The organism is Azonexus sp. R2A61 (genome assembly GCF_021401135.1).
Classification (GTDB): domain Bacteria; phylum Pseudomonadota; class Gammaproteobacteria; order Burkholderiales; family Rhodocyclaceae; genus Azonexus.
In genome coordinates, this window is record NZ_JACBFO010000003.1 from 667863 (window position 1) to 717484 (window position 49622).

Annotated in this window: 38 protein-coding genes and 1 pseudogene (1 of these 39 only partly in view); 13 read left to right on the forward strand and 26 right to left on the reverse strand. The window is 56.8% G+C overall.

Annotation, left to right across the window (positions count from 1 at the left end; all coding sequences use genetic code 11):
• The 11 genes from L0962_RS13085 to L0962_RS18330 form a co-directional block, all read right to left on the reverse strand.
• Positions 1-1164 carry the beginning of a TonB-dependent receptor gene (locus L0962_RS13085; RefSeq protein WP_234086882.1) on the reverse strand. It extends 1260 nt beyond the left edge of the window, so only the first 1164 of its 2424 coding nucleotides appear in the window; its start codon is at positions 1162-1164; its stop codon lies beyond the left edge, outside the window.
• A 121-nt stretch (positions 1165-1285) separates the two neighbouring features.
• On the reverse strand, positions 1286-2248 hold the full coding sequence (locus L0962_RS13090; protein ID WP_234086883.1) for a FecR domain-containing protein: 963 nt from the start codon (positions 2246-2248) through the stop codon (positions 1286-1288).
• The gene (locus L0962_RS13095; RefSeq protein WP_234086884.1) at positions 2245-2736 is read right to left on the reverse strand and encodes a sigma-70 family RNA polymerase sigma factor; all 492 of its coding nucleotides are present in this window, start codon (positions 2734-2736) and stop codon (positions 2245-2247) included. The genes L0962_RS13090 and L0962_RS13095 overlap by 4 nt, the downstream gene beginning before the upstream one ends.
• A gap of 179 nt (positions 2737-2915) precedes the next feature.
• Positions 2916-5378, reverse strand: a complete 2463-nt coding sequence (locus tag L0962_RS13100) for a TonB-dependent siderophore receptor (protein WP_234086885.1) — start codon at positions 5376-5378, stop codon at positions 2916-2918.
• 90 nt (positions 5379-5468) lie between these two features.
• The gene (locus tag L0962_RS13105; protein ID WP_234086886.1) at positions 5469-6455 is read right to left on the reverse strand and encodes a FecR domain-containing protein; all 987 of its coding nucleotides are present in this window, start codon (positions 6453-6455) and stop codon (positions 5469-5471) included.
• Positions 6442-6939 (reverse strand): sigma-70 family RNA polymerase sigma factor, encoded by a 498-nt coding sequence (locus L0962_RS13110; protein WP_234086887.1) that lies wholly within the window; start codon positions 6937-6939, stop codon positions 6442-6444. Before L0962_RS13110 ends, L0962_RS13105 begins: the two co-directional genes overlap by 14 nt.
• A gap of 462 nt (positions 6940-7401) precedes the next feature.
• Positions 7402-8724 (reverse strand): hypothetical protein, encoded by a 1323-nt coding sequence (locus L0962_RS13115; RefSeq protein ID WP_234086888.1) that lies wholly within the window; start codon positions 8722-8724, stop codon positions 7402-7404.
• Between the two features lie 10 nt (positions 8725-8734).
• Positions 8735-9799 carry an ATP-binding protein gene (locus L0962_RS13120; RefSeq protein ID WP_234086889.1) on the reverse strand — a complete coding sequence of 355 codons (1065 nt, stop codon included), beginning with the start codon at positions 9797-9799 and terminating at the stop codon, positions 8735-8737.
• A 25-nt stretch (positions 9800-9824) separates the two neighbouring features.
• Positions 9825-11876: a hypothetical protein gene (locus L0962_RS13125; protein ID WP_234086890.1), complete on the reverse strand. Its 2052-nt coding sequence runs from the start codon at positions 11874-11876 to the stop codon at positions 9825-9827.
• Positions 11866-12585, reverse strand: coding sequence for a hypothetical protein (locus L0962_RS13130; protein ID WP_234086891.1), 720 nt, complete (start codon positions 12583-12585; stop codon positions 11866-11868). The genes L0962_RS13125 and L0962_RS13130 overlap by 11 nt, the downstream gene beginning before the upstream one ends.
• Before the next feature lie 488 nt (positions 12586-13073).
• The gene (locus tag L0962_RS18330) at positions 13074-13463 is read right to left on the reverse strand and encodes a helix-turn-helix domain-containing protein (protein ID WP_367398029.1); all 390 of its coding nucleotides are present in this window, start codon (positions 13461-13463) and stop codon (positions 13074-13076) included.
• A 334-nt stretch (positions 13464-13797) separates the two neighbouring features.
• On the opposite strand from L0962_RS18330, the gene L0962_RS13135 reads away from it, so the two are divergent.
• Entirely contained in the window at positions 13798-14406 is a 609-nt protein-coding gene (locus tag L0962_RS13135; protein WP_234086892.1) for a hypothetical protein, read from the forward strand.
• A 258-nt stretch (positions 14407-14664) separates the two neighbouring features.
• On the opposite strand, the gene L0962_RS13140 is transcribed toward L0962_RS13135, so the two are convergent.
• Entirely contained in the window at positions 14665-14907 is a 243-nt protein-coding gene (locus L0962_RS13140) for a helix-turn-helix domain-containing protein (protein ID WP_234086893.1), read from the reverse strand.
• Between the two features lie 169 nt (positions 14908-15076).
• Between L0962_RS13140 and L0962_RS13145 the strand changes: the two genes are divergently transcribed.
• Positions 15077-15448 carry a hypothetical protein gene (locus L0962_RS13145; RefSeq protein WP_234086894.1) on the forward strand — a complete coding sequence of 124 codons (372 nt, stop codon included), beginning with the start codon at positions 15077-15079 and terminating at the stop codon, positions 15446-15448.
• Between the two features lie 199 nt (positions 15449-15647).
• On the opposite strand, the gene L0962_RS13150 is transcribed toward L0962_RS13145, so the two are convergent.
• On the reverse strand, positions 15648-16568 hold the full coding sequence (locus tag L0962_RS13150) for a LysR substrate-binding domain-containing protein (protein ID WP_234086895.1): 921 nt from the start codon (positions 16566-16568) through the stop codon (positions 15648-15650).
• A gap of 95 nt (positions 16569-16663) precedes the next feature.
• Between L0962_RS13150 and L0962_RS13155 the strand changes: the two genes are divergently transcribed.
• The 4 genes and pseudogenes from L0962_RS13155 to L0962_RS13170 all read left to right on the forward strand — a co-directional run bounded on the left by L0962_RS13155 (position 16664) and on the right by L0962_RS13170 (position 19306).
• Complete coding sequence (locus L0962_RS13155) at positions 16664-17908, forward strand: MFS transporter (protein ID WP_234086936.1); 1245 nt, start codon at positions 16664-16666, stop codon at positions 17906-17908.
• Complete coding sequence (locus L0962_RS13160; RefSeq protein ID WP_234086896.1) at positions 17905-18336, forward strand: PaaI family thioesterase; 432 nt, start codon at positions 17905-17907, stop codon at positions 18334-18336. Before L0962_RS13155 ends, L0962_RS13160 begins: the two co-directional genes overlap by 4 nt.
• Positions 18337-18351: 15 nt before the next feature.
• On the forward strand, positions 18352-18804 hold the full coding sequence (locus L0962_RS13165; protein WP_234086897.1) for a MaoC family dehydratase: 453 nt from the start codon (positions 18352-18354) through the stop codon (positions 18802-18804).
• A 118-nt stretch (positions 18805-18922) separates the two neighbouring features.
• Positions 18923-19306: pseudogene (locus L0962_RS13170) on the forward strand (tautomerase family protein).
• 61 nt (positions 19307-19367) lie between these two features.
• On the opposite strand, the gene L0962_RS13175 reads toward L0962_RS13170, so the two are convergent.
• From L0962_RS13175 to L0962_RS13205, 7 genes are all read right to left on the reverse strand, one after another.
• On the reverse strand, positions 19368-20219 hold the full coding sequence (locus tag L0962_RS13175) for an SDR family oxidoreductase (protein WP_234086898.1): 852 nt from the start codon (positions 20217-20219) through the stop codon (positions 19368-19370).
• 113 nt (positions 20220-20332) lie between these two features.
• Positions 20333-21316 carry an MDR family oxidoreductase gene (locus L0962_RS13180; RefSeq protein WP_234086899.1) on the reverse strand — a complete coding sequence of 328 codons (984 nt, stop codon included), beginning with the start codon at positions 21314-21316 and terminating at the stop codon, positions 20333-20335.
• A 138-nt stretch (positions 21317-21454) separates the two neighbouring features.
• Positions 21455-22462, reverse strand: coding sequence for an aldo/keto reductase (locus tag L0962_RS13185; RefSeq protein WP_234086900.1), 1008 nt, complete (start codon positions 22460-22462; stop codon positions 21455-21457).
• 99 nt (positions 22463-22561) lie between these two features.
• Complete coding sequence (locus L0962_RS13190) at positions 22562-23629, reverse strand: alkene reductase (protein WP_234086901.1); 1068 nt, start codon at positions 23627-23629, stop codon at positions 22562-22564.
• A gap of 49 nt (positions 23630-23678) precedes the next feature.
• Positions 23679-24467 (reverse strand): SDR family oxidoreductase, encoded by a 789-nt coding sequence (locus tag L0962_RS13195; protein WP_234086902.1) that lies wholly within the window; start codon positions 24465-24467, stop codon positions 23679-23681.
• Positions 24468-24498: 31 nt separating this feature from the next.
• Positions 24499-25533 (reverse strand): NADP-dependent oxidoreductase, encoded by a 1035-nt coding sequence (locus tag L0962_RS13200; protein WP_234086903.1) that lies wholly within the window; start codon positions 25531-25533, stop codon positions 24499-24501.
• A gap of 23 nt (positions 25534-25556) precedes the next feature.
• Positions 25557-26432, reverse strand: coding sequence for an alpha/beta fold hydrolase (locus L0962_RS13205; RefSeq protein WP_234086904.1), 876 nt, complete (start codon positions 26430-26432; stop codon positions 25557-25559).
• Between the two features lie 103 nt (positions 26433-26535).
• Between L0962_RS13205 and L0962_RS13210 the strand changes: the two genes are divergently transcribed.
• The 6 genes from L0962_RS13210 to L0962_RS13235 all read left to right on the forward strand — a co-directional run bounded on the left by L0962_RS13210 (position 26536) and on the right by L0962_RS13235 (position 39869).
• Complete coding sequence (locus tag L0962_RS13210; protein WP_234086905.1) at positions 26536-26979, forward strand: helix-turn-helix domain-containing protein; 444 nt, start codon at positions 26536-26538, stop codon at positions 26977-26979.
• Between the two features lie 478 nt (positions 26980-27457).
• Positions 27458-31579 (forward strand): hypothetical protein, encoded by a 4122-nt coding sequence (locus L0962_RS13215; RefSeq protein WP_234086906.1) that lies wholly within the window; start codon positions 27458-27460, stop codon positions 31577-31579.
• A complete protein-coding gene (locus tag L0962_RS13220; protein WP_234086907.1) occupies positions 31579-33762 on the forward strand; it encodes a hypothetical protein in 2184 nt (727 codons plus the stop codon). The genes L0962_RS13215 and L0962_RS13220 overlap by 1 nt, the downstream gene beginning before the upstream one ends.
• Before the next feature lie 212 nt (positions 33763-33974).
• On the forward strand, positions 33975-36362 hold the full coding sequence (locus L0962_RS13225) for a TerB N-terminal domain-containing protein (protein WP_234086908.1): 2388 nt from the start codon (positions 33975-33977) through the stop codon (positions 36360-36362).
• Positions 36359-37654 carry an ATP-binding protein gene (locus tag L0962_RS13230; protein ID WP_234086909.1) on the forward strand — a complete coding sequence of 432 codons (1296 nt, stop codon included), beginning with the start codon at positions 36359-36361 and terminating at the stop codon, positions 37652-37654. The genes L0962_RS13225 and L0962_RS13230 overlap by 4 nt, the downstream gene beginning before the upstream one ends.
• Positions 37623-39869, forward strand: coding sequence for a DEAD/DEAH box helicase (locus L0962_RS13235; RefSeq protein WP_234086910.1), 2247 nt, complete (start codon positions 37623-37625; stop codon positions 39867-39869). Before L0962_RS13230 ends, L0962_RS13235 begins: the two co-directional genes overlap by 32 nt.
• Positions 39870-39901: 32 nt before the next feature.
• Here the strand turns inward: L0962_RS13235 and L0962_RS13240 are convergent, their stop codons facing one another.
• The 6 genes from L0962_RS13240 to L0962_RS13260 all read right to left on the reverse strand — a co-directional run bounded on the left by L0962_RS13240 (position 39902) and on the right by L0962_RS13260 (position 48138).
• Positions 39902-42526, reverse strand: coding sequence for a hypothetical protein (locus L0962_RS13240; protein WP_234086937.1), 2625 nt, complete (start codon positions 42524-42526; stop codon positions 39902-39904).
• Between the two features lie 2 nt (positions 42527-42528).
• Entirely contained in the window at positions 42529-43380 is an 852-nt protein-coding gene (locus tag L0962_RS13245; RefSeq protein ID WP_234086911.1) for a hypothetical protein, read from the reverse strand.
• A complete protein-coding gene (locus L0962_RS18335; protein WP_367398030.1) occupies positions 43377-44363 on the reverse strand; it encodes a hypothetical protein in 987 nt (328 codons plus the stop codon). The genes L0962_RS13245 and L0962_RS18335 overlap by 4 nt, the downstream gene beginning before the upstream one ends.
• Before the next feature lies 1 nt (position 44364).
• Entirely contained in the window at positions 44365-45387 is a 1023-nt protein-coding gene (locus tag L0962_RS13250) for a GTPase-associated system all-helical protein GASH (RefSeq protein WP_234086912.1), read from the reverse strand.
• 16 nt (positions 45388-45403) lie between these two features.
• On the reverse strand, positions 45404-46690 hold the full coding sequence (locus L0962_RS13255) for a metallophosphoesterase (RefSeq protein ID WP_234086913.1): 1287 nt from the start codon (positions 46688-46690) through the stop codon (positions 45404-45406).
• A gap of 266 nt (positions 46691-46956) precedes the next feature.
• Positions 46957-48138 carry a tyrosine-type recombinase/integrase gene (locus tag L0962_RS13260; RefSeq protein ID WP_234086914.1) on the reverse strand — a complete coding sequence of 394 codons (1182 nt, stop codon included), beginning with the start codon at positions 48136-48138 and terminating at the stop codon, positions 46957-46959.
• A gap of 178 nt (positions 48139-48316) precedes the next feature.
• On the opposite strand from L0962_RS13260, the gene L0962_RS13265 reads away from it, so the two are divergent.
• Positions 48317-49348 carry a DNA-binding protein gene (locus L0962_RS13265; RefSeq protein ID WP_234086915.1) on the forward strand — a complete coding sequence of 344 codons (1032 nt, stop codon included), beginning with the start codon at positions 48317-48319 and terminating at the stop codon, positions 49346-49348.
• Positions 49349-49622 lie beyond the last annotated feature (274 nt).

Sequence of the window (49622 nt, forward strand, 5' to 3'; positions counted from 1 at the left end):
ACCGAAACCGGGATAGGCCAGACTGGCTTCCGGTGCCTTGGGCAGGGCGGTCAGGGTTCCGGCGGCGATGAACTGGCGCACCGCGCCGTCGATGCGCTGGTTCTGGTACAGCAGGTCGAGCGAAGCGCGCAGGCGTTCGCCGCGGTAATCGAGGCCCAGCGAATAGACCTGATCGGTCTGTTCCTGGTTGTCGGTCGTCGTGTCGCCGCTGCGGTAGGCGCCGTTGAAACGCACGCCGAATTCCTTGTTTTCGCCAAAACGCCGGCCGATGTCGGCATGCACGCCGAAGATCGAATCGGACAGGTAACTGGCGCTCAGCCGGGTCAGGGCTTCCTCGCCCGCCCGCTTGGGCACGATGTTGATCGCGCCGCCGACGTTGCCGCTGGGCGGCATGCCGTTGAGCAAGGAGGATGGGCCCTTCAGCACTTCGACGCGCTCGGCCATTTCGACCGGCACGCGGTAGTAGGGCATCAACCCGTACATGCCGTTGAGCGCGACATCGCCACTGGCGACCGTGAAGCCGCGGATCGAGAAATCCTCGTTGATGTTGCTGCGCGCACTGGCCAGCCGTACCGACGGTTCGTTGACCAGCAGGTCGGACAGGCTGCGCGCCTGCTGGTCCTCGATGACCTCGGCGGTGTAGCTGGTCTGGTTGAACGGCGTTTCCATGAAATGGGTATTGCCGAGCAGGCCGAGACGACCACCCTTGGCCACCTGGCCGCCGGCGTAGGCGCGCGGCAGTTCGCTGCCGCTGTCTTCGCGCGCGGTCACGGTGACCGGTGCCAGCGAGCTTTCCCCGGGCAATTGTGCCGGCAGTTTGCGCAGGCTGTAGCGTTTGCCGCCGGTGGGCAGGGCTTCATAGCCGGTACCGGCCAGCAGTCGCGCAAAACCGCCGTCGACCGAATACGGTCCGCGCAAGCCGGCGCTGTGCAGACCGTTCAATTGTCCGCCGTCGAAGGCCAGCGTCACGCCGGCGGCGCCGGCAAAGCGGCTCAAGGTTTCGGCCAGCGGGCCGGCCGGAATGTCGTAACTGCGATTGGCCGCGACGCCGGCTTCCGGCATCGCGTTACCGGCGGCTTGCGCCGGTAGCGCGACGCTCGCGCACAGCAACATGGCCTGCATGGCGGCAACGACGGGGCGAAGAATAAACGGGGAAGGATTCATGGCATCTCGTTCAGTGATGAATGGAAGGGGTATCACTGGGAGGACGGACGAGCCGGGGCAAAAATGCAAACCCGGCCCTGTTTTTTTCGGGCCGGGTGCAACGCCCCTGAAAACGGGGAAGTCAGCTGAGGCGCGGGACGACGCGGGCCCAGTAGCGGGTCCGGTATTCGATCTGAACCGGAAAATTCTCGGCCAGCGCGGTCAGGGCTTCGTCGGTGTTGTCGAGCGGAAAGGCGCCCGAGATGCGCAGGTCGGCAATCTCGCCTGCACAGGCCAGGTGGCCGCTGCGATAACGCGACAATTCGGCGAGCACTTCATCCAATGGCCGGTCGACGACGATCAGGCTGCCGTTTGTCCAGTCGGCGCTTCCCGGCGCGTTGACAAACGGCCGTGCCAGTCGATCGTTCTGGAAGGCCAGGCTTTGTCCGGCTTCGATGCGTTGTCGAATTTCCGACTGCGTAGCCGGCGAGACTTCGACGGCTTTTTCGAGCACGCTCACCGTGGTTTGATCGCGTTCGACGCGGACATTGAAGCGCGTACCCAGCGCAAGAATCCGTCCATGGGCGGTGTCGACCCTGAAAGGGCGGGGCGGGGAAATCGGGTCGGGGTGCGTGGTGACCAGGATTTCCCCGGCGTGCAAGCGGAGCAGTCGCTGGTCGGCATCGAAACGGACGTCGACGGCCGTCCGCGTGTTGAGTTGTAGCAGGGAGCCGTCGGCCAGTTGCAGATCGCGCCGTTCGCCGGTCGCGGTACGCAGATCGCTCGACCATTCGCGCCAGGGCGACTGGCGATAGGCCAGCATGCCGCCGGCCCCCAGAACGGCGAACAGCGCCAGCTTGCGCAAGGCGTTGCGGCGTGCGCCCGAGGCGCCCAGCGTCGGAACGCTCAAGCGCCCCGGTACCCGGTCGAAGCGTCCGCAGACCGTTTCCACCTTGTGCCAGGCTTGGCGGTTGGCATCGCTCGCCTGCAGCCAGGTTTGCCATTCGTGTTCCAGCGATGGCGTTACCGTTGCGCCGCGCAAGCGTGCATACCAGTCGGCGGCTTCGTGGATCGAGCGGGTTTGCGGATCGAGCGGCGAGTTCATGGCAAGGCCAGGCAGCAATGCGCCATCGCCCTGGCCACATGGTTGTTGACCGAGCGGAGCGAGATATTCAGCCGGGCGGCGATTTCGGCATAGCCGAGGTTGTCGCACTGGGCCAGCAGAAAGGCTTGCTTGACCTTGGGACCGAGCCCGTCGAGCAGCCGGTCCAGTTCGAGCAGTGCTGCCTTGAACAGCGCCGATTCCTCGGCCGACGGCCATTCGTTTTCCGGCAACGCGGCCAGCGCCTCGAGATAACTGCGTTCGAGTTGCTGGCGACGGAAAAAATCGACGGTCAAACGGTTGGCGATCGTCGCCAGGTAGGCGCGGGGTTCGCGAATTTGCGCTTCGGCCCGGCCGAGCATGACCTTGATGAACGTGTCCTGCATCAGGTCGGCCGCCTGTTCGGGGCATCCGACCTTGCGGCGCAGCCAGCTTTTCAGCCAGGCGTGGTGGTCGGCATAGAGTTCGGCAACGGGCGGGGCGGCAGACATGGGGGACTCCGGCTACGGCATGGTGCGTTGGCTGGCTACCCGGAGGATGGCTGGCTATCGAGAATGGTTCCTATTTTCTCGGTGCGATGCGTTGGCGTCAATCGTCTTGCGCGTCGGCGCGGAAAATTGCGGTCAACGACCGGTTGACCGCAAAAATGCCGCCGGGCGTCCCTCTGTTGTCAGAAACTGCCGCGCAGGCTGAGCATGAAGTTGCGCGGCGTGCCGTAGTAGGTCCCGTTGCGGGTGCCGCCGATGGCCGAGAAGTAGGTCTTGTCGGTGACGTTGCCGACGTTAAGCGCCAGCGACCAGGTCGGATCGATGCGGTAGGCGGCGCGCAGGTCGAGGATGGCGCGGCCGGGGTTGCTCACGCGGACGCCATCGATGATATAAGCCTCGCTCTGCGCGGCCAGGGCGCCGCCGATCGTCCATCTTTCCCACGTGCCGGGCAGACGATAGCTGGTGGCGGTGCGAAACAGGTTGCGCGGGGTATCGGAACTGATCGAGGCACCGCTTTCATCCTGGGTTTTCAGGTGGGTGTAGCCGGCCGAGACCTGCCAGCCGGTAGCCAGTTGGCCGGCCACTTCGAGATCGACGCCCTTGCTGCGCATCAGGCTGGCGTTGGTGTAGCAGTCGTTGGTCGTGATCCCGGGGCACATGCCGGCATTCGCTGCGTCGTACAGCGCGACGTCGCGTTTCTTGATGCTGAACAGGGCCAGCGCGACGTTGAGCTTGCCGTCGAGCAGTTCGCCTTTCAGACCGGCCTCGTAGTTGGTCCCGACGGCCGGCTTGAGCGGATTGCCGGAAAGCGTCGAGTACTGGCTTTGCGGGACGAAGGTGCTGGCGTAACTGGTGTAGAGCGACCAGCGCCGATCCAGGTCGTAGACCAGGCCGGCGTAGGGCGTGAACTGGGCGTTTTCCTGATAGTCGTTGGTGACCTTGCCGGTGATCCGGTTGTCGGTGTGGAAGTCGTACCAGCTGAAGCGGCCGCCGAGCAGCAGGTGCAGCGGTTCGGCCAGTTGCAGCCGTGCGCTGCCGTAGATGCCGAACTGCCGGTTGCGATCCTTCAGGTCGTTGGCGAAGGCCGGGGTATCGGGTTCGGGGATCAGCCCGTGGTCGAAGTTGAATACGTCGACCGGCGTGTTCAACGCAATCGTCGTCGACCGGAAGGTGGATGTCATCGTCGACCAGCTGGTCCCGAACATCATCTGGTGGTCGCCGCCCCAGGCCTCGAAACGCCCCGTGACGTGGGCATCCAGGGCACTGGCGGTGATGTCGCGGTCGACGAAGTACAAGCTGGCCATCCGGGTGCCGGTCATCGTCGCCGGGTCGATCGCGCCACGGGCCGAGCCCAGTTTCTGGTCGATCGTCGTCCGGCTCTGGTTGAAGGTCAGCTTGGCCTGCCAGTTGTCGTTCAGACGATGTTCGAGTTCGACGAAGGCGTCGTCGATGCGCGCTTCATGGCGGTTCCAGTTCTGCGCCAGCGAGGTCGAACGGGAAAGGGGCAGGGGACGGCCGTCGGTGAAGCGCGGCAGACCGAAGATGGCGTAGCCGTCGATGTTCACTTCCTGATGGCGGAATCCGGCGGTGGCCTTGGTGTCGCTGCCCAGATCGGCGTCGACGACGGCGTAGAGCATCGGTTCCTTGGCGTGCGCCACGTCGTAGAAGAACTTGCGGTCCTGATACACCGCCACCACCCGGCCGCGCAGCGTGCCGGCTTCATTGAGCGGGCCGCCGCCGTCGACTTCGGTGCGGTAGTTTTCCCAGGAACCGATGCTGGCGACCACATCGAGATGCTTTTCCGCACGCGGGCGCTTGCGCACCATGTTGACCACGCCGCTCGGGTCGCCGACGCCGACTGCCAGCGCGCCTGCGCCGCGCAGGACTTCGACGCGATCGAAAACCGCCGTGTCCATCGGCACCCAGCCGGTCGGGTTGTAAACACCGCCGCCGCCGACTCCGTCGATCAGGTAGTTCTGGGTGGGAATCTCGAAGCCGCGCAGGATATAGACGTGGGAGCCGAAGTTGCGCTGGGATTTCGATGTGCCGGTGGTCTGCGCGATGACGTCCTCGACGGTGACCAGATTCTGGTCGTCCATCTGCTGGCGGGTGACGACGGTGACCGATTGCGGCGTCTCGCGGATCGACAGCGGCATCTTGCCGAGGCTCAATACTCGCGTGGTGTAGGACCCCGTACCTTCGGTGGTCGGATTGCGTTCCGTGCTGGCGGTGACCGTCATCGGCGCCAGTTGGGCTTCGCCACCGACCGGCAAAGGAATCCTGCGCAGCAGATAGCCGCTGCCTTGCGGCACGGCCTCCAGGCCGGTCTGCCGCAGCAATTCGCGCAAGGCGACGCCCGGCGTGTAGCTGCCGTTCACGCCCGGGCTGCGCAAGCCGCCGGTCAGTTCGGTGGAAAACGAGATCAGCAGGCCGCTTTCGCTACCGAAGCGTTTCAGCGTATCGGTCAGATTGCCGGCCGGAATGGCGTACTGGCGACTGCTTTCCTGCGCCATGGCCGGGCCGGCCGGTAACGCCGCGGTGATGGCGAGCGAACCCAGCCACAGGCCGCGGATGGCTTGCGCCAACAAACGCTGGCGAGAGAATGCCGCCCGGCGTTGCGGCGTCCGGCAGGTGTTTTTCCCCATGGAGATCCCTTTCGTTGAGTGTCTGGAAAACGAGCTTTCGTTATCCATGCCCCGCGAAAACGGGAAAGGGATCAGGTCCCGGGCAAATAATCAGGCCGGCAGGATTTCGTGACGGGTCCGTCCCCACCAGCGTTGCCGCGTTTCGACGCGAATTGGCAGGGTGCGGACGAGCATGCCGAGAACCGCCGGTGGATCGCCCAGCGGATAGCTTCCGCTGACCTTGAGTGCCGCCAGGGCAGGGGAGCAGTCCAGCGGCTGGCCGCTCAGGCGGGCGAATTCGGTGATGAAGGCGGGCAGGGGCATGTCCTCGACGACGAGCATGCCGTGCATCCAGGCGAGGTCGGTGCCGTGGCTCGCGGATACGGTCGACACCGCGTGCACCGAAAAATCCGCCTGCTGGCCGGTTGCCAGCACGCGTGCATCGTCGTTCGCCGAGCGCGGCCGCAGCGCGACCCGGCCCTGGTAGACGGCGACATGGCTATGTGTGCCATCGGCCAGCGTCCGCACGGTAAACCGGGTGCCCAAGGCTTGCGCGCGGCCTTGGGGGGTATCGACGAAAAACGGCCGGCCGGCCGGGTCGACCGCAGTCGTCACGTGGATTTCGCCACGCCGCAGGATCAACCGGCGTTCGAAGGCATCGAAGTGGATGTCGAGCGCGCTGTCGGCATTGAGATCGACGTAACTGCCATCGTGCAGCGTGAGTTGTCGGCGTTGGCCGGGCGCAGTACGTTCGCTGGCCAGCAAAATCGGCAACTCGCGGTGGTTGACCGCAAGCAGCGTCGCGCCGCCGCCGGCCAGCAGGAGTGCCAGCCGCTTGATCGCCAGGCGGCGCGATTTTCGGGGCGCCAAGGTGGCGTGCGCCAGCGCAGCCGGAACCTGCTTCAACCCGGCACCGAAGGCTTCGAGTTTTGCCCAGGCCGCCCGGTGTTCCGGCGCCGCATCGTGCCAGTGTTGCCAACGCCGGCGCAGATCGGCGTTGGCGCGATCCTCGCTGAGTTCGATCAGCCACAGCGCCGCCTGATGACGCACATCGGCCGGCTCTCGCATCATCAAGGTGGATTTTTCAGTGTTGGACATCGTCGAAACAACAAGCAACCAGTGCTCGGGCAATGTGGCGCTTGACCGTGGGAATCGAGATGCCGAGACGCTGTGCAATGTCGGATTGCGTCAGGCCATCGAGCTGGAACAGCAGGAAGGCCCGGCGAATGACGGGGCCCAGCGCATCCAGCCGGCGGTCGATCTCGATCAGCGTTTCCAGCATCAATGCCCGTTGCTCGGGCGATGGTGCGCTGGCTTCCGGCATTTGCGCCAGCGCTTCCAGCCAGGCCTGTTCGAGTTTCTGCCGACGGAAATGGTTGGCGACCAGGCCTTGTGCCACCGTCGTCAGAAACGCGCGCGGCTCGCGGACGTCGAGCGGCACGTCGCGAGCCAGCAATCTCAGGAAAGTGTCCTGGGCCAGATCGGCGGCCCGGTGAGTGCAACCCAGTTTCTTGCGCAGCCACGCGTGCAGCCAGCCGTGATGGTCTGAGTAAAGTTCGGCAACGGGATGGGTGGCAGCCACGGAATGAAGTCCATTGTTCAGAGATTCGTGGCTGGCTAGGCGACTGGTGTCGATGGCTGGCTATCGAGAATTATAGTCGGGTGACACAAATCTAGGTCTTGGTTTTTTTTGTAACTGACTGATTCTTTGGACTCCGCTTTTTCCTGGGGGGTTAGATCGCGGTCAATCAATTGACTGCAATCTAACCCCCCACGCCATGAAGTGTTGCAATTCTGCCCCTCGTCCGCTGCGCCGACACCACAAAGTAGCCCCTCAGCCCTAACCAGCAAATTTCACCAACCGATGAAGCGTGTCATTTCTGAGGGGGCGAGGGCTTGGTTAGGGGGACTGGGAGGACGACTTTGTGCGGACTGCTAGCTAAATAAGCAATATCAGCACCGAAGGAGCGGTTGGTCAGCACGATGAGGGGATGGCGCAAATTGAGGTGTGCTAGCAGCGCGAACGCTTTTGCTAGACCAGTATTCACGCTACTGCCAAGTAGATCCCTCGTTCCCAACTTGTCGAATGCCTGGCTAAAATCACGCTGATTGGGAAGTATCCGTGCTCCCTCCAGCATCCGAGCCGACCTGACCAACGATTACAAGCTGTCAACCAGCTTTCATTAAAACGTGTGGTGTCGGTCCTACTGATTTCGAGTAGAAAACGATGCCATTCGTTGGCAATTTTCTCTGCCGCTATCTGGGTGGCTGCCAATATGGCGCGCACGAAACTTTTATCCTCAAGCATTTTGAATGAAATCGAACGTTGTGCGCTCAGCAATTCCATAATTGCGTTAGATGAGAACTCAGTACTAAATCTCCTCTCTTCAAGAACCTCAGAGAGATGCTCAAATTGGGCACGAAAGATTAGCTTTGCGTGGACCAAAGGTGGAACAGTTGGGTCATCTGGAACTGGAACTCCAAAACTTGGCATGCGGAGATTTCGACGATAGTCATTAAGTTCGCATCCCCAGGGAAGTTGGCGAGCAATGTCGTAGGCTGGCACGCTAAGATATTTCAATGGCCGTTCAAAACTGATATCGACCGAAAAAGGACCGAAGATATCAAGGTCCGGAGCGGACTTAGGGCTTGGAATGTTCGAATCAGGAACAAGTGCCCTAAGTACTGCGAATACTGCTCGGCGTCTGTGTTGCTCCTCCCCTTCTTCAAGGAAACGCGTCGTGTCCCACCCCAAAGCACATGGCCAAAGGATGCGCTGCTCGTCATTAATTTCTCTTAGCCACCGGTGGATGAGATCGAGTCGATGGAGGTGATCGGGTGGCCTCCAGGCATCAAGCTTCCGCTCAATCAACACACTGCCGCCAAAGGGGTGTCCGCACTTTCTGCAGGAAAATTTAGGAAGGCGATCATTGTTTCCCAGATAATATGCAGGCGTCTTTGCACCGCAACGATCACAAATGCTGAGATGTGGCTCCTTGTGGATTGGGCAATCGTCGAATCCATCGATTTGAGCAATTGCCGCCTGAAAGCCTGAGCTCATGCACGTACGACAGTACCGTAGCGTTTGGTCGCCTGCCAACGCACCATGCATGTACCACGAAAGCCTGGAGAGGCTTGAGTCTTGAATCAGACGCGCGAGCGAAGCGGCTGGCTCGTTTAACGACTGCGGTGGTTTCGGCCGCAAGAGACTGGCACCCGCAGGGCTTTTCCAACAAATCACTTCTTTGAAGTAGCTTGCAGGAAGGGCGTTGGCATGGATGAGCTTCGCCACGATGGAATAGGGCCCTTCTCCCAGTGCATTCCATTGAGAATGCCAAATGAGTCCGCCAAGCGTGGGGATTGCCATGAAGGTATGGCTAGATCAAGGAGTCGATAAACTTGGAATGAAGAACGGCCGCATCCCAATCGTCCGGGGTGCTCTTGAATTTCGCCACGTCGATTGCCATCTGCCCGGTTAGAAACTGGGTCACCGTATCGCCTACCCACTGCATCCCGATGTCACCAAGCTTACGGTTGACGCTGGCGGCTGATCGAACGAATGCGTCCCACGCATTTTGGGCTTCATCGGCGAGACGCCAACCGCTTGCATACGCCAGTGGAAGAAAGAACTCTGAATAGCTTAGTTTGGAGCCAGCTGGATACTCACAGCGCTTAATATTGTCATATTCTGACAGGAAGAACTTTAAATCCTCGATGCTGCGAATGCCGGCGAATGATTCTGGCTTCATCAGGAACCTCGCCCATAGATCCTTGCGCTTAGATCGGAAGCTTGAAGCTAGCTCTTCCAGCCTGAGGTCACCGAAGATCACCGTCGAGAGAACATAACGATCGTCCTGACGAAGTTGGTTTGAAAAATCCCGCAGGAATGTGTACTCACGTCCCCCCCAGTTCTGTCCTTCATCAATGAATAGACAGAAGTGCCTTCCCCCTGCATTAATACATGCAGTAATAATTGCACCGCGAAGGCGACTGGAACGGTCCTGTGCGCTACCGTCGATTGGGAGCCCAAAGGCGATGAGGAGATCGCCATAGAATGTCCGTTCTGTTACTGCATCGTGAGTTATTGCGCTCACGAGTTGACTAGCTACGTCCGGGAGAACATCTGTAAGGTGTCGCGCAATCATCTCAAGTGCCGTAGATTTCCCAGCACGAAAGTCGGCCAGGAAGGAGCATCCTAGGCGCTTAAATCTCACTGCATCGCTAGCGATGAGAAAGGCGTCCTTAATCGCATTGGTCAGGATTTGCACTGGCCGTTGATATATCGGATGGTTAGTAAGATGATATTCGCGATCAGGACCTGCACTTAGCGTAGCTGAGCGCAATGAGTTGCTGCGTTCACTTTGTTCCTTATTTTCTGCTAAGGAACAATTTTTCATGGTTTCTTGCTGCGTGTCGTGAATGTCAATTTCCAAGTCAGACATGACTGGTGCTCCGAGGTATAGATGCCTACTCCCAATTCGAAGGCAGGCGAGCAGAAATAAGGACGCGGCGATTGCTTTGCTTTTGACGTGATGTGTTACCTCGAGTAACGGTCATAGTGTCGGCAGCGAGCAGGCTGTCCGCCACAGCGGAAGCATCCGATGAAATTCTAGAGTTACCGCTTGCAGTGGCCTGCGAGATTGCCTTCGCTTCAAGATGGACAAGATAGACTGCGACCGGATCGCCACCATCTGGAACCCACATCTGACCTTCGCGGATTAGGGCATTGATGACCTGCCGGGTTTGCAGAGTGTGTGCAGATAGCATCCAACCACGGTTCATGCAGTCGAGTTGGCCGATATACTGGCCGCTGTCCAGGTAGCACTCGACAGTGCGTATGTCCTGTGGAAGGTGAACGTAGACATGTCGACCTATAAGGTCGTACTGCGATGATAGGCAGACAGCGGTGTAACGCTCTTCACCGATCTCAACGTAAGGAGGCACTCGATTTTTTACACTGCCAGCAATCCGCCTTCTCAGAATCTGTACCCCGATGCGAGGCGAATTGGCCGTGTGCGGTGGACGAATGCGGGGGATCCAGCAGTAGGAACGAATCGCTAAGCTTGCTCGTAAGGAGTCGAGAGGACTGACTCCGCCCAAGCTGCTGTGTGGCTTGGCGTTGTAGTTGGCGAGCAGTATGTCCACCAGTTCGATTAGTTCATGCCATTCAATTCCCTTGCCAGTGGCCTCAATGACTGGGTTATTTGCACGCTGGGGATCTTGGGTGCCGGTACCCATTGACGAAGGTAGTCGCTGAAATCCGTATCTCTCAAGTGTCCCGAAGAATCGCTCAGTGATGGCGTTTCGCCACCAGTGGCCGACACCCCCCCATACAATCGCACAACCCAACGATTCTCTGAGCCGTGAGCGTATGCCATTGGCGAAGTGTTGCGCAGCGTTGTCGAGACGAAGAAGGGCGGGATTAATCTCGGTGATGCCGTCGACTACCCCGTTTGGGAAACCAGCGCCTTCCGCATAGCGCATTCCCTCAATGGTCAGTGCTCTGGGTTTCCACGGCGTGTTAGCCATTGCGTAGGCCTCCTCGACATGTGCTGCCTCAATCTGAGGTCGAATGCAGACGGAGTACCCAGTTACGACACGTTTGTTGTGGCACAAAGTTGCCACGATTTGGATCCTGGTAACAGGAATCTTCTGAGGCCCGCTTTCTCCTTCGAGAATGATGAAGCCAATGCAATCCACTGTGTGGGCATCACACCCTATGACATCAAATGGAGCGGTAGCAAGATTAAAACTCTGCGGTCCTGTTCCAAGATGCTGCCGATCGGCTACATCCTCGCCGAACCAAACTGCGGTTGTGCTGGGATTTATGGCGATGAAGTGGTTGATGTAGCGCTCAATCGCACGGCGTGCATTAGAACGGCCATCGTGCGGGTAGGTCCCGAGTGGAATCTTGGGCTGCTTATTTTCTCCTTGCGCCTTCGAGAATGCCGCGATGAAATTTCGAGCCACGCTGCGGACATCGGGCTTGCGGGCAGCGATCTTCTTGCCGCCGTTGCCTTTCTCAATCATATTGTGGAGCATCTCCCTCCAAACAGGATGCTCTCGCAACCACTTTTGAAATTGCCCTGCAGTACCGTTGCCGACATTCACACGCGTGTAGGGCTTCAAGCGCAGTTGGCTTATCAGTCCCGACCAACCGGCAATTCCCTCGCCATTCAGGGGATTCGGAAGTAGGCAACGATTGAATTGTCGATAAAACACCTCCCGTGAGCATTGGGCTTCGCTGAGTGCTAACTTCAATGAACCACTGCTCAGATAAACCTTGATCCCGCGCTGAAGGCGATCGAATCGCTGTGCTATCTCGGTTGCACGTTTTTCGGCTTCGACTGCCGAAAGGTGTGGAAACCAGCCTAGGAGGTCTGCAGCATTTGGAGTGCTAGCACTTGGCCATTCTTCGCAATTTCGGTGCTCATAGGGAATTGTCTGGAATGTGTAATGTGGAGGCACAACCACGCTGGGTTGTGGGTGAACCTGTTCGCTCAGAGTGTCAATTGCCATCAGAGTCTCCTGAGGCATGAAATCGCGTAAGGCCATGCAGAGGCACTTCAAGCAGATCGCTGCGAATTGTGCCCGTACAGGCGAGTTCAAGAGCTGCAGCACCGGACAAAGCACGGCGAGGACCGGCCTCTAAGTTGAGAATCTCATCGAAGGTTACTGAGCGCTGTTTGGAGATGAAGGTAAGTACGTTGGACTTAAACTCAGCAAGTGGCCAATGGCGGGCGGCACTCATCCAAGCCACGGCCCTCAGTGAATTTCGCAACCGCATCGGATTTGCGGTCAGACGAGCGGTTGTCCAGATTTCGAGGGCACAAATGCCGGCAAGCGGTCCCTTTCCCAGGACAGACCTAAGATCGTCAGTGAGTGCCTCTTCGTCAGGTTCGGATGCTATGAGCCGATGCCAGATTACCTTTCCATCCCTTGTTTCCACCTGTGCATCGATGAGAGAGGCAAACTTATCGCCTGCCAATGATGAGATCGCTGAATAAGGCGAATAATCGGCAGTCGCTATATGGCAGTCGATTTCGCAGTATAAAAAATGCAGGAACTGCAGTTGTCCGGCGAGTTGGACGTTGCATTTTGCTTTCGGGCTATAGTGCAACACGAGGTCCGCATTTCCCTTTCCGCGCGCGTCATACGACGCAGCCATTTCGCCGCGTAGTTGCGTTCCCAGACGCCGACCACGCCCTGTTCCGGTAGCCTTAGTCATACCTCCCCCTTATTTGGGGCAAATGTAGATTCGCCAGAACGGGCGAATTTGTTGGTACACGTATTAAAAGTGCACTTCGCTCGGGGATGACAGAAATCGCTCTGATGCGCTGTGATCCACAGGTTGCCTGCACGGTAGTTGGTGTTAGTGACAAACAGGAAGGGGACGCGACCACTCCGGAAGCAACGATTGTGGGTGCATCTTGTGCCACTCTGGGCTATGTGTGGCGAGTGGCGTCTAATTACCTGTTTTTTGCGTTTTGCAACGCTAAAGGCAGCCTTCGAATCAGGCATGATGGGCTCCTCGAGTCCATTCTTGTGGCAAACCAGCCCACAAGCGTTTTTAGACGGGGAAGAGGAGGGGCCGCTGCCTTGACGCGTTTGGCTACGCAAGGAATACTGCCAGTGCGACCCGGGCTGATTCCTTCGGGAACGGTCCCTAAGAAAGCCGCCGGCATCCCCAATGTCGGCGGCTTTTTTCGTTCGTGACTAGCCCATTGATTCCTCCCTCAGCGGTTGGTCTGCAAGGACATTGATAACGTCATTTAGTACTGCGAGCTTGGATTGGCTCAGATGTGGCAGCGCACTGCAAAGTCTTGCCAAGACTGCGACACCAGGAATGTCTCCCTCGGCCTCTCGAATCGCCGGTTCCAGTCGATCTAGGGCTGCAGCCGTAATTGCGTTGGCTTTTTCGGCATCGGACATTCCCAGTGCGGCGACAATCCGGTCCACAATCTGTCGGCGGGGCGGTGGCCGTCGGCCGCGCTCAATCGAAGCAAGGTACGAGGAATCGATACCGGCACGACCGGCGATAGTTTTCTGGGGTAGGTGTTTTCGAACACGGGAGTGAAAGACTACCGTGCCGAATTTGGTGTACATCGTTCGGACACTTTCTGAAAATTTCTGGACACTGCGATTCCACACCCCTTGCAGTGCGACGGTCCATTCCTTTAAATAGGGTTCAAGTGGGACGAAGATGTGAGGCACATAAATGGAGACAAAGGAGTTTTTACGACGAGGGAAACCACCAACTCCTCACGGGAAGAAATGGCTTGGGTGGACGGAGTTTGCGTTGGTAATTGCTGTTTTCGGCAAGCGGAGCATCACGAGTCTCGACGTCGAGTTTGCGCGAAGGCAGGGCGGTGCCAAATGTACCTCCGCAGACCGTACTCACGTGTTCGAACACGCCAGAGACCGCGGAACGCCATTGCCTATGGATGTCGTCAAGAGATTGGCGGAAGTGCCTGAACTCGCGCTTATCAAGCACCTTGCGGCCAGCCTGTTCTGGCCCCTGCTGGTGAATCCTCCTGAGACCCGGGCGGCGGCGACGCGGATGGTAAGGCGTTGCCTGGACCGGCTAAATCTCGTCCGGCTTTCGGTGAATCAAGAAGAAGCATGGCTAGCCAGGCAATGGCAGCAGGTGTTGGCTGCCGACAAGAAGGCAGAATGGCAGGATGAGGACAGTCTCATTCGCAGACGAATCGAAAATCTGGTCGCCCAGCATCCGCAGAATCTGGATTTTGTCGCGCTCCTAGGCGCGCTGTATCGTGAGGCCTGCCTCAGCTTCGAACCAGACGCGGCGTGTTACCTGGGCATGCGCTTCTGGATGCTGCTCGAAGATTTTTTAAGTGGCCCACTATTTGCCGGGATTTCAGCCGAGCTCTGTGACTTTTCGGTGAATCGGATCATTTATGATCGAGATGACGGAGAGGCCAGAAAACCATTTAGCACCCATAACGCCGACCGTATACCTGGGAAAGCGATCGGTCTGCTGCTATCGGCAGATGATCCGGATGCGCTCGAATTATTGGGCCTGACTTAATGGAGATAGGTGGCCCGTCGGAAAGGCCGCAGTGATGGAATCTGGGGTGCGACTCATCGGAGGATCTCGGAAGGATCAATGACTTCGATCGGGTTCAACACCTGAACGAAGGGGAAAATTGTCCGTTGAAGGACTAATGTCAAACCCCGAAATGGGATGGGGCCCGACACTTAAGGCTAAGAAAGAGGCCAGCAGGTTATCCACTAGGGATTGCTGTTCATTGTCGTTAAAACAGCAATTGCCGTGGAAACGACAACGCTATTGGGATCGCTTTTCAAAGCGTTCGACAAATGAGGTAAGCGAGACGTTGAGCGCAGAGCACCATGCTGCAAGCTCCACAAGATCGAGCCGACGCTCCCCGCGTTCGCACTTGCTGACGAATGACTGGGTGGCATTCAGTTTGGTCGCGATATCCTCTTGGGTCAGTCCACTTAGCACTCGAGTTTCTCGTAGCAAAGCTAGGAAACGTTCGTATTCGGAAGAATGAATGGATTTTTCCATCGACACACCAGAGAGGAATGCCGGGAGGTTGCAGTCCAGATTCGAATAGTCCAAAATCGACTATTTCGTCTAGCCAGTGTTCAGTCATCGCTGTGTGCCAAGATCTTGCAAAATCAAACGTTGAGATTGTGTCTTCCAATGCATTACACGTGTCTCAGAGGAAGTGGCAATGACAGAGGATCCCAATATCTCCCAGAGACTGGCGGAGCTCGCTGCTTTGGCCGAGAAAGAGGATTGCCTATATCAGGCGGAACTGCGCCTGGCAGATGAATTTTCTGCTGTTGCTGCCGCCTTTTCCCTGGCCAACCCTGGAACGGGAATCATCTGCGAGAACTACATCGGGCCTAGTTCTGTAGTCCGACGCAGCGCGCGCAGCAGCCTCCTTAGAACCATCAAAACGATCGAGAAGTCACTTGATCGGTTGCAAGCGTTAAAGCCGACGTACAAAGTATGGGACGAGGTTCAAGACTATTTTGCCCCCTCTAATCCAGCGCAAACATTCTTTGCGTCCGAAATCGTTCGACGTAATCTGCGCACCTAAGGGAAATAATGTCAAAGCGCGCGGGGTAGGGGAGTTGGCTACTTCCGCTGTTCGGCCAAAGCCGCCAGTGGCAGCTGCTTTGAGAAATGCCTGCTCTGCGATCTATAGCAGCCATTTGAAATTTGCAGGTTTGAACACCTGCCCGTAATTTCCTGCTGCGTCTATTTTCAAAGCAGCAAACATCTTCGGGCTTGAGGAATTACAGCCCCCTATCGGCCGTAAATCCGTTGTCGGCATATTTCGCAGCCTCTTCAATCAGCCACTGCTTTACCCGCATTGCGGCCTGGCTGGGCGCTGTCTTGCTCGGGTGAACCACGTAGTAGCCATTCTCAAGCTCAAGGCAACAGTCAAATGGCTTTATCAGAGACCGACTGGCAACCTCTACTTCGGTCAGGTAGGGGCTGGCCAAAACCACGCCGTTCCCGCGTTTGGCCGCCTCGATAGCAAGCAGGGACTGGTCGAAGTGCATGCGAGGAATCCTGGCGATGGCTCCGTCATCCAGTTGGCTGAACTGTTTGAACCATCGTTCCCAATAGGGTTGGATGGTGGTGACCAGCAGGTTGGCTCTGACCAGATCCTCCGGCGCGCTTATGTGCAAGGCCGCCGCGTATTCCGGTGTGCAGTACACCCGGGCCTCATCCTTGAACAGCAGGCTAGCATCGAGGTTGGCGCTTTTCCCGTTGAAATGGCGAATCGCCAGATCAACCACCTCGCGCTCAAAATCGACGGTTTCAACCGAGGCATTGAGGTGAAGCTCGATGTCCGGGTGCCGGGTCACTAACCTGGCCATGCGGCTGGTGAACCACTTGGCGGCAAAACTTGGCGTCATCGACAGCGACACGGCCATGCTGCGACTGCGCTTGAGACGGTTGCTGGCGTCGGCAATCTGGGTAAGCGCCGGCTGGATTTTCTGCCAGTAAGCGGTGGCCGCATCCGTCGGTTGCACCTGCCGCACCTGCCGGATGAACAGCGACATGCCCAGCCATTCCTCCAGTTTCTGGATTTGCTGGCCTATGGCGCCCGGCGTCACGCACAGCTCATCCGCCGCAAGAGAAAAACTCTTGTTGCGCATGGCAGCATCAAAGGCGACTAACGCCTTGAGGGGTGGATACGTAGTCATGGCATAGATTTTCTATAACAAGAGGCATCATAACTGGTTTGTCGCGGCTCTGTTGAGCGACCACAATTCAAGCATTACTTGATGTGCTGGGAATGATGTTCAACTCTATTCGACGCCCCGATGTGCTCTCCGTCACCCTGGCAGCGGCCGGCATTCTCATGGTGACCATGGGCACCCGCCAGTCCTTTGGACTCTTCGTCAGTCCCATCAACACGTCGACCGGCATGGGCATCGCCACGATCAGCCTGGCGCTGGCCATCGGGCAGTTCACCTGGGGCGCCATCCAGCCGATTGCCGGTGCCGTGGCCGACCGCTACGGTCCCCGGCTGGTCTTGCAAGCCGCCTTGGTAACGCTGGCCATCGGCTGCGCCCTGACGCCCTTCATCGAGAACGGTTTCGGGCTGGCGATCGCCCTCGGCATCCTTGCATCCATGGGCTCGGGCGCCGGCAGTTTCTCCGTGCTGATCGGCGCTGCCGCCCAACGCTTGCCCTTCGAGTCACGCGGCACCGCCTCCGGGGTCATCAACGCGGGCGGCTCCTTCGGCCAATTCATCTTTGCACCCCTCCTGCAAAAGCTGATCCAGAGCATGGGCTGGATGGGTGCCATGTGGGCGATGGTCGTGGCAACCCTGGCTGCGCTGCCGCTGGTCGGCAAACTGACCGGCCCGACGACGGCCGCACCCCAGCATGCCAACGACTCGAAACTGGGGCGGGCCATCCTGGCGGCGCTCAAAAATCCCAGCTACGGCTTGCTGCACGCCGGTTTCTTCACCTGCGGATTCCACATTGCCTTCCTAGTGACCCATCTGCCCGGTGAAGTGAATCTGTGCGGTCTTCCGCCCAGCGTGGCCAGCTGGTCATTGGCCATCATCGGCTTGGCGAACGTATTCGGCAGCCTGTATGCCGGTTCTTGCGTGGCCCGTTATCGCAGCAAGTATGTCCTGGCTGCCATGTATGCCTCGCGGGCCTTGCTGATCGCCCTGTATCTGTGGATGCCGCGCACCGAATGGACCTACTACCTGTTTGCGGCCGGCCTTGGCTTCACATGGCTGGCGACCGTGCCGCCCACCGCGGCGATTGTCGGGAAGCTTTTCGGGACGCGCTACCTGGCGACCCTGTTCGGACTGACGCTGCTCTCGCACCAGATTGGCGGTTTCCTTGGCGCCTGGCTGGGCGGCCTGACAATTTCGAGGTTCGGTGACTTCTCATGGATGTGGTACGCCGACATGGTCCTCGCCATGCTCGCCGCCCTCGTAAATTTGCCCATCAAGGAAGCACCGATCGGCAAGCCCTTCATACCCCCCCAATCACCGCTGGCGACAGATAAAGGCACATCATGAGTGTTCTGCGCGAAGACATCAGCCCGGAATCCCTGAACCGGGATAGCAGGGAATGCCTGCCCGGATTTCTGGGCGTCGAAATGATGGAATTAAAGCAAGGCGTGATGACCAGCCGCATGGCGGTCAAACCCTTGCACGGCGCCATCAACGGATTCCTGCACGCTGCCAGCGTCGTGGCGTTGGCCGACACCACCTGTGGCAATGCGACGATTGCGCATCTGCCTGCCGGCGCCCAGTCCTTCACGACGGTCGAGCTGAAGAGCAACCACCTCGGCACGGTGCGGGACGGGGAGATTGCCTGTACCGCCACTGCCCAGCATCTGGGCAAGACGACGCAGGTCTGGGATGCCGTCGTGATCGATGCGGCGACGGGCAGGAAACTGGCATTGTTTCGCTGCACCCAAATGATTCTCTGGCCGAAGTCTTGATCGGTGGCAAATGACATGAAAAAAATTTACTACCTCGATGACCTGCATGTCGGCCAACGCTTCGGTTCCGGGAAGTACGTGCTGGATGAGGCAGCAATCAAGCGATTCGCTACCGAGTATGATCCCCAGCCTTTCCATCTGGACCATGCGGCTGCAGCCAAATCCTTCTTTCAAGGCCTGGCGGCAAGCGGCTGGCACACGGCTGCCGTGACGATGCGGCTGTTCGTCGACAGTGAATTCAAGCCGGCCGGGGGCATCATTGGCGCCGGTCTGGAGGCGCTCCAGTGGCACCAGCCGGTGCGCCCCGGCGACGAGCTTTCTGTCGAAACGGAGATTCTCGAGCTTCGTCCGTCGAGATCCAGACCACAACAAGGCATGGTCAAAGCGCGCGTGACGACATACAACCAGCGCAAAGAACCGGTTCAGATCTTTGTGGCCAGGCTTTTGGTGGAACGATTCGTGCCTTGATGCAAGGGCGAGGTATCGGCATGAAGGATGCCGGCATTGGCCAGTAAACCGACACCATGATCCCCTGAAATCTTCCCCCCTGCAGGTCAACTATTTCAAAACTTAAATGGAGAGATAAATGCCCCTCGTTCGTATCGACATCAAAAGAAACTCCGACGCTTCCTATGCCAAAAAGCTGGGCAAGATTGTTTACGATTCAATGAAGACTGCAATTAACGTCCCTGACCAAGATAACTTTCAGATTCTGTCCGAGCACGACGATGACCATTTCGTCTATGACCCTACCTATCTCGGGATAAAACGAAGTGATGGGTTGGTGTTTATCCAAATCACGCTCAACGAGGGGCGGACGACGGAGCAGAAGAAACTCCTCTAAAAGACAATTGCGGAAGGGCTAAATCGAGAAGCCGGTGTTCGGCCGGCTGATGTCTTCATCAATCTGGTCGAGGTTAAAAAAGAGAACTGGTCATTTGGTAGTGGAGTTGCCCAGTATGCAACCTGATGTTCAGACCGGCTGAAGGCAATAAATCTTTGTCGCTGGCGTGCTAACCGTCGTTCAACGATCACCTCAGGGCCAACCTGACCATTTCGGCCAGCGGCGTGCTCGGGCGGCCGATCAATGCGCTCAATTCCCGGCCATCATCGAATAAGCCGCCTTTTGACGCACCGACGTCGGATTCGGCTAGCAGCGTCACCAGGAAATCCGGCAGGCCGGCGCCAAGCAAAGCCGCCTTGAATTCGCTTTCCGGCAAATCCCGGTAGGCCACGGCCTGGCCGGATTGCCGGGTAATTTCATCGGCGAGTTCGCCCAGCGTGTAGGACTCGTCGCCGGCAAGTTCGTAGATGCGGCCCGCTTGTTCGTCCCGCGTCAGCACGGCGGCGGCCGCTTCGGCGTAATCGGCACGCGCAGCCGAGGTAATCCTGCCCTGACCGGCGCTGCCCAGCACCACGCCATACTGCAGCGCGGTTGGAATGCCGGCCGTGTAGTTCTCGGTGTACCAGCCGTTGCGCAGAATGACTGCCGGGAGGCCGGACGCGCGAATCAGGCTTTCGGTTTCCTGGTGTTCGGCCGCCAGCGGCAACGGTGAGATGTCGGCATGCAGGATGCTGGTGTAGGCCAGCAAGCCGACGCCTGCTACCTTGGCGGCATCGATCACAGCTCGATGTTGCGGCACACGGCGACCAACTTCGCTGGCCGAAATCAGCAGCAGCTTGTCGGCCCCCTCGAAGGCGGCAGCCAGACTGGCCGGCTGATCGTAATCGGCCTGGCGAATCTGGACGCCACGCTTCGCCAGATCAGCAACTTTCTCGGGATGGCGCACGGTGGCGACGATTTCATCGGCCGGTAGCTTGTTCAGCAGGGCTTCGATAACCAGCCGGCCGAGTTGGCCGGATGCTCCTGTAACGACGATCATAATTGAGTCTCCTGTATTTCATTTGACCATGAGGTCTGCGCGAAAGGGGGTGAAGCGGCGGTAGAAGGAACGAGCAATGTTTTACTCACCTGCCGGCGAATTATTCGCTACCTTCAGGCATTCACGTTAACCACAACCCGTCCCCGAACTTGGCCGTCCAACAGTCTGGTAGCCATGGGAATTGCTTCCGAAAGAGCAATTTCTTTGGTGATTAGATTCAGTTTGGAGATATCCAAATCTGTCCCCAGACGCTGCCAAGCAATTAGGCGTTCTGAGCGAGGACACATGACGCTATCAATCCCGACTAGCGCCACCCCGCGCAGGATGAAAGGGGCGACCGTCGCGGGAAAATCCATTCCACCCGCCAAACCACAGGCGGTCACGATTCCGCGATACTTGGTTGTAGCGCAGACATTGGCCAAAGTATGACTGCCGATAACATCAATGGCTCCGGCCCAGCGTTCTCGGCCAAGTGGTTTGCCGGCAGAGGAAAACGCTGAGCGCTCCAGAACCTCACTGGCGCCAAGACTTTTAATGTATTCACTTTCCGCCATGCGTCCCGTCACGCCAACAACGGTATAGCCAAGCTTCGAAAGGATGGATACGGCAACACTACCAACACCTCCGGCAGCCCCTGTAACCAGAATTTCGCCATGCTCTGGAGTGACACCGTGGCGCTCAAGAGCAAGAACACACAACATCGCCGTATAGCCTGCGGTACCTATAGCCATGGCTTGCTGAGGGGCAAATTGGGGCGGCAAGGGAACCAGCCACTCTCCTTTCAAGCGCGCCTTTTGGGCTAAGCCACCCCAATGGCCTTCGCCGACTCCCCAACCGTTCAGCAACACTGCATCGCCGACCTTGTACGACGGATCGCTGCTCTCCTCGATAGTACCGACCAAATCGACGCCAGGAACCATAGGGAACTTGCGAACTACCGGGCCTCTCCCTGTTATTGCGAGGCCATCTTTGTAGTTGAGGGTCGAGTGACTGACGCGCACAGTCACGTCGCCTTCCGGAAGCTGCGATTCATCAAGATCCTTGACGCTTGCACGGTAGCTTGCTTCGTCCTTCTCAATAACGATTGCTTTAAACATTTAGTACTCCTTGAAAAATTAGACTGAGCATTACCGGCTGTTTAACGCGGCAATAACGTCTGAAGATGAGTAATACAGAGGGGCCTTTTTCTGGCTTGCATCTATCTGTTCCGGGGCGATTCATGTTGCCAGCCAGGCTCAGGCAATAATCCGGGGGGCACTACCCACGGCCCAGGAAACAGGTGTTCTCGCCGGTGCTGATGAATCCAGGTTGCTGGCGGTATCGAGGCGGTTTATTTGCTCAATTGAAAGTTCAAGCGACAGGGCGCCAAGGTTGTCGTTCAGTTGTGTCAACGAGCGTGGTCCGATGATCGGAACCGCACCATGAGTGCCGGCCCAAGCAATTGCGACTTGACCGGGACTAGCGCTCAGTTCGCTCGCAACAGCAATGACTGTGTCGAGGATCTGCGTGCGCTGTGCTGAGTTCTCCGGCTGAAATACCTTGCCACCGAAACCTTCAGCTCGACCTTTCTCGCCACGCCGGTATTTCCCGGTCAGCATGCCGCCACCCAATGGTGACCAAGTCATGATACCCAGGCCTAGCGCGTACGTTGCCGGGAATAAGTCGGCTTCCGGCTCGCGGTGGACCAGGCTGTGCTCGAACTGCGCGGCGGCAATGGGAACTGCGCGAGTCATTTCCGCCAGGGTCACAGCGCGGGCGAGCCGCCAAGCAGAAAAATTCGAGAGACCGGCGTAGAGAATCTTTCCCGCACGGGCCAGGTCCTCGAATCCGCGGACGATTTCTTCTGCTGGCGTGACGCCATCTGGATGATGCACCCAGAAGATGTCGATCCGATCTGTTTTTAGGCGCTTAAGGCTTGCTTCAAGGGAGGCCACCAGGGCTTTGCGGCTATTGCCTGTGACCAATTGGTTGGTGTTAGGCGCCGCGCCATTGGAGAATTTCGTGGCGAGAACAAAATCGTCGCGGCGTCCTTCGAACAAGGCACCTAGCATTTCCTCGGATTGTCCAAACTGGTAGGTATCCGCCGTATCGATAAAATTGCCGCCAGCTTCAGCATAGGTGTTGAAGATCGCTTTACCGGTATCGGTATCTGATCCGTAGCCCCAGCCGGTGCCGAAATTTCCGGTACCGAGTGCCACTTGAGAAACCTTAAGGCCAGTCTTGCCAAACAAAGCGTATTTCATAGGGAACTCCATTGATTGAATCGCTAAGGTGTTGTTAGGTTTTATTGATGCCGTGCCGAGCACTCGGGTAACACTGTAGGCACGGCATGCGATAACTGATTAATAGTCGGTGTAGCCCTTTTCTCCGGGCGTATAGAAAGTTGAGAAGTCCGGCTCAATCAATTCCTGGCCCAATTTAAGTTTGGCTACAAGATCGGGATTCGAGATAAACGGGCGACCAAAAGCGACGAGATCGCCACGCTGCGCATCGAGATCTGCATCTGCACGGGCTGCGTCGTAACCCCCGGAAAGAATGTATTTCCCCTTGAATGCACCACGGATTCGGGCTTTCAATGCCGGGCTGACTTCCGGTGCTCCCATCGCGCTGTGATCCACGACGTGGATATAGAGCAGGTCGAGTGCATTCAACTCGTCGACCAAGCGCAGGTACAGGGTGTCCATCTCGGCATCCGGCACTTGGGCGTTGAACACGCCATACGGCGAGATGCGCATGCCAACGCGATCAGCGCCGATGGCGAGAACGGTCGCTTTTGCGACTTCAACGGCAAAACGGATGCGGTTTTCAACCGTGCCGCCCCAGCGGTCATTACGTTGATTGGAGGCCGTGTTGAGGAACTGGTCGATCAGATAGCCGTTCGCTGCATGCAATTCGACGCCATCGAAACCGGCGTGGATGGCCAGTTTGGCCGCAGTCGCATATTCGGCAATGCTTTGAGCAATGTCGGCCTCGCTCATTTCACGGGGGATGGGATGTGGTTGCATGCCATCGGTGTCAGTCCATGTCTCGCCGGGAACGGCAATTGCCGAGGGAGCAATGACGCTAGCGCCGACCGGCAGGTTGGCGGGATGGCCGACCCGTCCGGTATGCATCAGTTGCACAAAAATCCGGCCGCCGACCTGATGGACGCCATCTGTCACGCGTCGCCAGCCCTGAACCTGTTCTTGGTTGAAGAGTCCGGGAATGCGTGGGTAACCCAGGCCGTTGGGCGATGGCGAGGTGCCTTCGGTAATGATCAGTCCGGCATCCGCGCGAAGTCGGTAATACTGCTCCATCAGGGCATTGGGCAGGTTCCCAATAGCGCGGCTACGCGTTAGCGGCGCCATGACGATACGGTTCTTCAGCGGCAGCCTGCCGAGTTGGGTCGGGGTGAATAGTGCGCTGCTCATAAAAGTCTCCTGATTGTTGAATTCACATCAAGTCAAATGAAACAATTATTTAGGCTTGTGACCGATAGCGCTCAGCTGCATGGGCTTGGCGAAGGTCCGACATCAGCCCCTGGCGTGCCCCATCCAGCGCATCCCAGCGTTCAGCAACGTGCAGCGGCGGGATGGTGACCAGTTCGCGGCGGTCGAAGCCGACCAGTGCCGCATCGACCAGTTCCTCCACTTCCATCACCTCGGGCAGGGTGTTGACGTCCACGCCGGCCCGTTCCCAGATCTCGGTACGGGTCGCCGCCGGCAGCACGGCTTGAACGTAAACGCCCTTGGGCGCCAGTTCGACATTGAGTCCCTGCGACAGGAAGAGCACGAAGGCCTTGCTGGCGCCGTAGATCGACATGCCGAATTCGGGCGCGAAACCGACCACCGAGCCGATATTGACGATAGCACCGCTGCCGGATTGAGCCAGGCGCGGCGCGACCGCTGCAGCGAGCCGGGTTGGCGCCGTGGTGTTGAGCGTGATCAGGCTTTCGATCTCCTCGGCAGTCTGGTCAGCGAAGGCGCCTGCCTGAGCCTTACCGGCGTTGTTGATCAGGATGCCGATCCGGGCGTCGTCGCGCAGACGGCTTTCGATCACGGACAGGTCGTCGGACTTGGTCAGGTCGGCCGGCAATACGTCGACGGCCACCTTGCATTCCGCGCGCAGGCGGGCGGCCAGGGCTTCGAGGCGCGCCTTGTCGCGCGCCACGAGGACGAGGTCGTGGCCGCGGCGGGCGAAGCGTTCGGCGTAGGTGGCGCCGATGCCGCTGGATGCGCCGGTGATGAGGACGGTGGGAAGGGTTTGCATAGTTGTTTTCCTTGCTTGGGGTGGTTGGGGGTCAAACATCGAGGGGCGGTTGATTCATCCTGACGACGACCTTGCCCTTGGCGCGGCCCTGGGCCAGGTAGTCGAGGGCATCCTTGGCCTGCTCGAAAGGAAACACCTTGTCGATCATGGGGCGGATGCGCTCCGTTTCGAGCAGCTTGCTGATCTCGGCAAGTTGGGCGCCATCGGGGCGCACGAAGAGGAAGGAGTAGGCGACGTCCTGCTTCTTCGCCAGGCGCATGATCTTGCGGCTCATCAAGCCGAAGACGAACTTGATGACGAAGTTCAGGCCTCGCGCCCGCGCGAACGCGGCGTCGAGCGGCCCGACGAGCGAGACGATCCGGCCACCCGGCTTGAGGATGCCGATGGATTTTTCAATCTCTTTCCCCCTGAGGGTGCCCAGCGCCGCATCGTAGCCGCGCAGCACTTGCGCGAATTCCTGCCGCTTGTAATCGACCACTTCGTCCGCACCCAGCGCGCGGACCATTGCGACATTGCCGGTGCTGGTGGTGGTGCCAACCTTGGCGCCCAGCTGCTTGGCCAACTGGATCGCAAAGCTGCCGATGCCGCCGGCGCCGGCCGGAATGAACAGTTTCTGGCCGAACCGCAGGTCGAGACGTTCCTTCAGCGCCTGCCAGGAGGTCAGGCCGACCATGGGAATCGAGGCGGCCTGAACGAAATCCAGATTGGCCGGCTTCAACGCGGCAGCGTGCTCCGGCACGACGGCGAATTCGGCGATGGCACCGATGCCGAGATCGAAAATGTTGGCGTAGATGGCGTCGCCCGGCTTGAAGCGCGTTACGCCGCTGCCGACTTCAACCACGATACCGGCCAGATCGCTGCCGAGCGTCGCCGGCAACTGGAAATGCAAGACAGGCTTGAACATCCCGGTCGGGATCATGTTGTCGACCGGATTCACGCCGGCTGCATACACCTGGACCAGCAGTTCGTTGGCCTTCGGCGTCGGCCGGGGAATATTGGCAAAGCCGATGTCGGGCGACTTGCCGTAGCGTTTGAAGGTGAGGGCTTTCATGATTTGGGTTTTCATCTTGGGCTTTCGTTCTTGTCCGATCAGTTGGCGAGGAAATCCAGAACCTCGGAAACAAAGGCCTGGTGATGCTGAAAGACGCCGCCGTGTCCGGAATCCGGATAGATAGTCAGGCGGGCGTTGGGCAGGCGGCGCGCCATGTCGGCCGAGAGGCGGCTGGCAACCATGAGGTCGTGGTCGCCATTGGCGACGAGAACCGGGTGGTTGATACGCGAGAGATCGTCGGGTTCGCTAAGGCCGGCGGTTTTGATGGCCGCCAGCTGGGCGCGCCGGGCCTGCAGGGAAATGGGCTGGTCGCGTTCATGGGTCCGCTCCTTAAGCGCGGCGAAGTAAGCTTTCGCGGCGAGCTTGCCTTCCGGCGTGCGGGGGAAGAACAGGAAGTTCCTGGCGTCGCTCCAGGTCAGCGCGGACTTGAGGTAAGCCAGGGCAGCAACCTTGTTGATCTCCTCGATCCCGCCGCCACCTTTCGGGCCTGTTCCGGCGAGGATCATCCTGCGCACGAGCCCGGGGGCCTGCAGGGCAACCATTTGCGCTACACCGCCGCCCAGCGAGAATCCGAGCAGATCGACCTGCTGGTACCCCAAGGCTCGAATGAAGGCGATAGCGTCCCGCCCCATCTCTTCGACGGTATTGGGTACCAGGCCGCCCGAGCCGCCAACGCCGCGGTTGTCGAAAGCGATGACCCGACGCTGCGCTGCGATGCCGTCGATGACCCGCGGGTCCCAGTCATCGAGGACGGCCATCAGGTGGTGCAGAAAAACCACCGGCACGCCGGAACTCTTGCCTAGTTCCCGGTAGACGAAAGGCACGCCATCCACGTCAATGCTGCGGGTCGGTACGTCTTTCCATTTCACACTACTCATTTTTCGCTCCTCTAAGTCGGCGGAGAAATCGTTCATCAATCCACGCGCCAGATCGCTGGATCGGCGGGGGTTAAAGTGTTACTATCAAATTGAAACGGACGATACTATTAATTTGAAAGTAAGTCACTACTAAAACAGTATGAACGACGAAAATATTTCCAAAGACGTATGCCCGATCGCCCGCAGCCTGACTTTTGCGGGGGATGCGTGGAGCCTGCTGATCCTGCGCGACGCCCATGCCGGCCTGACGCGCTTCGACCAATTCCGGAAAAGCCTAGGTATCGCGCCAACGATGCTGACCCGCCGGCTGGCGACCTTGACCGAGGAGGGCTTACTGGAGAAACAGCGCTACTCGGAACATCCACCACGCGAGGAATATCTGCTGACTGCAGCCGGTCGCGATTTTCTGCCGGTGCTGTTCATGATCGGTGCCTGGGGGCGTCAATACCGAGGCGGCGGCAATCTGGTTCGTTTTTTTGACGCCGAAAATGGAACTGAGATCAAGGCAGTGGCGGTCGATGAAGTCACCGGAGCGAAGATCGGGACTCGCCCGATACGCACGGTCATGCCTAATGAAAGTTGAGTGATGATTTGAAGGGGCAGATGACCATTGACTGAGTCAGTACATCGCCCTTGCTCGACGCATTTCCGGTTGCAAACAGCCGGTATGCGATCTAGAACAGCCATTGTTTATTGAGTGCGCCAATGGCAGCTATGGCCGAACTCCTGACCTACTGGGGGTAATGTCAAACGAGATAGGGTAGGAACCTCGATGGTCGCTGATGGAGGGGAAATTTTAAACAAAGGCGTAACGGAACTCTGTGCTGTCGTCGACGAACATATGTAGGCGATGTATGCTTATGCCATGGTTGATTTCCTCGTCGATAAAGGCATGCTTCGAGACCTCGCAAAAGCCATCTATTGGTTTTTAGCGCGGGGACATTCTGTCTTTCTGAGTTTTGAGCGCCGGGGAGTGCTGCAATGAGGATGTCGTCGCCCCGCTTGCTGGATCAGCTAGACACCTCTTGGGATTTGTTCGATGTATTCGAGCAAGCGGGCGAATGACCCAAAAGCCATCTCGGACCGCAGCAGCGATTTTTCTCAAGGGCTTCAAGGAACCCTATTTACGCTCGAATGACCGGCCGTTCATCAAACTCTTGAACTGGTACACGGGCATCGGAAAGACTTACAACGCTGCAGCCTTCAGCATCGAGCTATTCCTCAAGTGTGACGTCATCCCCGTCTTCATTGCGCCACTGCAATCGCTGGTTTCTCAGTTCAATAGCGAAATACGTCAGCATGAGCAGGCCAGGAACTACGCCGACGATCTTGAACGGGCGGTGTTCGAGTATGGTGCGGACATCCCAGTCTATCGGCTGTACTCGATTGATTACCACGTCAACGACCGTACCTTCTTCAGCGCTTGTCTTGCGCTGGTGCGCTGGTTCGACCGCCACCCCAAAGTTGTCGCGAAGATGGAGCGCTCGCCCAAGCACGCGGACACCGAGAAAAGCATCCGCAGCCGCATTCAGGAACTGCGCGCCAAAGCGGCTTCGTGCGAGCAGTCCAATTTTCTCGGAATGTCCACTGCGGACGATACTTACGAGGATACAAGAGCGGCGTATTTGAAGTCGGCAAGACAAGCCCGCAGTCTCGCCGACAGGTTCGTCTGGAAGCTGATTCAGTTGGATGTAGAAAGCCGGTCCGCCGATCGTGACGAAGATCGGCACATGCAGGCTCGAGAGGTTGCGGAACTCGTGAGACGCCTTCACCCGCTCCAGGCCTTTCTTGATGCGCCAGGCATCGTTGTCAGCACGGCTTCCAAGGCGCAGGTGGCACACAAGGTCTTTGCGGCTGATGGGAAGGGTGGCTTCAAACAGCACGACTGGGAAAACCTGCCGCTGTTCCTGGAGGAGCTCAATCGAGACGGGAGTGCCCTTGGTCTGCTGGTGTCCCGGTGTCCAGATTCCGCTCGCGTTGTTACGTTCGTCGATGAGGAGGAAGACTCCTACTGGTATTTGTTCGAACAGCGCAAGTCGGTGGTGAACTCCGGAGGCCGGAATGACCTGAATCTAGTCATTACGGAGTTTTTCCAATACTTCGACCTGAAGTGGCCGATGGCTTTCGAGCGCCTTGAGCGGTCTGGCCCACGGCGAGAGCTGGCGTACAAGGTATACAACCACCTGGAGGACTTCGCTCGTATCAGCAAAGGCCTTGAGGATGAGTTCAAGCTGGAAGCCGAACGCACAAAGGCATCGTTCATCCTGCCGCAGCGCAGGGTGGAGCTTTTGCGTACCAAGCTATTTGAACTGTCCCCGATCGCCGCGAATCATTTTACCGACGAGGAGTTGTTGCAGGTTCTCACGCAGCTTCATGAGCGTAATGATGCCCATGCGGACTTTAAGCGGTTTCGTCAAAAAGCTCGGGTCCTCCAGCGGATTCGCTCGTACGTGCAGGATATTAGGCAGCCCGGTCAGGGTACCGATTACGATGTTTTCGTGAATTTGCACGACCTCGTAGTGAATAAGAAATTCTTCACCATGAGTCGTTCGACGTACGGCGAGGTCTTGGACCAGCCCGGACAAACCTTTTTCACCGAGTCAGCCAGCGTGATGGATACCGAATTCCTGCGCCAGGTACAACTCATGAAAGACACGGCGCATCAGACCATCCGCTTGCTGTACCACGATGGCAACATCCCCGAAGGGGCGTATAGCCTGTACGACTACCTTCGCTTGGTGATCTTTATGGCGCGCGTTTTGGCGGTGACCAGTGGAGAGGATGCCATCGAGATGTCCAAGGTGGACCAAGAGCGCTACCCTAGCCTGGACAAGTTCCGCTCAGATGTGCGCCGGCTATTCGACGGCAAGACCGCTTCCGAGGGGCTGGAGACCGAGGTGAGCGATAAGGAATTGCTCACGGACTCATTTTTGTTCGAACACACCAAGTCCGTTGTGACGCTGGAGGAGAGCCGCAACCAGGCCGAGGAGTACAACAAGGAGGCGGACATCTGCCTCACCCTGACCATTACCTCCCTACGTGCCACACCCGAGGAGGACATTGTTCGAGCCCTCGGACGAACGAACGGCGTATACCTGATGAGCGCCACTGGCGGTTTGGATTCCGCCTCGTCGGGTGCCTTCAACACGAAACACCTACGCCGCTATTTGGAAGAGCGCGGTGGCCATTTCTCAGAGATGGGAGACGACGAACTGGAGGTGGTTGGCGCCCAGGCACTGGAGTTCCTGAAGAAGAGGGAGCGGAAGGTCGTAATCCTCGACGACGAAGACCCAGCACCCACGTTCGAGACTTCGACGGCATTCAAAGGATTGTACCAACTGTTTGATGATGCTCGCCCAAAGAAGGGCGAATCCGGCTACGGGCCGTTGAATAGACACAAACGGCACGAACTGCAGGGCTTGGTCGCCAGCCTGGACAAACTTATGGCAACTAGCATTCGCTCGGGCCTCGTTCTGTGCCAGACCACCCAACATGTGAAGAAATGCCTGATTCGCTTGGCCAACTCTTCGCTGGGGCTAGTCACGCAGAAAGACACTACGGGCGACTATTTCGTAGTGAAGCCGCGGGCTGTACCGACTTATCACGAATTTGGGGAGGCCGAAGAAGTTCATATTGTTCTGTACTCGGCGGAACGCTTCCGAAAAAAGGACCGCACCAAAACAGGCGCAACTGAAGAGGACGACGACAAGGGGCAGTTCAATAAGGAATTGGAGGATGCGCTGGATATCAGCCGCAAGAAGGTACTGCTTTGGACGGCATATGCGTCGGCCTCTCGCGGTATCAACTTCCTGACCAAGCAGCACGGAACTGAGCGCGATTTCGAACTGTTCTGCCTGCTCAATGACCCTTACTACACGCGGCATACTCGACCTGGCTCAAGCGGCTTCTCGATGGAGATGTTCCAGAGCTTCGCGCAGGTACTGCGAGATGACGTTCCAGAGTGGGCGGCCATGTCCAAGGGCGATCTGCTGTTCGAGTATTCGCGCAATCGCTGGAAACGTCTGCGTAAAGAACACGTCATCGACATCACTCGGACGGTGTTCCAAGCCCTCGGCCGCGGCGAACGCCGGCCCAATGAGAAGATGCGGTGCCAATACCTGTATGTCAGCTCGGAGGCCGCTCGAATGGTTCATCTCGGCCTGCGGCACGCACCCGAACTGCGCAAACGGGCTTCTCCGGCGCAGCGTGCAGTCCTAGAAAGGCTGGCCTTGCATCATCGCAAGACAGGTATTTTTGCGTCAGCGGCCGAACGGGAGCGCCATCACATTGAGAGCCTGCAGAAGGCGGTGGCCTTTAGGGAGTTCACCAGTTCGATGCCAGCTCGCTTCCGGTCTGACCCCGCAGCCCGTACGACGTGGGAGCTGCTGTTCCGCTCCACTATGTTTACAGATCCGGTCAAATACCAGGAGGAGCTGTGGGCCAGCGGAGTCTCTGAGGCTTACTTAAACGGCTGCTTTGTGGAAGTACCAGTTGGTGCCGACGTCTACACCAGGCTGTTCGCCATGGCTGGCATGTCTGATCTGGTCATTACGGATGCCGAGGACGGAACGGAAGCGTTCGATTGGGCGGGCATGGTGGCGCCCGATAGTCTGGTGTCGCGCCTCTCGGAAAGCACACACCGCCTGCTGAAGGAGTGGCGCGGTATCCGTCTGGCGGACAAGACCAAGCGTTTGCTGCCGCAGCCTTGGTTCGTGACTGAAATCATGAAAGGCTACATCGCGGAGCTTGAGTTCGAGCAGTACGTTGGCGAGCAGTTCAACGTTTGGGCGAAGGACCTGCAGTTGGGTAGTGGCCCGGTTGAATATGTTCAGCTTGAACAGCATCCGCTTTACGCCGAGCTCTACCAGCTCTTTGACTACTACCTGCGGCCGGCTCCGGATGTGTGGGTGGCAGTGGACTTGAAGAATTGGACCCGGAACACCGACAGCCTCAAGAAACTGCAGTTGCAGGAGACTGCAGAGAAGAAGCACGCCAAGCTTCGTGACCTGCTACCAGAGGCCACCGTGCACACGCTATACGTAAACTTGCAGGGCGCCCACAAATTTGCAGTGACCCGCCCGCCGCAGGGCACCATTCGCTTCATGGCCATGTACGTACAGAACACCGGTGAAGCCGGGTGGATGCCCAATGCGAACCTACGCGACGCCATTCTTGGAAAATAATGTCAATCCAAACACTTGACCCCCAGGTCACAGCGCATGCGCGGCTGAACGCGCTCAGATTCAATTGCTCGGTGGCAGAGGCAGCGCAGCATCTGGCTCAGTGGCAGGCTGGCCAGGGTAGTCTGCTTGTGCCCATCCCTGTGGCGATGCCCAAGGGGGAAGAAGGGGCTTCTCGCGGCGCGGGGATTTTCCGGGAAAGAGCCAAGCTTGTGCGAGCCGAAATCGCCAAGGCGCTTGACCTAGACGGAGAGGCTGCTTCGAAATTGTCGTTTACGATGGCCGGCAAAGATGCTTGGTACCTCGGCCCACGCCCGAAGCTTGATGTTCCGTCGATGCTGGCCGCGGTGGCCGCGCAGCCGGCCAAGTTCATTGAGCTCATGCTGATGAAGGAGTTGATCGAATCCGCGGCCTTCGAGGAGGACACGTTCATTCGAGGCGGCTTTGGGCCAAGTGTGTACCTGGGTAGCGTCAGCCAAGCATCGAAGAAGTACCTCCAGTTAGCGGAAGCCGAGTTCGAGGTTAACATGAAGCACGGCCTCGTGCTATGTGACGTCAAGTCAAAACGGTTTGCTCGCAAGGCTTCAGCGGACTCCGAGACTGCCGCGGCAACGCGTCTCGCCTCGGCAGGCGAAGGCTACCTTATAGGGGTGACCCGCATTGTCCCGGACGATTTTTTCGAGGTTGACGCACGTAAGAACCCGATGGAGGGCCTGAGCCTCGACCGCGAGAAAATCAGGCGCACCCGGCTGTACTACCTCAACGTGCTCACAGAATTCGCAGCTCGCTTGTTCGTCAGGGCAGGTATTGATTTCGCATGCCAAACCTTCGTTGCGACTCACTACGTAGACAACGCGTACATTCCCCTCGAGCCGCTGGCGAACCTGCAGCGTCCCTTGGTCGTGGTGAATACCACGGCGGAAGCAATGGAACACGATGCCATCGCTCCATTGGCGAGGTTCCCAGAGTACTTGCCTGGCTATCACGTTGCGGGCAACAAGAAGACGCATTTTCTGGCCCCAGATCTGCGGGTTGCGGATAACGTACCCGTTCAACTCGATGGTGACGTGAATTACCTTTTCCTGAACGGTGAAGGCGATGAGGAGTCTGGGAGCATCCGCCTGGCTAAGGGTGTCCCGGGCAGCGACAAGCAGCCGGTACGGCCTGAGGTTGCATACACTGCACTGGCCAAGGGTGAGGGTAGGGCGGACCCATACACGGAAGCGAAGTTTCACAACCTGCTCGCCAAAGCGATTTTCCAAGTAGCCACACAGGGCCTCAACTACGGCCCCAGAGCCCTTGCAGCGCTCCGACCGGGCAAGGCGAAGGACTCTGACGCCCGGCAACTACAGGAAGCTCTCAAGCGATGCTTCGTGGAACTCTCGCTCAAAGAGGTACTGCTGGGCAAAAAGCCAATTATGGCCCCAGCGATGCCTGACCTTGTCCCTCGGCAACTGACACTTATCGCAACTAGGCGCATCAAGCAGCCAGGCCGCCAGGCACCTGAACAGATGGTAGCGGCTGTCGACGTAATGGTCGAGGGTGGTACGCTATCCGTAATACAGACTCGCCGCACCCCGTGGGGGAAGCCCAGCGCTTTGCTGGAGTTCGTCGCAGAGTTTCCCTTCCTGCAAGAGAACGGCAAAAGTTGGATTCGGGACGGGCAGTTCTGGGTCATTGATGCCAAGAAGGGCGACAGGTTGACCGTCTGGGCCGGCACGTTCGTCCCCAAAATTATCCTCAATGACGCGTATTCAGGCATCGAAGCAGCCATCGCTGCACAGGACAACCTCCAAGCTGCACAGAAAGAGGAGGGCGGCGAGGGCCGGCTTCTTTCCAAGAGCCGCGACTTCAACTTATTACCGTATTACATCTCGATGTTCAAACCGGAGCACTCGAAGCACGGCGAGCGCATTGGGCTGAAGATGCCTGTGCAGGACTGTGGTTCGTGGGTACGGCTATTTGTACCGCCGGAAGGCGGTATGAATGGCTCCGGAGACGCGCTTTCCGGCATGCGAGACGTAATGCACTATGCCGCCGACGGTACTGTCAGCAAGGACGGTCTGCTGAGTCTGCCTCTCGTGCAGTTGTACTTGCACACCATGACCAATGGTGTGCTTGTTGGGGGAGACAATTCAAAGATGAGTGTCCTTGAGAAGCTTGCGCGTTTAGCCTTGGAGAACTGATCCTCTTTGGCAATTTGGGCTGGTTGCCCAAATAGTTCAAGGCGACTCAATTCTAGCCTTCGGCTTTGCAGGAGGACGCCAACTAAAGCGCCTCACCCTTGCTATGGTCAAAATCCACAGCCATGGAAAATATGTCGTTGCCTAGCCATGCCAAGCGACTTACGATCATGCCTGTGTGGTAATGACGAATCAGAGGGGAGCACAAGCGCATCGTGGCGAAGAAGAATTCAGCAGGGCGTGGATTGATTGTTGGTGCGGCCCTCATCATCGGGCTCCTGGCCTCAGTCCCCAAAGAGATCTGGATTGGCCTCATCGTCTTGGCGATTGTCGTCTGGATCGTCCTGAAATTCACGAAAACCAAGGACACCGCCGCTCTGCCTAAGCCAGCGCCGGTTCAAGCCAGGACAACCACGCCTGCACGATCTGTTGTACCTCAAGCCGGGGCTTCCACCAATAGCGCCAAGCAATCCGAGGTATTTGTCACTGTTAGCGTTACAAGAACGCCTGGCAGCGATGAATACCGAATCCCGACGCCGCTGGCCGGCGCTCAGGCAAAAGCGCGCTGGATCCCCGCCGGGGAAGCCGTCACCGTCGCCGGAGTCACTGTTCCGGGGGGAATGATCTATGTCGGCACCGGCCTGAAGTCGGGATACTACGATGTCGATCCTGCCCTAATCAACCCGAACCTCAAGGTTTCCACCGCTGATGTCGATATCAGCCTGGCGCTGACCGATTACTGGCCAAGCTACTCGAGCATTTCGTCGGATGCCCGAAAGGGCTATCTGCAGTGGCATTCCAGCGACCGCAAGGCGCCGCAGGCCAACATCGGCTACGTCTTTCTATTCTTCTACGGATTGGAACGCCGAGTTCTCCTGGAGGCGCCGACGGAACCTGTCGCTAAGGCGGACATTCCAGTCGTTGCGACCGAGGTGCAGCGGTTGCTGGATCTCTACGGCAGCAATTACTCATTCCGGAACTACGCGAGCGAATTCCTAAGCTATATCGCTTTGGACGGAGTCAGCGAGAAGTCCTATCTCCGGCCACCGCCGGTCATCACGGAATACTCCTTTGTCCTCCCCTTATCGCTACGCGTCGGCCTCGGACAGCTGGCGGTGGACCAGAAGCCGGTACCTGCTGATTGGGCTCTGGCATGGGCACTGGCCGATCCGAACATCTCGCGTCGTACGGCTGTAACCCGCTGCGCGGATCTGTTCGCCAGCTTGTTCAAGCAGAAGTATGCCGAGGTCCATGGCGAGGGCTTCATCCTCAAGGTCAATCGTACCAAGCTCAAGGTCGGCTACACACCAGCCTCGGCAGGACTCCGCTCCTTCGATTTCACCCGCACGATCGGGGATCTGCCCGACGTGTCGGCGGTGAAGACGCCGGTCGCCAAATTGCAGGAGTTGGTCAACGAATGCACGAGCGCGCTCGATCCCTACAGCCGGTATATCGGCCGCCATCCCGACAAGGCGCAAGCGCTGGAGGGACTCCTGCAACTACCGGCCGAGCTCTGGCCGGCGCCCGTACGGGCGGAGCTCGATGACCTCAAAAAACGCGTTGGAGATGGCATGATTCTCGTAAGCTTCGGCGAACTGTCCGGACGCCTGAAAAGCGCGGGTGGCTTGACGCGCGACAAGGTGCTGGGCCTCGCCCGGGCCCTGGAAAGCCTCCACCTCGGCCTGGAACCCGACGTCTTGGCGGGCGCCAAGACGCCGAAGGCGGAGGATAAAATTGCCCTGTTTGCCACCCATCCGGAGGATGGGGCAATACGTGCGGGGCCGGCCTATTCAGCGGCTGCGTTGACGCTCGACCTTGCCTGCGTTGCGGCGCTGGCTGATGGCGAGGCGTCGGCCCATGAACTGCTGCACATTACGAAACAGGTGGATTCCTGGACACATTTGAGCGAAGCCCACCGGAAGCGCCTCAAGGCCCATCTGCGGCTCGGAGTCGACCAGCCGGCCACCCTGGCGTCTCTCAAGAAAAAACTGGAGCCTTTGCCGGCGGATGCCAAGCGCTCGATCGTCCGCTTCTTGGCGCATCTCACCCAGGCCGACGGCAAGGTCACTCCCGAGGAGGTGAAGTTCCTCGAGCGGGTCTACAAAATGCTGGGGATCGAAGCCCAACAGGTTTATTCAGACCTGCATGTCCAAGCTGCGACCGGGGCGTCCGTGGCTGCTCCAGCCATTGGCGCCTCTGTCGCACCGGCCGAGCCCTCTGGTTTTACTCTCGACGTCGAGCGCATTGCCCAGCTACAGAAGGAAACCGAGGCGGTGTCCGCGCTGCTGGCGAATGTCTTTGCGGAGGAAGCACCCGCCGAAGCGGCCATCGACGAGGCTACGTTGGCCGAAGAGGTACCGGAGGTGACGGCCGGGATATTGGGCCTGGATCACGATCATTCCGCCTTCCTGCGTCAATTGATTGGTCGGCACGCTTGGCCGCGGGACGAGTTGGCCGACATGGCGGCTGACATGGAATTGATGCTGGACGGTGCGCTGGAACACATCAACGAGGCCATTCTGGATTCGTTCGACGCGCCGCTTGCCGAAGGCGACGACCCCATCGAAATCAACCAAGAGCTTCTGGAGAAACTTCCCCTATGAGCACTATCCGCGCCAAAGACCGTGATGCCGTTATCCAATCCCTGCGAGCCGGCGTCGTGCCGCGCACGGGCCAGCACCTGATCCAGGTCGGCCGCGTCAAGGAGTTGGAAGCGCTGATGAAGGACGTCGAGCGCATCGCCGACAGCGGCTCTGGCTTTCGGGTCGTCATCGGCGAGTATGGCTCCGGCAAGACTTTCTTCCTGAACCTCGTTCGCGCCATTGCGCTAGAGAAGAAGCTGGTCACCATGCACGCGGATCTCAATCCAGACCGGCGCCTGCACGCGACCGGTGGCCAGGCGCGCTCGCTCTACGCCGAGCTCGCCAAGAACCTCGCCAGCCGCACCAAACCCGAGGGCGGTGCGCTGGCCGGCATCGTCGAAAAGTTCGTGGCGCAGGCGAAATCGGAGGCCAAGGCGAGCGGCATCACCACCGAGGAAGCGATCCGGCAACGACTCGACCACCTGACAGAAATGGTCAATGGCTACGACTTTGCCGAAGTCATTGCCGCCTACTGCCGAGGCTTCGAAGAGGGTAACGAGCAGCTCAAAGCCGATGCCATTCGCTGGCTGCGCGGTGAGTTCACCACCAAGACCGATGCCCGGGCGGCCTTGGGCGTGCGGACCATCATCGACGACGCTTCTTTCTACGACCAGCTGAAGCTGCTGGCGCGGTTTGTCCGCCTGGCAGGCTACAGTGGCCTGATGGTCTGCCTTGATGAGTTGGTCAATCTCTACAAGCTCTCCAACACGCAGGCCCGAAACTCCAACTACGAGCAGATCCTGCGCATCCTGAACGATTCCCTACAGGGCTCGGCCGAGGGCTTGGGATTCGTGCTGGGCGGAACCCCCGAGTTCCTCATGGACACGCGGCGCGGGCTCTACAGCTATGCCGCACTGCAGTCCCGCTTGGCGGAGAACACCTTCGCCAAGGCAGGCATGGTCGACTACTCCGGGCCGGTGATGCGCTTGGCCAGTCTCACCCCGGAGGATTTCTTCGTCCTGCTGCAGAAGCTGAGGCATGTCTATGCGTCGGGTGAAGCCGCTCAATATCTCCTCCCGGATCCCGCCATTCCCGCCTTCATGGAGCATTGCGCCAAGCGGTTGGGCGATGCCTATTTCAGGACGCCGCGGACCACGATTACGGCCTTCATTAACCTGTTAGCCGTGCTTGAGCAGAACCCCGGCTCCGATTGGAAGGAACTCATCGGGGTCACCGAGGTGGTCGCCGACAGTGGCGGTGCAGCCGATGTGGCAGTCGAGAATGACGACGAGTTCGCCAGCTTCCAGCTCTGACTCACAAGGATTCGCACGGCTCGACGAGCGCATCCAGCGCTGGATCTGGAGCGAAGGCTGGACCACGCTGCGGGACGCACAGGAGCTGTCGATTCCTGCACTCATCGATGCCGACCGGGACGTCATCGTGGCGGCCGCCACGGCGGCAGGGAAAACCGAGGCGGCCTTCTTTCCGATCCTGACGCACTTGCTGCGTCACGAGCCGGACATTGGCTCGGTCCTCTATATCAGCCCACTAAAGGCGCTGATCAACGACCAGTGGGGACGGCTGAACGATCTGTGTGAGTCTTTGGAGGTGCCGGTCGTTGGTTGGCACGGTGATGTAGCCGCCAACCGTAAGCATCAATTTCTCAAGAATCCCCAGGGTATCCTGCTGATTACCCCGGAATCGCTTGAGGCCCTGTTCGTCATGCGCGGTTCGTCCATGCCTGGGCTGATGGCCGGGGTTCGATACATCGTGGTCGATGAGTTGCACGCCTTTATCGGATCGGAGCGTGGCAAGCAGCTGCAGTCATTGCTGCATCGCATCGAGCGGGTGGCGGGCCGGTCGGTACCTCGCGTAGGCTTGTCGGCCACATTGGGTGACATGAGGTTGGCAGCGCGCTTTCTTCGCCCGTCGGCCGGAGACAAGGTGCACTTGATCGTGGCCCAAAGTGGTGGTCAGGAGCTGAAGATCCTGTTGAAAGGCTATACGGAAACGCCGCCGCGGATCGAAAGCGAACCAGAGCTAGAGAATCCGGAGTTGGAAGATGTGGTACCTGGCAGCGTGGTGGCGGTAGCAGCTCACCTCTACCAGGCCCTGCGCGGCTCAAACAACCTTGTGTTTCCCAACAGCCGGCGCTCAGTTGAGATTTACGCCGATTTGCTGCGCCGTCACTGCGAACGAGAGTGCCTCCCCAATGAGTTCTGGGCGCACCATGGCAGCTTGGCTAAGGACTATCGGGAAGAAGCGGAGCGGGCTTTGAAGGATGGAGCTCGCGCGGCGACTGCCATCTGCACGACGACCTTGGAACTAGGGATCGATATCGGCTCAGTCAAGAGCATCTGTCAGGTCGGGCCGCCACCATCCGTCGCGAGCCTTCGACAACGGCTCGGTCGATCGGGACGCCGAAAAGGAGAGCCTGCGATTCTCCGTAGCTACTGCATTGAACCCACCCTTGAACCGAAATCCAGCATTTCGGACAACCTGCGGGAAGGACTGGTGCAGTCGGTGGCCATGATCCGCTTATTGATCTGCGGGTGGTTTGAACCTCCTCGGGTCGGTGGCATACATGCCTCAACCCTGGTCCAGCAAATACTCTCGATCATCGCTGAGCGTGGCGGTTCGCATGTCCGCGAACTATGGGGGACGTTGGCTGCTGAAGGGGGGACATTTGAGGGACTGTCGCGGGAAGATTTTCTGCTGTTGTTGAAGCGGATGGGGGAACTACATCTTCTGATCCAGGAGAGTTCTGGCCTTCTCCTGCATGGAGAGCTCGGTGAGAAGCTTGTCAATCACTATGAATTCTTTGCAGCATTCTCCAGCGATGAAGAGTTCCGCTTGGTCTGCGACGGCAAGGCGCTGGGCTCTCTGCCCGTGACCCGGCCTCTCGTGCCGGAGCAGCGGATCATCTTTGCGGGCCGTCGTTGGAGGGTCTTAGAGGTGGACGGCGACAAGAAGCTCATTGTGGTTGCTCCGGACAAAGGCGGGGCGCCACCGGCCTTCGATGGCAGCGGAGCAATGGTGCATGACCGAGTCCGGCAGGAAATGCGGGTAGTCCTGGCGAGTAGCGATAGGGTGGCATTCCTCGATGAAAGAGCTCAGGCGCTATTGGAGGAAGGGCGGAACTATTATCAGCGCGTAGCCTTGGATGCCAATCAGGTCTTAGAGCGAGGTAACGAAATCTGCTTGATCACTTGGCGTGGCGACTGGGTCAATGACGCCCTGGCTTTGTTGCTAGCTCGATATGGTTTGCAAGCCAGCAACGAAGGGCTGGTGGTGAATATCACTGGAAGCACAAAGGAGCACGTTCTTGAGGCTTTGGGTGAGATAGCAGAACTCGAAAATATAGATCCTGTGTTTCTATTAAACGAGGCCAAAAACACCTTACGTGAAAAATGGGATTGGACGTTACCAGAGGCTATAGGGCGGCGCTCATTCGCCTCACTTTACTTAGATTTAGCTGGTGCCCTGAACACGGCTCGGTGTATTGCTCCGTCGAAGATTGAGCGCTAGGGCGATAATGTCAAACGAGGCAGGGCAATGGCCTACCCCTTGCGTTCGAGTAACGACAAAAATTTGGAACGCAATGTTTCAGGAAGATCAACGAGGTCGGAGGCCATCCGTTCTAGATATTCCCGACCACTCTTTTTTCGCATTAATATATTGATGACCTCTTGTAGTTCATCTACATAAATCGCCGTGACGATCAAGTTTGAAGGTGGCCAAACTGAGCCAAGAAACGCATCCACGAGTTCATTTCTCGCCGTCCTACAACGATCCCAATCGACAAAAATGAAGTGAGAAAGGAAGGATGGCGTCGACCGCCCTTGCCGTAGATTCTCATACACAATTGGAAAGCAAGTTACTACAAGTGAACTTACGTCTAAATGTTTTCGTTGAAATGCATATTCAAGAGCCGTTGATGCTGCGCGAAACTGAGCTGATTCTGCAATATTTCCAGAGAATTGGATAAAGTCCGCCCAACTGTCAATCGCGTCCTTACTAGGAACGAGGCCATGTCTTTTGCTAAGCGAATCAGATAAGTCATCGACGCTAGGCGCGATATTCGACTTTATAGAATCTGGAGCACCTTCTAGCAGCATTAAATTGTTTGAAACACGCTCTACGTCAGATCGTCCTCCGACAAGCATCAAGACCAAGTCGCGCGGTGGTACTTTATTGGCATGGCTGTTAAAGAAGGTCGCCGATTCGTTGAGCTCACAGTTCGCGCGACCGGTCAAAATACCTTCAATTCCCATTGATACGAGGCGATCCGCGACATGTGCGTCAACACACGGAATTAGCGAACCCACGATGTGAATTGACCGATTGAGCACAGATTGCGACTGCACTAGCAATTCGGCCATATGCCTTGCTGTTTTTGGCAGCCCAGTTTCCAGCAAACTGATTAGGATCTCAATAGATCGCTCTGGCAAGGCTCGAATTTCCCATTCAGTCGCTCGATCTACAAGCATTTCCGACCATCTGCTCTTTCGAGACCGTTCTGAGGCTGATGTGAACAGCCAATTCACATCTTGCTCATTCATGCCGACCGTGGATATGACCACGCAATCGATCGCGGAAGAGGAGGGGAGACAAACTAACGCCGAGCGCAGCGCCCCAAGTTTCTTAGGATCATCGGCTGCATCTCTAAGTGCGAGACCGAATTTTTCGATCTCAAGTTTATTTGCCCCCCACAGTGCCTTAACAGCACTCGATATTGACGCCGGGGTTGATGAAATCAGTAATACTTTAAGCGATTCTTCCCAGCCAGGTGAGCGAAGATGCGGCAGGATATTTCGTCGCAATCGTGATCGGCGCACCTGATCTCTTGTTTCAAGAATCGCAGCCAGATGCTGATACGTTTTCAAGTCTTCCGCTTCTTCGACCATTTGAATGAAGCGACCGGCAAATTTCTTGCTAAAACCAAGCAGAAGCTGCACGGCATCTCTTCCAAGTCCGAGGACAGGGGCTATCAAATTTGTCAGAGAAGAGGATGCCGCCAAACCATCACCTATACCCGCGACCATCACGACTGGAATTGGATTTTCCGGGGCGCGTGCCAAGGTATCGAGTGCTGCACGCGGTTCTAGGAGCGATGCTTCAAGGGTGTGCTTGCGGATCTTGCGCAGAATAGTCTTTGGAGGAAGCGAGCTTGGAAACTTGCCGAGGAGAGTTTGCAGATAGGCCAACAGATCGGGGGGGGCAAAACTGCCGGCAGCCAACTCGAGTGATCTATCCACCAAAGGGAACAAACTCTCTATCAGTTTTGGGTCTTTCCTGGTACTCGCGATGTCCAATAGCCCGAGTACTGCTTGCGGTGATGATTCTGCCCGCTGTTCCAGTTCATTCCACATCAAGTAGAGACGTAGTGTTGATTCGTCTATATCGTCGGAAGACAGATTGAGGCTACCAAAGGCTCCAAGAAGGGGCATTGGAATTGGATTCTCGAAAATACGCTGCGACAGAAACTCGGTCCATCTGTGACGTGGTTTAGACAACGATCTTCCATCAATCTGCCTGCCTTGCCAGTGGCCATAGTTAGACCATGCACCGCTCGGTGCAAACAATAAATCGAATGGTCGGCCTTCAATTCCTCTGGGCGAGTATGCATGTGTGCATGCAGAAAAAGAACGTCTCAGTGATGGCCAGAATGCCTCCATTAGGCGCAGTGTGACTAGGTCTGCGTTTGGTGTGTCAACAATGACAATAGGCTGCCTAGATTCCAAAAATAGGGCTTCTAGCAACTCAGCAGTCATGCCATCACGAATTGGCTTAAAAGGAGCGCATGGGTTTGATGCAACGACGATATCGCTTACACCAGCATCCGCCCGTTTGAACTCCTTTAACTCTGAATACAGTGCAGCAAGAATGCCCGTAGAGGATTCCCAGAACGCAATTGGAACTATGAGACTACGGGTAACAACGCAACCCGCGCGGGCGGCGGAAAAATCTTGCCACGTACGCGCGAACACGTAGTAGTTAGCACTTGGTAGAGGGTAGAGTGTCAGATAGGCGTCGAACTGGTCTCCCGGACCAATCGGGCCGGCCAAATCCGACAGGCGATCAATTAGATCCTGGTCTCTCTCCTCTAGTTTGATACTGGAGGAAATCAACTCATGCCCACCTCGGTAGGCGTGCACTTGTTGATGAACCACAGATTGTTGCATCGTCACGTTATTAGCCACTGAATGGGATGCGTTACATCCTTATCCTGAATTATCTGGCCATTTTCTTCAAAAACCACGTAACCAGCCCCTTTTAAGCCACCACCGTTTAAATATTGTTCGCGAAATTGTGCATTTCCGACATCGCCACCGAGAATGCTAAGTCCAAAGGTCCGAATATGCACATCGCTCGAATCTCGAAGGCGACCAGCAAACAGAGGGAATTGTTCTTGTATATAGGTTAATGGAGATTGGGTGCGTATGTCCGGAGGAAGAGCATCCCACGCTGTCACAATAATCGCGACCTTAGGCTTGCCATTTGCTTTTGAAAGAGTGTTCTCAAGCATGCGCAAAAGCTCACAGAGTGATACCTGTGTTGGTATAGCATCTACAGCCTCATTTTCACCGAGGCCACTCGCAAGTAGCTCTTTAGCAGTTACCCAATCAAGCGGATCACAATTTTCTTCGCACAGAGCACGTACAAATAGCAATGCTGATTCCGTACCTTTGATAATTTCAAGCCATTTTGGTGGAATTTCACTCGAACTTACGACCTTTTTCCACAATTCTCCTCTGACATCCGGCACCACAAGATCAGCTGATATATCGTTTCGATCAATGTGTGTGATTCCTATAGCCAAGTCATGCTCGCTTTCTTCAAGCGTGGTTTCCGAACGTGGCGCGAATTGGCCGATTAGTAGGTGGTGAAGTAACTTTTCGACATACTCAATCTTGTCTGGGGGAAGTGGAGCACGAAGAGCTCCTTCGTGTTTTACGAGCGCGCCCCATAGCCTTGCAAGAAAGTTACTTTTACCTGAGTTGGGGCCGCCTACTAGGATAACTGTGTGAGCGCTCATACCTCGCCCCCCCTATAGTCGCCAATCGATCTAGAACAACCAGAACGTTCCGCCTCAAACCACCGCTGGTCTCCGACTGATAGACATAAACCATCTATCAGTTCCGCTATCCCCTCGCCGGCGACGGTAGTGGAATGCTCCTGCGCGAAGGAAGCGATTTGATGAATCCGTACATCGATCCCTAGCTCTCCAGCAAGACCCAACAAAGGGTCAAAAATGCTACTCGTGAGTTGCCCATAGTCTTTGTGAGTCGCAACCACCGTAATGGTGGGGACGATCTGCCCAAGGTACGCCTTTAGGCGTCTTAGAACCATCTCACACCGATGGAGGGCGTGCTGCTTTGTTGCATTGTCATGTAGTTTCCTCCCGTCTACAAACAGCCAGATCGCTGAGCAGGATTTTAGAAACGCTAGTCGATCGGTCCGGTTTGTATCAATCAGCGACTTTGTCCATTCGCCAGGAAGATCGGGCAACAAGAGGTCGAGATCAAAGCCATGGCGAGTTGAATGAAGTCTAAGGTGAAGATATCCGGCCGTACGGTTGTCGGCTATTTCGGTGTGGGCAGTCAGTTGGTCAGGTAACGATGTAGTGTCCCATCTGCGGGCGCCGCGGCTTAACTTTTCAAGGGCCATCAGGCTCAGACTATTACGAAAATCGAATCCCTCTAACAGTCCTTTTGCAACGAGCAAATACAAGCTAACAAGAGCGGCAGTTTTCCCTGAGGCAGGAAGTCCGAGAATTCCAACCTGTGTGCAAGGGCGTTTTGAGGCAAGCCGCTCAGCTAAATCGCGATCAAGTGCTAAGCTAGGAGGTAGTCGGACATTTGAGTCGGGCGCGGCGAGCACAGGGGGTAACCCAAACGCTGGTGGCGTACTTGCAGACACCGTTTCGACGAGGCTAGGGCAAGCGTCAAGTGAATGGTTTAGTAAGCATTTGCCTGTCTGGGCAACAGTGCAATCTGGATTGCTGCAAGACTTATTCATACTACACACTGTGGCTGTTTGTCAGGCGAACCGTTCCGATCTCAACCATTAAACGCTTTGCCCATTCAATTGCTGGAAGTTGCTGCTCGCTAAAGGGGGTATCAACATTGTCAAAAAGTCCGCAAAGCAAAGGAAAGGCACGTGGATACTTGAGCGCTTCGACAAATTTTTTGTCGTGCTCTTCCAGTTGCGTCCGATATTCGAATGCTGCATTTCGCAATTCGCTAAATCCTACTTCTTCGTTGGCGCGTATTTTTGCAAGCGCAACATATACGTGAGCTGTAGCGGGAATGCGGCGGAGGCGGTTCGCCGTTTCAAACGAAGAAAGAAGCAGTGCCTGTGCAGTCGACATGGAGGAAATTCTACTGTTGCCTATAGTGCTCCAGTCGCCAATTGCCCACCAAAGCAGATTAAGTTCTTCTCGGTCCAAAATGGCATTTGATCGTAGTGGTTGAAGTACCTTATTCAGCGCAGCGTTGATCTTTTTTGCGAGTTCAGAGGTAGCTTCTCCTTCTTCAAGCGCGACGTCGAAATCGGGAACGGCCTTTCTCTCGCGCTGTTTATCTGCTGCCGCTGCAACTGCCGCATCGGCGGCCTCAATGAGCGCGTTTTTGCACTCCTCTAGCTTGGGAGCTAGCACTGTCATAGGGCCGCTCAGCGCCGAAAGCAAAGTGACTGTGAAGATCTCGGCGGACGTGTATCCGTTGCTACTCGGTTTGCACTCAGACAGGACGTTATAGGCTGCCGCCAAGGCACAGACCAGCATTTGGAGCTCATTGTCGTTGCGAGTGAATGAGCTACTAAATTCTTTTATGGAAGACTCAACCATTTCAGCGAGAGCATCCGGCATCGTGCCAGTCGACAAGGCTGTAGCAATACCGTCGGCATACTCCCAAAACTTTTTTGGAACTCTCGATGCTCGGAATTTTTCTGCGAGATCAGCGATTGCCTTCGTGCGTTTGTCAACATAGTCATCATCAGGCGACGGGTTAAAAATTCGAACTAAACTTGCAACATCGTTCATATCTCGTCCTCGGAAATTACTTGCCATATCCAGTGATTGCAGCCTCTAACTCAGTCAAGAGATTGGTGGCTCTTGCGCGGTCCAAGCAGCGCCGTTCTAGAACGTGGGAAAGTGGGCCTTTCCACTCGGCGGGCAGCAAAGACAACTTGATTAAAATAGCTAAACGCTCTTTTTCATTTAGATCACGAAAATAGCGAAGCAATATATCTGCGAATTGATCGCCCATGTTTGCCCCAATACTATTGGTGCTCGGATTCGCTCGCTGATGCGAAGGTGCCGTTATTGTCGGGGGCCCGGGCAGAAATCCTTTTGCATCTCGAAAGTTTGGACATGCAAGCTTGAAGTGTGGGCCTTGTCCTTTAAGCAGGTCTGATGCGTCATCGAATGCGGTAATTTTTTTGTTCCATGCTCGAGGAAGCACTTGTACTGACAAAGCCTCTTCTTCTTCAACCCAAGAAAAAATCAAGATGTTGTAACAATAGTTGACTCCATTTTCGATTTTCGGAGGTACTGTTGCGCCTGCAGCAAGGCGCATTAAATCCCCGCCACCTTCAACGGGTTCAATATGCACAGCGGGATGATGTTCGTGGCCCGATAAATAAACCCGGGCGCGACTCATAACGTAGTTAACTGCATCCTCTGAGTCTTGAAACCAGTTCATCGGGTGGTGAGTCAACACGACGAGTTCTTCGCCGACAGTTCTGGGCAGAACCCACTGACGCTTTCCAAGTAAGAGCCGCCCTTCCGTGTCATTCGCGGCACAGATCAGAGCCGAATTGACCCCGACAAATCGCAACGTTCGCCCGTTGGCAAGTTGAACGACTCTGCTCCCTGCAAGTCCGCCTTCGTTATCAAGCGAACAGTCGTAGGCTTCCGCGAAAAGACGATAATCACTAAATCTCGCGAATAATCTATCGCGATCACCCTCGTCTTTAAGGTACTTGGTTAGCTTTTCTTCGCCATGGGCCGCAATGGCAGCCAACATATCCTTGGTTGATTCACTCAGCGTATCCCTGTCAATATCGTGATTTCCGGGAACGATTTGCACGTGGGTGCGTTCGCAGTCAATTGCTTTCGTAAGCCTGTCGAGCCATTGTCCCGCCAAGTCATATTCGACCTTCTTGCCGCTGTATGCAATGTCTCCAGTGACCAAGACACCGCCAACTTTTTCAACGTTAATGGTCGACAAAGTCACTCTGCAATCATCAATTAAGCAGTTCTTGACGTCGTCGTTCACAACGGCTAATCCGTCACGCTCTTGGCCAAAGTGAATATCTGACAAATGAACGAATGCGATGCGCATTTTATCCCTAGGTTTGATGTGTCTATCACGCATAGACCTCTTACGAGGTAGCGCCCACTTTTATAATGCTATCGGTTTTATTCAGCCTCGTGAACCTATTGCGACACTCGTATGCGCACATCGTCCATTCGCCCGGTAGGCATCCTCCAGCGGTAATTGAATATCAACACTATAGAGTGCATAGAGCACTAATCTCGGCAACATGGTGCGACACTGGTCGTTAAGCTGGTATGCACCCTGGGCAGGAGCGGCGGAAAACAAAATGATCACCAGCCGAGTCTGTGTTTAGCCTCAGTCTCTTTGTGCCGTTTATCATCTTCGGTATGCAGATAGGTGTTCGTCGTCGAAATAGAACTATGGCCAAGGTTATCGCGAACATGCCGCAAATCCATCGTATCGGCCATATTCGATCCTGCAGTGTGCCGCATCCAGTGCGCCGACGCATCCTCGACCATTTGAGCGAGGTGTTCAAACTCAACTCCGCGATCGCGAATTCGGGACGCTGTTCGATTGAATACCTCCTTGACGATCAAATGCACCGCGCTCCGCGTTAGTGAGCGTTGTTTTCCGCCAATGGGCAGGAGGAGGGGAGTGGGCTCTCCGGAAAGAGGTAAGGGCGACAACCCATTTTCACGACGATAGCGGGTTAGCTCAACAATGAGTTCAGCCGTTGCTGGAACCAAGCGGGTCTTGTCACCCTTGCCGGTGATTTCCAGCCACCACCGGTCTCCGCCTTCCGAATCACGTCGGCAAAAAAAAGCGCCCATTGTGTTTTCAATGACCTCGGAGATACGTAGGCCACAGATGTAGAGCAAGGAAAACAGCCAGCGGACACGATGAAAATGTTCGCGCTCCCGATCAGTTTCGCGCGGCATGGTTTCAATCGTCGTTTTGACCTCAAGCCAAAGCTCATCGTCAAGGAATCGAGTAATCCGCGGCTTGGCTTTACGCTGCCGCTGGCGTGACAGCGACAACGGGTTTCCGGCCAGATAACCAGCGTTGACTAGCCAAGAAAACATCGTATTGAGGATGATGATCGCCTGCCGCTGACTGGTAGGGGCGAGGGGGCCTGCAAAAGGACGCCAATCCGGATCAAAACGCGACCATTTTCGACCTGCCTTCATCACCCAGCGTTCAGCCGGTTGGGGATTGGCCAAAAAACGCTGATATACCAACAGGTCCTCGTGGGTCAGCGAAGACAAAGGCTTTCCGAGTTCCAGAGTCGCCCATAACAACAGACGCTCGGATTCCTTGCGATAGCTATCAAACGTCGTGCGCGTATCGACAAAGCGGGCCAACCAAGCTTTCAGGGCATCAATGTCAGTTTGCGCGGCGATCTGGGCATGACCGAGCAACGAACGATTACTACCAGTCCGTCCATCGAGGTGATCCGGCAAGCGGACTAATTCGAGTGGCGCAATGGCTGTAACGGGGATCAAATCGCTCATTTTTTTTGGCTTCGCAAGTCTGGCTACTTTGCCGTAATTGTAGCGCCGACATAATTCGACAGTATAGTCGTAATGTCAAATTAATTAGGCTGGAAGTTATATATACAACGTTATACGTTGTATTATTTATTTATGAATCTATATAGTCCGCCGGATTGGTGGCTACAGGAGCGAAAGCATGAGCACAGAAGCCAAAATCATCGCGGAGATTGAAGCCCTCAAGGTTTATGGTCTCGAGACACAGTATCTGTATCGCGAGGTCTGCACCATTCTATTTTTTCGCTACGGCATTACACCCACGGCCAATAAGCTCTACCAATACGTACGAAAAGGGAGCATGTCCGCGCCAGCAGAAGCCTTGGCCAAATTTTGGTCTGACTTGCGTGAGAAGAGTCGGGTCCGGATTGAGCATCCGGATCTGCCGGAGGGTCTAAAAACTGCCGCGGGTGAACTGGTGGCGTCACTGTGGTCGCAGGCACAAACGAGTGCCCAGGATGGCCTCGTCGTCTTCCGTCAGGAAGCGCAGGAAAAAGTTTCTGAATCTCTAAAGGCTGTTGCTACTGCAGACCAAGCTCGCGTAGCCGCAGAAGCAGAGTCGAATCAATCCCGAGAAGCCCTTAGAGCGGCCAATGAACGGATATTGGATCTTGAGCGTCATCTGGCGGGGGAACACGCCAGAACTCAGTCCCTAGAACAACAGATTGAGTCAGCCAAGCGCCAACACACTACGTTAGAGGCCGCACTGGCTGAAGCCAGAAAAGACTATTCCGCTGAACTCGAGAAATCACGCCAAGAGCTCCGGCGTTCCGAGGATCGTTTGGCCGCTAACGAGAAGCGCGCCTTGCTCGAAATCGATCACGAACGTCAGATGGTAGTAAAAGCACATCGCGAGCTTCTACAACTCCGAAATAGTAGTCTTGAAAACGAGGAACAGTTGCGGTTTGAACTGGCCGCCAGCAAGGCCGAGTTAGCCAATACAAGGCAGCAGTTAGGTGTTACCGAAGGCAGACAGGAGGAGCTAAAAGCTGGAAATGAAAAGCAACTAGAAGAGCTGGCTGCGCTCCGCCTGACTCTGGTCAAGCAGGAAACACAATTGGCTTTGTTGCAACGGGAATTAGAACTCGCTCTGGCTGCATCCAAACAACTTCAGGAAAGTATTGCTTCAAAGCCCGCAATGCCTAAAGTGGCGCGGCGAAACAGGAAGATCTAACGACAAGGAGCGGCTCAGCGCCACCTTTGTTGGAATGGGGAGCTAGTTTGCGAACCTGCCATACATCTGTCGGGGGGCTAGTTTGGGGTAGAAGGGGCTAGTTTGTGGCCTGAAAATATCCCAATCCAGGGGGCTTATTTGTGTCACCTGACTCTGCATCCAAACAACTTCAGGAAAGTATTGCTTCAAAGCCCGCAATGCCTAAAGTGGCGCGGCGAAACAGGAAGATCTAACGACAAGGAGCGGCTCAGCGCCACCTTTGTTGGAATGGGGA

Excerpts from the sequence above, each read along its gene's own strand:
- L0962_RS13230 (WP_234086909.1), top strand. The coding sequence starts at position 36,359 with ATGAGCACTATCCGCGCCAAAGACCGTGATGCCGTTATCCAATCCCTG.
- L0962_RS13115 (WP_234086888.1), bottom strand. The coding sequence starts at position 8,724 with ATGGCAATCCCCACGCTTGGCGGACTCATTTGGCATTCTCAATGGAAT.
- L0962_RS13135 (WP_234086892.1), top strand. The coding sequence starts at position 13,798 with ATGGATGTCGTCAAGAGATTGGCGGAAGTGCCTGAACTCGCGCTTATC.
- L0962_RS13095 (WP_234086884.1), bottom strand. The coding sequence starts at position 2,736 with ATGTCTGCCGCCCCGCCCGTTGCCGAACTCTATGCCGACCACCACGCC.
- L0962_RS13260 (WP_234086914.1), bottom strand. The coding sequence starts at position 48,138 with ATGAGCGATTTGATCCCCGTTACAGCCATTGCGCCACTCGAATTAGTC.
- L0962_RS13165 (WP_234086897.1), top strand. The coding sequence starts at position 18,352 with ATGAAAAAAATTTACTACCTCGATGACCTGCATGTCGGCCAACGCTTC.
- L0962_RS13200 (WP_234086903.1), bottom strand. The coding sequence starts at position 25,533 with ATGAAAACCCAAATCATGAAAGCCCTCACCTTCAAACGCTACGGCAAG.
- L0962_RS13255 (WP_234086913.1), bottom strand. The coding sequence starts at position 46,690 with ATGCGCATCGCATTCGTTCATTTGTCAGATATTCACTTTGGCCAAGAG.
- L0962_RS13090 (WP_234086883.1), bottom strand. The coding sequence starts at position 2,248 with ATGAACTCGCCGCTCGATCCGCAAACCCGCTCGATCCACGAAGCCGCC.
- L0962_RS13105 (WP_234086886.1), bottom strand. The coding sequence starts at position 6,455 with ATGTCCAACACTGAAAAATCCACCTTGATGATGCGAGAGCCGGCCGAT.
- L0962_RS13155 (WP_234086936.1), top strand. The coding sequence starts at position 16,664 with ATGTTCAACTCTATTCGACGCCCCGATGTGCTCTCCGTCACCCTGGCA.
- L0962_RS13235 (WP_234086910.1), top strand. The coding sequence starts at position 37,623 with ATGACGACGAGTTCGCCAGCTTCCAGCTCTGACTCACAAGGATTCGCA.
- L0962_RS13240 (WP_234086937.1), bottom strand. The coding sequence starts at position 42,526 with ATGCAACAATCTGTGGTTCATCAACAAGTGCACGCCTACCGAGGTGGG.
- L0962_RS13150 (WP_234086895.1), bottom strand. The coding sequence starts at position 16,568 with ATGACTACGTATCCACCCCTCAAGGCGTTAGTCGCCTTTGATGCTGCC.
- L0962_RS13100 (WP_234086885.1), bottom strand. The coding sequence starts at position 5,378 with ATGGGGAAAAACACCTGCCGGACGCCGCAACGCCGGGCGGCATTCTCT.
- L0962_RS18330 (WP_367398029.1), bottom strand. The coding sequence starts at position 13,463 with ATGTACACCAAATTCGGCACGGTAGTCTTTCACTCCCGTGTTCGAAAA.
- L0962_RS13120 (WP_234086889.1), bottom strand. The coding sequence starts at position 9,799 with ATGTCTGACTTGGAAATTGACATTCACGACACGCAGCAAGAAACCATG.
- L0962_RS13195 (WP_234086902.1), bottom strand. The coding sequence starts at position 24,467 with ATGCAAACCCTTCCCACCGTCCTCATCACCGGCGCATCCAGCGGCATC.
- L0962_RS13180 (WP_234086899.1), bottom strand. The coding sequence starts at position 21,316 with ATGTTTAAAGCAATCGTTATTGAGAAGGACGAAGCAAGCTACCGTGCA.
- L0962_RS13175 (WP_234086898.1), bottom strand. The coding sequence starts at position 20,219 with ATGATCGTCGTTACAGGAGCATCCGGCCAACTCGGCCGGCTGGTTATC.
- L0962_RS13125 (WP_234086890.1), bottom strand. The coding sequence starts at position 11,876 with ATGGCAATTGACACTCTGAGCGAACAGGTTCACCCACAACCCAGCGTG.
- L0962_RS13145 (WP_234086894.1), top strand. The coding sequence starts at position 15,077 with ATGACAGAGGATCCCAATATCTCCCAGAGACTGGCGGAGCTCGCTGCT.
- L0962_RS13190 (WP_234086901.1), bottom strand. The coding sequence starts at position 23,629 with ATGAGCAGCGCACTATTCACCCCGACCCAACTCGGCAGGCTGCCGCTG.
- L0962_RS18335 (WP_367398030.1), bottom strand. The coding sequence starts at position 44,363 with ATGAATAAGTCTTGCAGCAATCCAGATTGCACTGTTGCCCAGACAGGC.
- L0962_RS13185 (WP_234086900.1), bottom strand. The coding sequence starts at position 22,462 with ATGAAATACGCTTTGTTTGGCAAGACTGGCCTTAAGGTTTCTCAAGTG.
- L0962_RS13210 (WP_234086905.1), top strand. The coding sequence starts at position 26,536 with ATGAACGACGAAAATATTTCCAAAGACGTATGCCCGATCGCCCGCAGC.
- L0962_RS13160 (WP_234086896.1), top strand. The coding sequence starts at position 17,905 with ATGAGTGTTCTGCGCGAAGACATCAGCCCGGAATCCCTGAACCGGGAT.
- L0962_RS13265 (WP_234086915.1), top strand. The coding sequence starts at position 48,317 with ATGAGCACAGAAGCCAAAATCATCGCGGAGATTGAAGCCCTCAAGGTT.
- L0962_RS13215 (WP_234086906.1), top strand. The coding sequence starts at position 27,458 with ATGACCCAAAAGCCATCTCGGACCGCAGCAGCGATTTTTCTCAAGGGC.
- L0962_RS13140 (WP_234086893.1), bottom strand. The coding sequence starts at position 14,907 with ATGGAAAAATCCATTCATTCTTCCGAATACGAACGTTTCCTAGCTTTG.
- L0962_RS13130 (WP_234086891.1), bottom strand. The coding sequence starts at position 12,585 with ATGACTAAGGCTACCGGAACAGGGCGTGGTCGGCGTCTGGGAACGCAA.
- L0962_RS13250 (WP_234086912.1), bottom strand. The coding sequence starts at position 45,387 with ATGAACGATGTTGCAAGTTTAGTTCGAATTTTTAACCCGTCGCCTGAT.
- L0962_RS13245 (WP_234086911.1), bottom strand. The coding sequence starts at position 43,380 with ATGAGCGCTCACACAGTTATCCTAGTAGGCGGCCCCAACTCAGGTAAA.
- L0962_RS13205 (WP_234086904.1), bottom strand. The coding sequence starts at position 26,432 with ATGAACGATTTCTCCGCCGACTTAGAGGAGCGAAAAATGAGTAGTGTG.
- L0962_RS13220 (WP_234086907.1), top strand. The coding sequence starts at position 31,579 with ATGTCAATCCAAACACTTGACCCCCAGGTCACAGCGCATGCGCGGCTG.